Here is a 57299-nt window from a genome sequence, read left to right as displayed (position 1 = left end):
CGCCGCCCAACAACAGCGCGACGCCCACGGCCAGCAGCGCCTGCCCGGCTGTCGTCGTGAACAGCACGTCGAGCGGTGCCGCGCCCATCGCCTCGCCGAGCAGCACCCCGAGTACGGGCAGCCCCGCAAGGATCAACGCGCTCGCCCGCGGCCCCGCCATCCGCGCGTCGAGCGTCCCCGCGAGCCGAGCACGAGTCGCCACGTCGCGGTGGACCGCGTCGACGATGTCGGCCAGTGCAAGCCCGTGTCGGCGCGCGAGCGACCACGCGGCCGTCACACGCTCCAGGACACCTGCGGGCAACGACCCCGACCTTGCGGGCAGCCCGGTGAGGCCGGTATCCGGCTCGCCGCCGAGTCGCACGGACACCGCGATAGCCCTGAACACCGGTGCGATGTGGCGCTCCGCTTCCTGCGCCGCCGATTCCGCTGCCGTCGCGGGATGTGCACCGGAACGGAGATCTCCCGCCATAGCGCGCAACGCCTCGGCGAGACCGTTCAGCGCGGCAACGCCCTGCCGCACGCGGCGGCGAGCCCGAATCTGTACGTACACCGCAGCCGCACCGAATCCGGCCGCCAGCACGACGCCGACGCCCGCCCACAGTGCAACCAGCAGCACCGGCGGCAGCGCCGCCACCGCACCGACGCGCCACGACCACAGCGATCGCCACCGGCGCCCGACACGTTCCAGGACCGATGCCCGGTCGGACAAAGCCTGCAACCGCTGTCTGCCCCGCTGGTGCGGCCAGAGCAGCAACGCCACACCTCCGGCCGTCAGGCTCGACACCAGGTGGGCCGACGTCACCATGGCGGCTGCACTCCCCGGTCACGCAACAGGGACGCCAGCAGCTCGCGGTCCGCCGTGGGGCCGGACGCCGTCCAGACGGCCCGCACCTCGACGCCGTCGCCACCGCGCCGCACGACACCGACCTCGGTGAGGCGCCGCGTGCCGCCGCTCCGCTCCATGTGCAGCACGAGCTGCACCGCTGCCGCGAGCTGACTGTGCAGCGCCGAGCGGGACAATCCACCGAGCGCGGCCAACGCCTCGAGCCTGGCGGGCACCTCGCCCGGCGAGTTGGCGTGCAGAGTGCCCGCACCGCCGTCGTGACCGGTGTTGAGTGCGTTCAGTAGCTCGCAGACCTCTCGGCCCCGGACCTCGCCGACGACGAGCCGGTCCGGTCGCATCCGCAAGGCCTCCCGCACGAGGTCGCGCAGTGTCACCTCACCCGCACCCTCGACGTTGGGCGGCCGCGCGACGAGTTGCACCACCTGTGGATGCGACGGCTGGATCTCTGCGGCGTCCTCCACGCTGACGATGCGTTCCCTCGGGGAAACCGCTCCGAGCAGCGCCGCGAGCAGGGTCGTCTTACCGGAACCGGTGGCACCGCTGATCAGAAAGGCCAACCGCGCAGTCACGACGGCCTCCAACAACGCGAACCCGGACTCGTCGACGGTGCCCCGCCTGCGCAGCGCCCGCAGATCGTGCGCGGCGGGACGGAGGACGCGCAGAGACAGACAGGTGCCGCCCGCAGCCACCGGCGGCAACACGGCGTGCATACGCACCCGACCGTGCGGTCCGGCACCGGACAACCAGCCGTCGACGAACGGCTGAGCGTCGTCGAGGCGCCGCCCAGCCGCGAGCGCGAGCCGCTGCGCCAGCCTGCGCACGGCCTCCTCGTCGGCGAACGTCACGTCCGTGCGGCGCAGGCCGCCGGAGCCGTCGATCCACACTTCGTCGGGAGCGGTCACGAGCACATCGGTCACCGCCGGGTCGTCGAGCAGCGGTTCCAGCGGTCCGGCACCGACGAACTCGTGGCGGAGCAAGCGCAGCGCGTCAAGGACGTCGAGATGCCCTGACACTCCGGTCGTTTCAGCGCGCACGGCTTCGGCCACCGACTGCGGATCGGGCGTCGAGCCGGCGTTCGCGAGCCGCTGCCGCACCCGTTCGACCAGACGCGCATCGCCGGAAGAAGCCTCATCATCTTCGAGTCGTGAGTGGACAGTACTGGTTCCCATGTTCTCCCCCTTGAGAAACGACTACCGGGAATTCCGCCGGCTTCGCAGACAGATCAATGTGGATGGCCCGTCGACAGGCATCAGCCTGCGGCGAGCTCCCGAAGCACGGTGCGCGCCGCAACGCCGAGTGGCCCCCTGCGCCTCGGGTTGAACGAGCCCCGTTCGACGGTCTTGGCGATCCGCCGATCGGCGGGCAGCCACCCCAGCAGCGGCACACCCACGCTGCCGGCGACATCACGTGCGCTCAGCCCGTCCGGGGAGGGACCGCGTACCAGCACCCGAACCCGGCTGCGGACGTCACCGAGCCGCTCCAGCACCCGGGAGGCCGCGACACAGGCGCGCAGTTCGGCGGGCACCACCACGACGACGAGTTCCGCGACGCTCAGAACCCGACGGCCGCACGGGCCGGGATCGCGCGGCAGATCGCACACGACGGTCCGCCCCGCACGTACTCCCGCCCGAAGTACCGCCTCGACCGTCTCCGGCGCCGGACCGCCGCCGTCGCGGTCGCACGAGAGCAACGCGACCGGACCGTCGGGCGGCCCGGCGACCGGCAGGGCGTCGTCGAGTGCCGACATGGCCACCCGCCCGCCGTGGATCCGCACGTCGGGCCAACGCACCCCGGTCTGCAGTTCAGCACCCAGCACGAGATCGATACCGCCGCCGAGGGGATCGCAGTCGAGCAGGACGGACTTGCCTCCCGCTCTGGCGGCGCTCACCGACACGGCCGCAGCCAGCACCGAGGAACCGGCGCCTCCGCGTCCGCCGAGCACTGCGACCACACGACCCCGGTCCACGCTCGGCTGTTCGACGACATCGGCCAACGAGGTGAGCAGTACGCCTTCGGTGTCGGGAAGCGTCACGACCTCACGCGCGCCCAGCACGACGGCGCGGCGCCACACGCTCTGCGGCGGCTTTCCTCCGCACACCAGTACGACGTCGTCGCGGCGCGGCCGCACCCGGGTGCTCGGCGCGACATCCTCGTCGACGAGCACGAGCGGCGCTTCGTGCCAGTACGGCTCGGCGTCGTCGAGATCGGCCGCGTGGGCGAGATCGCAATCGACCGCGGCGGCGTGCCTGCGAATCTCGTCCAACACCCGCCCCTCACGCGCGACGACGAGCGGCCGCCGGTCACTACCGGCCATCGCGTCGGTGGCCACGGGATTGCCGACGGCACTCGATTCCGGCGATCGGTCCACAGTCCGTTCCATCACGTCCCCAGAAACTCTCGGTTGCGCATCCACATTCACCTGCGGCCGGGGCGGTGGAAAGAGGAAAAACGCGAACCTGTGGATAACCGGGTCGTTGTGGATAACTCAGCGGTAACCGGAAAAGCGCGAGGCGAGTTCGGGGAGGCGGCCCCCGCCAGGGGGAGGGAAACGGGGACCGCCCGGGCTCGGCCGGGGGTGAGCCGAGCCGTATCCGGGAGCGATACCGGACTACTTTCAGGATAGCTCCGCCCTTCTGTCCGAAACTCGTTCTGAACAGGCAATTCGATAACAGATGGGTCGCGGGTCCCGTGCCACGGACCGGCCCGGTGAAGCGTCGGGATCCGGCGCAGGTGCGCCCGTCCCGCACGCCCTTGTCGATCACATATCGTGAACGCGTGGCCGACTCCGGGAACTCCCCAGCCTGCGGCGTCGCAGCGTTCTTCGATCTCGACAAGACGATCATCGCTTCCTCGAGCGCACTCGCGTTCGGCAGACCGCTCATGCGCGAAGGGATGATCAGCCGCCGTACGGCCCTCAAGAGTGCATACGCCCAGTTCGTGTTCTCCCTGTCCGGCGCCGACGAGGAGCGCACCGAACGCCTCAGGGCCGAGATCTCGGCGCTGTGTCGCGGCTGGGACGTGGCACAACTGCGCGCGATCGTGGCCGAGACGCTGCACGACGTCGTGACGCCGCTCGTCTACGCCGAGGCCGAAGCTCTGATCGCCGCACACAAGGCGCAGGGACACGACGTGATCGTGTTGTCGGCGGCCGGCGACGAGGTGGTCACGCCGATCGCTGCGATGCTCGGCGCGGACCACAGCGTCGGTACCCGTATGAGCATCGTGGCCGGCCACTATTCCGGCGAGATCGACTTCTACTGCTACGGCGAACAGAAAGCGGTCGCGGCACGCCACCTCGCGGCAGAACGGGGCTACGACCTCACCCACTGCCACGCCTACAGCGATTCGAGCACCGACGTCCCGCTGCTGGAGGCCGTCGGGCATCCGCACGCGGTCAACCCGGACCGCACGCTGCGCCGGATCGCCACGGAGCGAACATGGGAGATCCACACCTTCGACAAACCGGTGTCGATCCGGTCGAGGATGACAGTGCGCACCAACGTGCTCGCGGGGGTCGGCCTCGGACTGGGGATCGCCGCAGTCGCCGGAACCGCAGCCTACGGACTGTCCAGGCGGACGGGTGGACGACCGCCCGCATGACATCCGAGGCGACCACGACGGTGGAAACCGGAGAAGAGCCGCTCAGGCGACGTCAACACCCGTCCGGCGGCTGACTTTCCCATCACACCAGGGAAACCCACGTCACGCGCATATCCGGCCACAATCTGTACCGGTGCACCCGAAATACCCCTTGAAGTGAGCTGCATCACTGAGTACAACTGGAGGTGCGGACGTCGAACCGGCCAGGGATCCGGCGAAGATAAGCCCGATCCACCCCGATCGATCTCCGTGCGCGAGTACCGGGTACCCACGCTGGGCACGCCGCGTAAGGCTTCGTCGCCGTGGGACTGCGTCACCGGGACGCCGGACGCCTAGTACCCCAAAAGATGCGACACACGTTGCAGCTTGGTCGCCCAGGCGCTCGCGCGAGGTGAGGCCCGTCGACATCGTCGGCGGGCCACACCTGTGTGCACCACGTGCATCCGACCCCACCCACCGCGCCCAGTGTGTCGTGGTGCTGTGTGTCGTGGTGCTGCGTGTCGCGCCGCTGCGTGTCGTGACATGTCGCGGCGCTGTGTGTCGTGACATGTCGCGGCGCTGTGTGTCGTGACCTGAGCGCCGCGCCACCCCTCCCGCGCCGGCCGACCGGCGCCCTGCCTGTTCGCGCCCTGCCTGTTCGCGCCCTGCCTGTCGGCGCAGCCTCGCAGCCTCGTTCGCGCCCGGTCTGCGGCGCCTGCCGGCCCGCGCAGCGCGCCCTGTGCAGGTCCGTGCTCCCAGTGCTGCGCCGCGCACCTGGTGCCCGGCCGTACACCGGGCGACCTGTGCCGAGCCCGCACCTCCCTCTTCCGCACCCCGCGCCGCCGGATCCGCCTCGGACCGAAAGCAGCCCGCACCGCACCGAAGGCGGCCCGAGTCGGTCACCGATTCTGCTTCCCGTCGATACCGCAGCACGCCGTTCGCGCGATCAGCGCGGCGCCGAGGCCCGCCACGCTTCCGTGGTTGTGAACGAGTCCGCGAATGGCGGATTCCGTTCCCCCATCGGCATGTCATGAGTGGACCGTTCCTGCCGTTTTCCGGAAGGAACGGTCCATTCGTGACGGTGCGCGACGTTCGTCCATTGACGGGCCTATCGTGCTCGCCTAGCTTTCCGGTGCCGACGCTTTCGTGGATTTCCCACATCCACACGCTCACTGGAGGGATTTCGTGACAAAACCTGCTTCCCCGCGCAGGAGGAACAGCTATGCCGCTGCCACGCTCACGGGACTGCTCGTCGTCACCGGCGGTGTCGGTGCATCCGCCGCAGGCTCCGAGGTCTCCGCGAACCCTCCGGCACAGGCCGGTCCGGACAGCACCGTGAGCTGGGCCGAACGCACACTGCGCGACATGACGCTCGAGCAGAAGGTGGGGCAGCTGTTCGTCGCCGACGTCTGGGGACAGGCGCCGAACGAGAAGCACGCGGGCAACCAGGAGAAGTACGGCGTGGACACGCCGTCCGACGTCGTCCGCAAGTACCAGCCGGGCGGAGTCATCTACTTCAATCACGGCGGCACGGACAACATCGAGCGCCCGAAACAGGTCGCGAAGCTGTCCAACGGTCTCCAGCGGGCGGCGCTCGCCACGGATTCCGGCGTGCCACTGATCGTCTCGGTGGACCAGGAAGGCGGGCGCGTGACGCGCGTGGGTGAGCCCGCGACGGAGCAGCCGAGCCCGATGGCACTCGGCGCGGGCCGCGACACCGAGGCCGCGAAGGCCACTGCAGCCGTCACCGGCTCCGAGCTGCGCGCCATGGGCATCAACCAGGACTTCGCGCCGGTCGCCGACGTCAACTCCAACCCTGCGAACCCGATCATCGGTTCGCGGTCCTTCTCCGCGGACCCTCAGCTGGCGAGCGACTTCGTGAGCGCGCAGGTCCACGGATACCAGGACTCGGGCAGCGATACGGCGACCGTCTCGAGTTCGGCCAAACACTTCCCGGGGCACGGCGACGCGGCGACCGACAGCCACACCAGCCTGCCGACGATCGACCGCACCGAGCAGGAATGGCGCGAGATCGACCTGCCGCCGTTCAAGGCGGCCGTCGACGCGGGCATCGACTCGATCATGACCGCGCACATCCGGGTGCCCAGCCTCGACCCGTCGGGGGAGCCGGCCACGCTGTCGAAACCGATCATGACCGGCCTGCTGCGCGAGGAACTCGGCTACGACGGCGTCGTCGTCACAGACTCGCTGCAGATGCAGGGCGTCCGGGAGATGCACCCCGACAGTGAGATCCCGGTACTTGCACTCGAAGCGGGTGTCGACCAGATGCTGATGCCGCCGGACCTCGACGTCGCCGTCAACGGCGTGCTGGACGCAGTGAACAACGGCCGCATCACCGAAGAGCGCATCGACAAGAGCGTGCTGCGCATTCTCGAACTGAAGGCCGAGCGCGGCATTCCCGAAGCGCCGATGGTCAACGTCGGTGCCGTGGACAAGAAGGTCGGCACGCCGGCCAACCGCGAAACGGTGCAGGCCGCCACGGACAAGGCGCCGACGCTGCTGCGCAACGACGACGAGGTGCTGCCACTGACCGGCCAGGGCAAGACGCTGGTGACCGGCTGGAACAACCTCGACTACCCCGGTTACCCGGCCCGTCCGGTCGAGTCGCTCGCCTCGAAACTCGGCGATTCGGCCACGGCGCTGCCGACCGGCGCCGAACCCGACGAGGCGACGATCCGGCGTGCAGTGAACGCAGCGGGTGACGCCGACACGGTCGTCGTCCTCACGAACGGACTCTCGGGTGATGCGGCGCAACGTGACCTGCTGCACGAGTTGTTGGCCACGGACGCGAACGTCGTGGCAGTCTCGGTCCAGGAGCCCTACGACCCCGGCTACGTCGACGTCCCGACATGGCTCGCCACATACGACTGGCGGGACGTTTCCATGACCTCACTCGCGCAGGTGCTGCTCGGCCAGCAGGCCCCGCAAGGCAAGTTGCCGGTGACGATTCCGGCCGGGGACGACCCCGACACGACCCGCTACCCCTTCGGCCACGGTCTGACCTGGTGATGACATGCCTTTGAACCGACGCACGTTCCTGACCGCGAGCGCCCTCGCGACACCCCTGCTGACCTCGGGGTCCCAGCTCGCATCCGCGGCCCCGCGCCCGGGTACGGCAGGCGACGCCGCCGGCCGGTCCGGCCCCGTCCCGGGGCGCGCCGTGCGGCCCGGCGCCGACGTTCTCGCCGACGACGGTTGGAAGCGCCTCGCCGGACGCAAGGTGGGTGTGCTGTCCAATCCCACCGGCGTGCTGGTCAGTGGCGATCACATCGTCGATTCGCTGATCGCGGCGGGTGTCCGCCCGGTCGCCGCGTTCGGCCCGGAACACGGATTCCGGGGCAGCGCGCAGGCCGGCGGCTCCGAAGGTGACTACGAGGACCCTCGCACCGGTGTCCCCGTCTACGACGCCTACGGCGCCACGATCGACGAACTCGCCCGGATGTATCGCAAATCGGGTGTCGACACGGTCGTCTTCGACATCGCCGATGTGGGTTCCCGCTTCTACACCTACATCTGGGCGATGTACGAGGGCATGGCCGCGGCCGCACGGGTCGGGGTGGAGTTCGTCGTTCTCGACCGGCCCAACCCCATCGGGGGCTCGGCGTTCGGTCCGACGCTCGACCCGAAATTCAGCTCCGGCGTCGGACTGAAGCCGATCGTCCTGCAGCACGGCATGACGGCGGGCGAACTGGCGCGATTGTTCAACAACGAATTCCTGCCCGAGGACGGCGGAAAACTCGATAATCTGGACGTCATCGAGACTCGCGGCTGGAAACGTGATCGTTTGTTCTCGCAAACCGATCTTGTCTGGACGCCCCCGAGCCCGAACATGCCGACGCCGAACACCGCGCTGGCATACCCCGGCACCTGCCTTTTTGAGGGAACCGTGTTCTCGGAAGGGCGGGGCACCACGTCGCCGTTCGAGATCTTGGGCGCACCCGGGGTCGACTGGAAGTGGCGTGAAGCACTCCAGGAACAGAACCTTCCCGGTGTATCGTTCCGGGAAACGTACTTCGTGCCGACGTTCGGCAAATTCACCGACGAACAATGCGGTGGCGTTCAGCTGAACATCACCGACCCGCACGCGTTCGAGCCCATTCGCACGGGCATCGCCATGATCGTTACGGCGAAACGAGTGCACCCCAAGCTGTTCGGGTGGCGCGAGGACAACTTCATCGACAAACTCTTCGGTTCCGATCGCCTCCGCAGCATGGTGAACGCCGGCGCAGGCACCGACGAGATCATCGGTTCCTGGGCCGATGAGATCGACGGATTCCGCCGGAACCGGGAGCAGTATCTGATCTACCGGTAGGGGGATTACTCGCGTGCGAGGCAGAATCGTGGCGATGACGGCTGTCTTCGTCCTGACAAGCACGACCACCGCAGCGGCGGCGACACCGGACGAAGGCCGGTTCGACGGGCCGCGTACCGCGCTGTCGCCGACGGCGGGCGCGCTCGCTCACGCCAAGCCCAAGGACGCGGGCGTGGACCCGCGGCCCATCCGCCAGGCAGAGCGCAGGCTGGCGGAGTTGACCGCGTCGGATGCCGTCGACGGCCACCCGATGTACTCGGGCGCCACCGGACTGCTCGCCCACGACGGCAAAGTCGTGGGCAAGTTCTCGGCGGGAGGCGCGGTGCGCTTCGACCGTGACGGCAACGAGCTGCCGCCGAACCAACAGGTTCGCATGCGCGAGAACACCATCTTCGACATGGCATCGGTCACCAAGCTGTTCACCTCGGTCGCGGTGATGCAGCTGGTCGAGCGCGGCGACGTCGAGCTGTCGGCACCCGTCGCGCGGTACCTGCCCGCGTTCGGGTCGAACGGCAAGGACTCGATCACCGTCGAGCAGCTGCTGACCCACACGTCGGGACTGCAGGCCACGATGCCGCTGTGGGAGGACTACCCGGACCGCACCTCGCGCATCGGCGCGGTCCTCTCGGCCGAGCCCGTGAACGAACCGGGAACCGAGTACGAGTACTCCGATCTGAACCTGATCACCCTCGGCGAACTCGTCGGCAAGCTCACCGGTAAGCGGCTCGACCACTACGTTCACGACAACATCACGGCCCCGCTCGGGATGACCGACACGGGGTTCAACCCGCCGGCCTCGGAGCGGGACCGCATCGCGGCGACGGAGTACCAGTCCGAGCCGGATCGCGGCATGATCCGCGGTGTCGTACACGACGAGAACGCCTGGTCGCTCGACGGCGTCGCCGGTCACGCCGGCATCTTCTCGACCGTCCGCGACATGGGTGTACTCGGGCAGGCGCTGCTGAACGGCGGCGTCTACGGCGGTGAGCGGATCCTGAAGGAACGCAGCGTTCGCGACATGCTCACGAACCGCAACCAGGAGTTCCCCGACCACGCTCACGGGCTCGGATTCGAACTCGACCAGGACTGGTACATGGGTGAACTGTCGTCACCCGTCACCGCAGGCCACACGGGTTACACGGGCACGTCGTTCGTGATCGACCCGGATTCGCAGTCGATGGCCATCCTGCTGACCAACCGGGTGCACCCGACTCGCGAGTGGGGTTCGATCAACGACGCTCGCGAAGGGTGGGCGACCGCCATGTCGCGGGCACTGAAGGCCAAGCCGAACGCCGGCGGAGGCTCGTGGTTCCGCACTCCGGGACAGGACGACAAGCCGGAGAACGGCAACGGCGGCGGCAAGTCCGGCAACGGCGGCGGCGGCAAGTCCGGCAACGGCGGTGGCGGCAAGTCCGGCAACGGCGGCGGCGCCGGCAACCCGGCGGGCTCCGGCGACGATGCGAAGTCGGACAACGGCGGGCTGCGGCCGAAGCCGGTCTCCCATCGACCCGGTTCGTAACCCAGGTCCCCGCACGAAGTCACGTCACCGAGGCGGCCCCGGGTGCAGTGCTGCACTGCACCCGGGGCCGCCTCGCGTTGTAAGGGCGCCGACCGGCAACTCACGCGCATTACACGCGTCGACGCGTATCGCACCTCGGATATGGGCATCCATGGTGTTGAAGCGGCCGCCGGGCCGATGTGCCTGCGGCGGCGATTCGGCACCGGCGCCGAGTGACACCCGGTGCACATTCGAGGAGACAGTGATGACGGGCGATTGTTGGCCATTCACCAGCAGAATCACGACGTTCGATGTGGGCCACCCGGCCGCGTCGACCGCACGTGCCGCACGGGTGTGCAGACGCGCAGCGATCGTCACCACCCCACCGAAGAAACGTGCAAACCATACTGAATCGCTCTCTGCTACCGGCACATAGCCGCAGGTGACGTTGCCAAGTCGTTAAGACGCTGTGTCTAACGTCCCCTAGGCGGTTGGCGACTTTCTAAGCAACGATGGTTCGGACGGCCGGGTCGACGGGGGACGCGCCAGGGGCTGCAATCGACTGGAGGGTGTGGGTAACCTTGTCGCAGACGCCAGCAGTAAGGAATTTTCCAACGGGACCTGTAGGTGATGAACCTTTGCCGGACACTGCGGACGACCCCGTGGCCGCGACGGCTCCGGAATCGGCCGACCCGGACGGCAGCCCGCTGGTTCGCATCCGCTCACTGCTGCCGGGCCTCGCGAAGGCCGAACAGCGTGTCGCCAAGGTTGTCCTCGACGACCCGACGACCGTGTCCCGACGCAGCATCACCGAAGTCGCACTGGCGGCGAACACCAGCGAGACGACCGTCACCCGGTTCTGCAAGGCGATCGGCGTCGGCGGATACCCGCAGCTGCGCATCGCGCTCGCCGCGGACACGGCCCGCTCGGCGGCACGCACCCCGCAGGTACACGGCGGCGACATCTCCTACGACGACGATCTCGCCTCGATCGTCGGCAAGATCGGGTTCACCGATGCCAGGGCCGTCGAGGAGACCGCTGAACAGCTCGACGTCGACCGATTGCAGCAGGTCGTCGATGTGATGGCAGGCGCGGGCCGCGTCGACGTCTACGGCGTCGGTGCGAGCGCGTTCGTGGCCGCCGACCTGCAGCAGAAGCTGCATCGCATCGGAAGGGTGAGCTTCTCCTGGTCCGATACGCACATCATGTTGACGTCGGCAGCCGTGCTCGGCGAGGGCGACGTCGCCGTCGGCATCTCGCACTCGGGCGCGACGACCGACACCGTCGAGGCGCTGCGGGCGGCGAAGGAACACGGAGCGACGACGGTCGCGCTGACGAACTTCCCGCGTTCGCCGATCGCAGAGGTCGCCGACCACGTGCTCACCACCGCGGCACGGGAGACGACCTTCCGCTCGGGTGCCACCGCCAGCCGGATCGCCCAGCTGACGGTCATCGACTGCCTGTTCATCGGCATCGCGCAACAGCACATGGACGACGCCGTGAAGGCGCTCGACGCCACTCGCGACGCGGTCGGCACCCACAGGCTCGGTACCCGTCCCGACGGGCGGCGGCGCACCCGATGACAACCCGGCCGGCAAGAGGCCGGGTGAGGACTGAAACGGTGAGAAACATGGCATCCCGCACGACGAACGCGGGTCCGCAGCAGGTCGCGACGATCGCACACGTCGAATCGCCGACCGAGCAACGCAATCCGCGCACGACCGACATCGACCGGATGTCGACCCACGGCATCCTGTCGGCGATCAACGCCGAGGACGCGCAGGTCGCCGGTGCCGTGCAGAGTGTGCTCGATGTCCTCGCCACAGCGGTCGACCATGCGGTTGCGGCGTTGCGTGGCGGCGGCAGGGTGCACTACGTGGGCGCGGGCACGTCGGGCAGGCTCGCGGTGCTCGACGCCGCCGAACTGGTGCCGACCTACAACGTTCCCTCCGACTGGTTCGTCGCCCACCACGCAGGGGGCGAACGTGCGCTCCGGCTGCCCGTGGAGAACGCCGAGGACGACGAGTCGGCGGGTGCCGCCGAGATCGCGGAGTCCGTCGCTCCGGGCGATTTCGTATTGGGTCTGACCGCTTCGGGCCGCACACCGTACGTACTCGGCGCCCTCAAGGAGGCCAAGCGACTCGGCGCGCACACGGGGCTGGTGTCGGACAATCCGTCCGCGCCGGTGCCCGCGGAGGTCGACGTGCCGATCGTCGTGGACACGGGCCCCGAGGCCGTGGCCGGGTCTACCCGGATGAAGGCGGGCACGGCGCAGAAGATGGTGCTGACCGCGTTCTCCACGGCCACGATGGTCAAGCTCGGCCGGACCTACTCGAATCTCATGGTCGGCATGCTCGCCACGAACGCGAAGTTGCGCGGTCGTACGCTGCGCATTCTCGGCGAGGCGACCGGTGCGGCCGAGCAGGAGTGCGACGAGGCGCTGACCAGGGCCGACGGCGACCTCAAGGTGGCGCTCGTCCACCTGCTCGGCGACGTCGACGTCACGACCGCGGCCAACGCGCTCGACCACAACGGCGGGCACGTCCGCGACGCACTCGACGAGATCCGCCCCCGCGCGTCCTGAGTCGCCGCCCCGACCACGAGGAGCCCTGCCGCACGTCCGCCGGCCGCACCCGCTCACCCGATACCCGGACACCCGGCCGGCCGGCACTCCGCAGGCCGGGCCGACTCTCAGGCGGCGGCGTCGGCGATGCTCTGTGCTTCGCGGGCGCCCGCTTCGAACGCCGCGCAGCAGAACAGCAGCCAGTCCCGCACACCGTCGGGCTCTCCGGAGGCGAACGCGGCCGCCGTCTCGGCATACCGTTCCTGCCTGCGGAAACAGGCGACCTCGGGCACGGTGAGCGACTTCGGATCGAGGCCGCTCGCCACCATCGTCAGCCGTGCGGCCGCGCGCGCGACCACACCGTCGGCGCTGCCGAACGCCCGCAGCGTCAGCAGTTCGCCGTGGACGACGGCCGTGAGCACCGCCGCGGGCACCTTCGCTCCGCCGGTGACGAGCTGGCCGAGCAGCTCCAGCCGCGGCGACGCCGCCGGATCGGGCCTGCCCAGCGCATCGGGATCGGACGTCAGGTCCGCCGCGGCAAGGACATGGATCCTGGCGAGCGCCTGCATCGGGGCGCGGCGCCACGTCGGCAGGAGCGTCTCGCTCGCCTTCGCCACCCGCAGCGCACCGGCAAGCACCGGATCGCGCACCTCGCCCTCGTCGGGGATCTCCGGGTCGACACCCTCGACGCCCGCCGAGGAGCGCGCGGCGCGCACCGAGGCCTCGGCGGCGGTCGCCGAGCCCTCGCGCAGGTTCACGCCGTACCGGTGGACGGCGAACACCGCGTCCTGGGCCGATTTCGCCGCCTCGGCGACCCCGTCGAGTTCGACGAGTGGCGCGAGCGGGTCTCCAGCTGCAGCCGGCTGACTCATGCGTCCAGCACCTGACCTTCCCTCGTCACAACGGGCGGTTCGGTCGACCACGGGAAGTTGATCCATCGGTCGGTCCGCCGCCACACGTAGTCGCACGCCACCGTCGACACGGGTTTCTCGTACACGACGGCGCAGCGCACCTCCGCCACCTCGTCGGCACAGAAGTCGCGCACCAGTTTCAGCGTCGCACCGGTGTCGGCGACGTCGTCGGCCACCAGCACCTTCGCACCCGCCAGGTCCACGGCGTTCGGGACCGGCGGCAGCATCACCGGCAGGTCGAGTCGCTCGTCGACGCCCGTGTAGAACTCGACGTTCATGACGTGCAGGTTCTTCACGTCGAGCGCGTACCCGAGCGCGCCGGCCACGAACAGGCCTCCGCGGGCGATCGACAGGATCAGATCGGGCCGGAACCCGCTGTCGGCCACCGCCGTGGCGAGCTCACGGCTCGCCGCCCCGAACAGATCCCATGTGAGCACCTCACGCTCCGGCTCACTCTCGGCCACTGTCCATCCTCCCGCGTCGCTTGCACACTCCGGCGAGCATATGCGCCGACCGTTCGTCAGCCGCTCATCGCCCAGGGCGCCCGCAACGAGCGCGGGGCCTTGTGGGTGGGCGAACGTGGCTGCAACCTGTCTCGTGCGGTACTAACTTCACAGGCAGGCGCAGGAACGACGACGCGTGCGCCTGAGCAACGACCAGGAGGCCTTGCAGATGACGACAGAGCAGTCGCCGGCACTCGACAACCTGTTGACCGAGAGCCGGAGTTTCCCTCCGAGCCCGGAGTTCGCGGCGGCGGCCAACGCGACGGCTGAGTGGTACTCGGAGGCCGACGCCGACCGCGAGGCGTTCTGGGCGAAGCAGGCCGAACGCCTGCACTGGAACACGAAGTGGACGCAGGTCGTGGACTGGTCGGACGCCCCGTTCGCCAAGTGGTTCGTCGGCGGCAAGCTCAACGTGGCGTACAACTGTGTCGACCGGCACGTCGAGGCGGGCCACGGCGACCAGACGGCCATCCACTGGATCGGCGAGCCGGGCGACACGCGCGACATCACGTACTCCCAGCTCAAGGACGAGGTGTCGAAGGCAGCGAACGCGCTGACCTCGCTCGGCGTCACCGCCGGTGACCGGGTGGCGATCCAGCTGCAGATGATCCCGGAGGCGATCGTCGCGATGCTGGCGTGCGCCCGGATCGGCGCGCTGCACAGCGTGGTCTTCGGCGGGTTCTCGCCGAGCGCGCTGCGCCAGCGGGTGGACGACGCCGAGGCCAAGGTGGTCATCACCTCGGACGGGCAGTACCGCCGAGGCAAGGCGGCACCGATGAAGGCGAACGTCGACGAGGCGCTCGACGGCGCGGCCAGCGTCGAGAAGGTCATCGTGGTCCGGCGCACCGGCAGTGATCTCGAGGACGACGCGCCGTGGACCGAGGGCCGCGACGTCTGGTGGGACGAGCTGGTCGGCTCCCAGTCCGCCGAGCACAAGCCCGAGGCGTTCGACTCGGAGCACCCGCTGTACATCCTGTACACCTCGGGCACGACGGGTAAGCCGAAGGGGATCCTGCACACGTCGGGCGGCTATCTGACGCAGGCGGCCTACACGCACAACGCGGTGTTCGACCACAAGCCGGGCGAGGACGTCTACTGGTGCACGGCCGACATCGGCTGGGTCACCGGCCACTCGTACATCGTGTACGGCCCGCTCGCGAACCGTGCGACGCAGGTCGTCTACGAGGGCACGCCGAACACCCCGCACGAGGGCCGGCACTGGGAGATCATCCAGAACTACAAGGTGTCGATCTACTACACGGCGCCGACGCTGATCCGCACGTTCATGAAGTGGGGCGCCGAGATCCCGGCGGGTTATGACCTGTCGTCGCTGCGACTGCTCGGCTCGGTGGGTGAGCCGATCAACCCCGAAGCATGGATGTGGTTCCGCGAGAACATCGGCGGCGGCAACTGCCCGATCGTCGACACGTGGTGGCAGACCGAGACGGGCGCGATCATGATCTCGCCACTGCCCGGGGTCACGCACGCCAAGCCGGGTTCGGCGCAGCAGCCGCTGCCGGGCATCTCGGCGAAGGTGGTCGACGACGCGGGCAAGCAGGTCGGAAACGGTGGCGGCGGCTACCTGGTGCTGGACAAGCCGTGGCCGTCGATGCTGCGCGGCATCTGGGGTGACGACCAGCGATTCAAGGACACGTACTGGTCGCGGTTCGCCGATCAGGGCTACTACTTCGCGGGCGACGGCGCGAAGTACGACAACGACGGCGACATCTGGCTGCTGGGCCGGGTCGACGACGTCATGAACGTCTCCGGTCACCGCATCTCCACCACGGAGGTCGAGTCGGCGCTCGTGTCGCACCCGACGGTGGCCGAGGCCGCGGTGGTCGGTGCGAGCGACTCGACGACGGGCCAGGGCATCGTGGCGTTCGTGATCCTGCGCGGTGACGCGGCACAGGCGGGCGACGAGGCGATCCAGGAGCTGCGCAACCACGTGGCGAAGGAGATCGGCCCGATCGCCAAGCCGCGACAGATCATGGTCGTGCCGGAGCTGCCGAAGACCCGTTCGGGCAAGATCATGCGTCGGCTGCTGCGCGACGTGGCCGAGAACCGCGAGGTCGGCGACGTCACCACGCTCGCCGACAGCTCGGTCATGGACCAGATCTCGAAGGGCCTCTCGTCCGGTTCGGACGACTGAGCCGACTCGGTCGCACACGAAAGCGGCCTCCACAGTGGATGTCCACTGTGGAGGCCGCTTTCTTATGTGCGGAGATCCCCTGGGGGATGTGTCAGCCGGTCACGTCCAGGTGGCCGGGCTGCGGGGTCGGAGCCGGGGCGGCACCGTCGGGGCCGACCTCGTCGCCACCGTCACCGTTGTCGTCGCCGTCACCGTCGCCGTCGCCGCCGCCGTTGCCGCCGTCGTCGCCGCCGTTGTCACCGCCGTTGTCACCGTCGCCGCCACCGTTGTCGCCGTCGCCGCCGTCATCGCCGTCGTCGGCGGTGCAGGTCGCCGACGCGATGTCGATCGTCTGCCCGGCGACGTCCGACAGGCCCGGGACGCCTTCCAGCAGCTCGATGTGGACCGCCGTGACGGTGTTGTCGGTCTGCTGGTTCAGGGTGACCTGGGCGACGCCGCCGAGCTGCTCGGGCAGCACCGTCGTGTTCGGCTCGAGGTTGTTGATCGGGACTTCGTGCCCGGCGATGGTCAGCGTGGTGATGTTCGAGCTCATCTCGCCGTTGTCGCACTCGGCGCTGATGGTCCCGGTCGCCGCAACCAGGGGCGAACCGCCCGGGAGCTCCGGAAGGCCCTCGACGTCGCCGGGGAGGACGCTGAGGTTGGCAACATCCGCATACGCGTAGTTCGGGGACGCCTCGGCGTTGAGCACCGTCGCCGCGGCCAGACCCGGCACCTCGGTGCCGGCGACCGTCTCGGACCCCTCACCCTCGACGTACGGCGTCTTGGCGATGTCGATCAGGCCGCTGGCGGAGATGCCGAAAGCCGAGTCCTCGGTCTGCGCGAGCGCCGACGGCGCGAACATGACACCACCGACGAGGGCGGCGGACAGGACGCCTGCGCCGAGCGCGGCAGTCTTCTTCTTCGACAAGGAAGTACCTTTCGATTTCCGGTCGTGCATTCGGGTCGGGTTTCCGGGCGGGGGCCCGTTACCGGTGGGGCACTGCCGTGGGAGGGGCGTCAGACGACCTCGACGATCGTTCCCAACGGCAGCTTGACGAGCTCGTCCAGGGCCTCTTTCGTGACCCTGATGCAGCCGTCGCTGTTGGCCTTGCCAACGAAGCTGTTGTCCGGCCACGTGTGGATGCCGACGGTGCCGGGGCCACCGCCGTACGTCTCGTGCGACTCCGAGTGATAACTCAGTGGAAGCACGATGGGGCTGTAGTCGTTCACCTGCTCCTCGATGGAAGCGATGATGTACTGCCGCCCCGTCGGCGTCGGGTGCTCGTCCTTCCCGACCCCGATGGTCCATTCCCCGATCTGCTCACCCTTCTCGGTGATCTCGAGGGTGAAGTCGTCGCGGTGCACCGTGACGGCGAAGTCGTTGCGCGCCTCTTCGACCGTCTCGTCGGTGGTGTGGACCCAGCCGCTGGCGCCGTTCGGACGCGTGGGCAGCAGGATCTGCGCCCAGTCGCCCTTCTCTGCGATGACCGGGACCCACGTCGGCGACGAAATCTGCTTGGTGGGGAGCTTCGCGAACGGCTTACCGCTCGGTTTGTCGTACACCGCCACGGCCTGCTTCGGGTGCAGCACCGTTCCGGTGCCGTCCTTGCTCCCCGACGTGTCCCCCTTCGCGGGGTCGGCGGGAGCCTGCTCGAGATCGCCGTGGGTCGTGGCGTCCGGCAGCTTCGCGAGCTGCTCCTCGGTCACGGCCACCGGCTTGGTGTCCTGCCCGTCGCCGGCCGCGGAGTCACCGCCGCCGCACGCGGTCACGACGAGCGCGAGTACCGCCGCGCCAACAACGGCCGCCAATGAGCGAGGCCGCCTCCGGTACGCGGCCCCGAACCCGGCGGACACACCGGCGTCACGCCCGGCGGAACCGGGACGACCGGCGTTGCTACGCCTTTCCATCGATCACGTCCTGCAACTAGGCACACGAAGGTGCGAGGTGTGGAGCGTTCAGTGGTGCGTCGCCCACGCGATGTGCGACCGTCCCCGCAGACCCGCCCGTTGGCGCTCCTCGTACTCGAGCGCCCGGGCAGCCGGCTCCATCCGGCGCAACCCCAGTACGGCTCTCGCTACGTGCACAGGGGGTACCGGCGCACGGGGTTACTGTTCGCGTACGCGACGGTTCGCATTGTTATCCCCGCTGCAAGTTTCGATCAAATGCGTTGCTTATTTTCAATACGGCCCCGAGCTGCAACGATGAACTGTTTTCCCAGGGCACAGCCCGATCGAGGGATCACTCCATCGGGCTACGTATACGAGGTCTGTACCGGTTTGCCCCAGGAAGAGACACCGACGCGCCCTACGTATCCGAAAAGGCTTCACATCGCCATCCGGACACAACGGACGCGCACGCCACCTGGGCGTATGAGATCTGCACCACACTTTTCGGAATTTTGTTAACGCCATTTCTCCGAACCCCGAGTACCCGGCTGGACAGAACGTCGAACGAGTGTTCTACACTGCGGGTGCCACTGCCGGACGTTTCGAGGGGACCTGCCCGCGATGAATGCCGAAGCCGCCACCGAAGCCACCACCGAAGCCGCCGCCGGCGCGACCATCAGCACGACCGACGAGGCCGTCAAAACGTCGTTGACCAGCGATAACCCTGGCTCCGAAGCGGCCGCGACGCCGGCTGACTCGGCCGAGGCGTCGGCCGAAGCGCCCAACGACACGACGTCGACCGGAGAGCAGCAGGCCGAGGCGCAGCCCGGTGAGGGACAGTCCGCCGACGACGCCAAACCCAAGCGCGGCCGCTCCAAAGGGACCAGCGCACGCAAGACCCGCACCGTCGAGCTGACCCTCACCGTCACCGGAACGGCGGATGGTGAATGGCAGGCCGAGCTCAAGCACGGCAGCAAGTGGGTGACCCGTGGACTGGCCGTGACGGCCTCGGCCGTGTCGCGTGCGGCGAAGGAACTGCACGAGCAGTTGTCGACGCCGATCGACGAGGTCATCAACGCCGCGAAGGAGCAGCAGCAGGCCCGTGTGGCCGAGCTCGAGGCCCAGCTCGAAGAGGCGAAGAAGCAGCTGGCCGAACTGGAGCAGTGAACAGGACGGCCCGCCGGCGCGGTCGCGGCTCCTCGGTGTGACCGCGCCTCGGTGTGACCTCGGCGACCGAACTAGCCGAGGTCCGCATCGGCGGCGATGTCGATGCGGGCCTCGTGACGCACCGGGAAGTTCACCGACCGCGCGATGAAACACGCCTCGTGGGCTGGTTCGTGGAGCGCTCGAGCCCGGTCGGCCATCGCACCATCGGCGACCGTGACGACCGGACGCAGCAGCACCGACGTGAACTCGCCGACCCCGAGCGTCTCGGTCATCGTGCCGACCGGTTCGTCGGCGTAACCGGTGACGACCACACCGGCCTGCCCGCACTGCGCGAGATACGACAGCATGTGGCACTGGGCGAGGGCCGCGAGCAGCAACTCCTCGGGGTTCCAACGGTCGGCGTCGCCGCGGAAGAAGGGGTCGGCCGACCCGGCCAGTGGCGGTTTCCCCTCGGCGATCACGTCGTGTTCGCGACCGAAGTCGCGGTAGCCCGACGTGCCCGTACCGCGGTCGCCTCTCCACCGCACAGTCAGCGTGTACGTGTGTTCGCGCTGTCGCATGGGTCCTTCATACCGGTTTGCGGCGACATCGGGGAACGCGCCGACCCGCGTATCGGCAGCTCGACCGGCGCAGCGGTACGGGCTACCGCACCCCGGCCATCAGCTTGCGGATGTACGGCGAGAGCACCGCGATCAGCACGCCGATGCCGAGCGCCACACCGCCGACCGTCCCGAAGTACGACGCCTCACCGTCCGTCGAGTAGTACTCGGCCAGGGAGCCGGACAACGCCGTACCCAGCGACACCGACAGATAGTTGAGCGCCACCATCTGGGCGCGGAACGCCTGCGGTGCGAGTTTCGTCGACAGCGAGAGACCGACCGGCGACAGGAACATCTCCGCCACCGTGAACGTCGCCAGGATGCCGACGATCGCCAGCAGGGGGCTCGTGTTGCCCTCGCCGCCGGCCATCGGCAGGAACAGCAGGAATGCCACGCCCATCACGCCGGTGCCGAGTGCGAACTTCATCGGCGTCGACGGCTGCCGGTGGCCGAGCTTGGCCCACACTGTGGCGAAGATCGGTGCCAGGATCAGGATGAACACCGGGTTGATCAGGTTCACCCACGAGATCGGCATCTCCCAGCCGAACAGGTCCCGGTTGAGGCGTTCGTCCGAGTACACCTCGAGCACGGTGAATTGCTGTTGGAACAGCGCGAAGAACGCGGCGCTGGCCACGAACATCGGGATGAACGACATCACGCGGCTGCGCTCGACGCTGCTCACCCGGCTGCTGGTCAGCAGGATCACGAAGAGCGCGGCGGCCGCGAGGCCCGCGACCCACACCGCCACGTCGCCGAGGTTCTGCGCGGTGACCGCGCCGGTAAGCACGAGCAGTACGCAGGCGACGGCGACCGCCACGAACACCAGCGCGACCAGCGGGCGGCGCGAGGCGGGCAGCGGGTTCGGCACGATCCGGGAGGTCTCGCCGAGGTTGGAGCGGCCGATCGAGTACTGGATCAGACCCAGCGCCATGCCCGCGGCCGCGAGGCCGAAGCCGACGTGGAATCCGACCGTGTGCTGGAAGAATCCGGTGAGCGCGGTGCCGACGAACGCACCGAGGTTGACGCCCATGTAGAAGATCGTGAAACCGGCGTCGCGGCGCTCGTCGCCTTCGCTGTAGAGCGTGCCCAGCACCGCGGTGGCGTTGGCCTTCACGCCACCGCTGCCGAGCGCGACACACAGCAGACCGGCCCCGACACCCGCGTAACCGGGCAGCACCGCGAGCGCGAGGTGACCGATCATGATGATCACGGCGCTGTAGAACAGCGTCCGCTCGGCGGAGAAGAGGCGGTCGGCGATCCAGGCGGCGAGGATCGTCGACAGGTAGACGAGACCTCCGTACGCACCGACGATGCCGAGTGCTGTGCCCCTGTCCATCTCCAGGCCACCGTCGGCGGCGGAGAAGTAGAGGTACAGCGGCAAGATGCCGAGCATCCCGTAGAACGAGAATCGCTCCCACATCTCGACGCCGAACAGATTGGCGAGCCCCCGGGGATGCCCGAAGAAGGTCTTCTCGTTCCCGCTGCCTGCGGATCCCGCGCCGGCGGGTTCAGTGTCGACACCCGACATGTTGATTACTGTCCGATCTTGCGTACTTTGGCGGGTTTTGCCCGTCTTTCCGGCCAATACTCAACAATACTCCCCGGACGCTACCGATCGTGATGGGCGTCAACTGACATACTCACCCGTTCGGCGGAACCCGGCTCCGACCGCCGGACGACACGTCCGGCGACGACTTCACACCACACCGACACCGCCCGTGCGCCCTTCGCGACCGTGACGCCATCAACATGGCACGATGAGGCGCGTGAGCAGCCCGAAGCATGAACTCAACGACGGCGACAACCGGGATGCCGGGGGCTGGGTGCCCTACCTCCCGTTGTCGGAGGATCCCGCGGCCGACTCCGCCGAAGGCGCGTCGATCGGTTCGCTGGTCAAGGACGCGACGCAGCACATGTCGACGCTGTTCCGCGCCGAGCTGGAGCTGGCCAAGGCCGAGACTGTCGGCGAGGTCAAGAAGGCCACCAAGGGCAGTATCTTCTTCATCATCGCCGCGGTGGTCGCGCTCTACAGCTCCTTCTTCTTCTTTTTCTTCCTCGGCGAACTGCTCTCGGAGTGGCTCCAGCGCTGGGCCGCATTCGGCATCGTGTTCCTGCTGATGCTGGTGTTCGCCGGGATCTGCGGCCTCCTGGGGTACCGGAAGTTCAAGAAGGTCCGCGCACCACAGCGGTCGATCGACAGCATCAAGGAATCGGCGGCGGCACTGAAGCCGCAGCACAAGTCGGCCGACGTCGCCGAAGGGATGCCCGGGGCCCCGGGCGAACCGCTTCCGCGGTCCTGACCCTTACCGTCCCGAATTCCGGAAGTGCTCCCGCCCGACCCGTCGACCGTCCGGTACCCCGGCCCGTGGACGCATCGCGACGTGTCCGCCAACGGCATCCTGCTGCACGTGGCGGAGGCGGGCGCAGGCGAACCCGTGTTGCTGCTGCACGGGTTCGCAGGCATGTGGTGGACGTGGCATCACCAGCTACGTGACCTCGCCGAGGCCGGATTCCGCGTGGTCGCCGTCGACCTGCGCGGATACGGCGACTCGGACAAGCCGCCACGGGGCTACGACGCGTGGACGGCCGCCGGGGACGTCGCGGGGCTGATCCGCGCGCTCGGGCTGCGCTCGGCACACGTCGTCGGCCACTCCTGGGGCGGGCTGCTCGCCTGGTCGGCCGCGGCGATGCGACCGCGCGTCGTGCGGTCGGTCGGAGTACTGGGCGGTGCGCATCCGCTGGCGCTGCGGCAGGCGGCAGGCCGGCTGCCCTTCGGACGCCGAGGCGCACAGGCCCGCGCGTCGAGCCACGTGCTGCGGTTCCAGGTTCCGATGGCGCCGGAGAAACGTCTCGTCACCGACGACGCCGCCTACACCGGTGAGCTGCTCGCTTCGTGGTCGGGCGAGGCGTGGCGCGGCACCGACGACTTCACCGAGACCGCGGCGACCCTGCGGCACGCCATGCGTATCCCCGGTGTCGCCCACAGCGCACTCGAGTACTACCGCTGGGCACTGCGCTCACAGTTCCGCGGCGACGGCAGGCGGTTCCGGCGCGACGTCGACGCCCGCGTGACGATGCCCGTCCTGCAACTGCACGGCGAGGACGATCCGTGCGTGCTGCTGTCCACCGCACGCGATTCGGCACCGTGGCGCGGCCCGCACTCCGAGTTCGTCACCCTGCCGGGTGTCGGCCACTTTCCGCACCTCGAAGCGCCCGCCGAGACGTCGGCGATCCTCGCCTCGTTCCTCCGCGGCCGCTGACCGCACGGGCTGACCGCGCCGGTAGACCGCACCGGCAGAGCACTCCGTCAGGCGGCACCGGCCCGATCCGTCACGAGGTGCACGAGCCCGTGCCGACCTCCCCGCCGTAGGCGGGCGCCTGCTCGTACTCGTCCCGCACCTCGTCGGCCGTGAGCACGAAGCCGGTGTCGGGGTCCTCGACCGACGCGCCGAACACGACGCCGATGACGTCGCCGTCCGGGTCGACCATCGGGCCGCCGGAGTTGCCGCTGCGCACCTGCCCGCGGACGGTGAAGACGTCACGCTGGACGGTGTTGGCGTCGTAGATGTCGGGACCACGCAGGTTGATCCGTTCCCGCACCCGCAACGGTGACGCGGTGTACGGGCCGTCGAGCGGGTAGCCGAGCGCGATCGCGTCATCACCTTCGACGGCGTCCTCGTCTCGCAGGTCGAGCGGACGCGTGGTGAGACCGGGCACGGCCAGCACCGCGAGGTCGGTACTCGGGTCGAAGTGCACCACCGTGGCAGGCTCGCGACCCTGGGGAGTCTCGACGGCGACCTGGTCGGTTCCGGCGACGACGTGGGCGTTCGTCATCACGCGCTGCGGGGCTACGACGAAGCCGCTGCCCTCCAGCGAGCGGGAGCACGAGGAGGCGACGCCGCGGATCTTCAGCACACTCGGCTGCGCCTGGCGCACGACGGCGTCGGCGGGCAACGACTCGTCGGGAGGGGAGATCTCCCGCACCGGCGCCTGCTGGAACGGATCCACAATGGACGGGAATCCGGAGGCGTCGAGCAGTTCACGCAGCTCGCCGGGCAGGCCCTGCGCCGCGTCCGGCATGACGTCGTTGACGCCACCGAGCACCGACGACTGATTGATCGCCCGTGCCAGCCCGGGCAGCGCGGCGACGCTCGTCAGCGGAAGCGCGATGAGCCACGCAACGACGAACACCACGATTCCCTGCACGATCGCGCCGAGCGTACTGTCCACACTGGACAGTTTCGGCGAGCGGATCCGGTTCTTCAGCTGACTGCCGGCCAGCACCCCGACGGTCTCACCGAGCGCGACGAGGAACACGACCGTGCCGACGGCGATCGCCACCCGCGCGGCGGGTTCCTCGAACGAGTCCACCAGCCACGGCGCGACCTCGATACCCAGCAGCGCACCGGCGACGACGCCGATGAACGCGGGCAATGCGACGAGCATGCCCTGGCGTGCGCCCGACACCGCCGCGAGCAGTGCCAGTGCGATCACCAGCAGGTCGACCCAGTTCACCGTCACTCCCGGCCCGTTTCACGCTCCATGTGCCGCGCCCACGCTACGTCAAGGTCTCGCACATCCGTGTGATCCCATGGCCGTTCCCAGCCACCCAGTCGCAGCAGCGCCGTCAGCACACCCGCCGTGAAGCCCCAAACGAACAACTCGCCGATGGTGAAAGCAGGGCCCTTCCAGCCGCCGCCGGGTTTGCGGACCATGAAACGGTTCGCCGGATCGGCCAGTTCGGACAGCGGCACGCGGGCCACGGCTGCCGTCTCGCCGGGATCGACCGCGTGCACCGGCGACGGCTCCTCCCAGTGCGCGAGGACCGGCGTCACCGCGAACCGAGACACCGGGATGTACAGCCGCGGCAGCACCGCCACCGGGCGGATTCCGGACACCTCGACGCCCGTCTCCTCCTCCGCCTCACGCAGTGCCGTGCCGATCGGCCCTTCGTCACCGTCCTCGGCTCCGCCTCCGGGAAATGCCACCTGCCCGGCGTGCGAATCGAGCGTGTCGGCGCGGCGCAGCAGCAGCACGTCCGGGCCGTGCACCGGCTGTTCGCCGAACAGCACCAGCACCGAGGCCGCACGCGGGTCCTGCCCGTCGGGCACGGTCAGGCGCGTGAACGCCTCGGCGTCCGTTCCGGCACTGGCCCGCACCAGTTCGGCCAGCCAGTCCGGCACGTCGGCCGGGTCGACGAGCGGACCGGTCATCTCACACGTCACCGTTCGCCTCCCGCTCGCACGGCCTCACGGATCTGCGCCGCGGACGTGAACAGCCGCGGCTGTCGAATGAGCTCGACGTCCCCGTCGCGGGTCACCAGGTACGACGCGGGCAGCGCGCGCGGCACCGACAGCGCCTCCCTGACCGGCCCCGACGGCCCGTCGCCGTCGTGCAGGCCGGGCAGGTCCACGTCGAGCTCGGCCAGCAGTTCGAGCCCCTCGCGCTGGCCACTCTCGACCTGCACGGTGACCACCCGGGCGGCGCCGGGTTCGGCGGCGTAGGCGTCGAGCAACGGCAGCTCCTCCCGGCACGGCTGGCACCACGTGGCCCAGACGTTGATCAGCGTCGGCCGGTCTCCGGCTGCGACGACCTCGCCCACGTCGACCTGCGAACCGTCGGCCAGGCACACCGCATCGACACCGCGCAGCTCACCGGCGGGGGTGCCGGAGCCGGTCTCGCACCCCTCGAGCTGCGCGGCGGCTCGTGCGGAGCCGAGGTCCTCGCCCCCGTCCGCACCGTCCTGCGAGTTCACCATGGGCACGACCGCCACCAGCGCGGCGATCACCAGCACACCCGCCACCAACGCCCAGCGCGCCGCGGGGGTCACTGCTCCGACACCATGGCCAGCAGGTGGTCACGTTCGTCCCCCTTGACCAGCGCCGCGGCCTCGTCGAAATCGGTGGGGCCCTCGCCGAACGCAGGGCAGTCGCGCGCGACCGGGCACGCGCCGCACGCGGGTTTGCGCGCGTGGCAGATCCGCCTGCCGTGCCAGATCACCCGCTGCGAGAGCATCGTCCAGTCCTTCCGCGGGAACAGGTCGCCGACGGCGAACTCGACCTTGACCGGATCCTGTTCGGCCGTCCAGCCCCAGCGGCGGACGAGCCTGCCGAAGTGCGTGTCGACGGTGATGCCGGGCAGGCCGAACGCCTCGCCCAGGATCACGTTGGCCGTCTTCCGGCCGACCCCGGGCAGCTTCACCAGCTCGTCGAGCGTCCGCGGCACCTCGCCGTCGTGGCGTTCGACGAGCGTGGCGCCGAGCTTCAGCAGCGAGCTCGCCTTGTTGCGGTAGAAGCCGGTGGGCCGGATGTACTCCTCGAGCTCGGCCCGGTCGGCACCTGCGTAGTCGGCGGCCGTGCGGTAGCGCGCGAACAGGGCAGGCGTGGTCTGGTTGACGCGCACGTCGGTGCACTGCGCCGACAGGATGACGGCCACGAGCAGCTCGAGCGGCGTCGAGAAGTCCAGCTCGCACTCGGCGTTTGGATACGCCTCGTCCAGGCAACGCTTTATTCGTCGCGCCCGCCGCACCAGGGCGAGTCGACTCTCCTCGGTGAGCGGCCGCGACCGGACAACACTCTTTCGGGGACTCCCCTCCCGGGGGTGCTCAGGAACCGCTGACGACACATCGTTAGCCTACGTGCGACCTCCGACAGGACGGGCACACGCTTCACTACCCTTGGACGCGGCGGTGCCCCCGATCGCCGGATATGGAGAGACATGACCGTCTGGTTCGTCATCGCGGTGCCACTGGCGGTCATGCTGTTCGCACTCGGCATGGAACGCGTCGAGACTCGACTGCGGCACGTGTCCGTGCGCGGCGAGGACGTCGAGGAGTTCCTCGAGCAGGCCAAGCCCGAAGAGGTCAGGGCGCTGTACGGGCACGGCATCGGCAGGGCCCTGGAACTGTTCCGTCGCAGGCGGTTCAGCGGCCGATCCGGCGGCCGGTTCGGCAAGCCTCGCCGCGGCGACCCCGACCGGGAGCCTGCGCAGGCTCGGACATCGGCGTCGGCCACGGCCGCTCCGCAGTCCGCGGCCCGGTCCGCGGAATCGCCGGCCCCGGGCGAGCGCAGCGAACGCGGCACTGACTGAGACCGCTCCCGACCGAAGTCGGTGACACGTCGGCCGGACGCAACAGAGCCGGTGACTGTCTGACGCGAAACCATCACCCACACGCCTCAGAGGTGCGCGAGTGCCACGGCCTGCCGGTAGTCACCGGGACACCCGGAGTGAGCACATGTCACCCGACCGGAGGCGGTCGCCCGGCACCGTTACGCCAGGGTTAAACTTTCGGGTCGGAGATCGTCCGCGTACGGTCTCGACGAGCTGTGTCAGGCAGCGCCCAGCGCCGGGTGATTGCCGTGTACGTCACCCAGGACGGGGTGTCGCTACGGCGGATCGGCGAGCCGGGAAGCGATCTCGAGGGCACGCCCTACACTGCACGTAGTGACCGGCGCCACGCTCCCGTCCCCCGGGTGCGATGGTCGCTTCTCAAAGGAGGCACGAGGTGGACGAGACCCTGGCCAGGGCGGGCATTTTCCAGGGCGTGGAGCCGGCTGCGGCCGAAGCGCTCGCGCAGACCCTGGAGACCGTGGACTTTCCGCGCGGCCACGTGATCTTCAACGAGGGCGAGCCCGGCGACAAGCTCTACATCATCAAGTCGGGCAAGGTGAAGATCGGCCGCAAGTCGGCCGACGGCCGGGAGAACCTCTTCCAGATCATGGGCCCGTCGGACATGTTCGGCGAGCTGTCGATCTTCGATCCGGGACCGCGTACCTCGACGGCGACGACCGTGACCGAGGTCAGCACCGTGACGATGGACCGAGCCGCACTGCGGCAGTGGATCTCCACGCGTCCCGAGATCGCCGAGCAGCTGCTCCGCGTGGTCGCCCGCCGACTGCGGCGTACGAACAACATGGTCGCCGAACTGATCTTCACGGACGTTCCCGGCCGTGTCGCCCGCGCGCTGCTGCAGCTGGCGCAGCGGTTCGGCAGCCAGGAAGCGGGCCTGCTGCGGGTCACGCACGACCTGACCCAGGAAGAAATCGCCCAGTTCGTCGGCGCCTCGCGCGAGACGGTGAACAAGGCACTCGCCGACTTCGCACACCGCGGCTGGCTTCGACTCGAAGGCAAGAGCGTGCTGATCCTCGACCCGGAACGGCTCGCGCGACGCGCCCGCTGACCAGGGGATTCGACACCTCCCACCGGGCGAGGGTCCATCATTCCCCTATGAGGCGGCCGGCGGCTCCGGCAGCAAATGCCGAGCCAGGCGACATCCGGGATCCGGCGTCACGGCGTAACCCGAGGCGGCGTGATGCGAAGCGGCGGCGCGATCCGAGGCCGCGGCGCGATCCGGCGTCGCGGCACGGTCCGACGTCGCAGGCGGCCTGGCATTCCGGGCGGCCGCGATTCGACATCCGCACCGTGGAAGGCGCGGCACGCGGACATCGAAACGGCCGGGCACAGGATCCGCGGACCGCGTGCGGCGCGCTCCGAGCCCGTGGACGCAGTTCGGCACATCGCGCCACGGCGCTACTGCACCAACCGCAGCAAGAACGACTGCACCAAAAGCGACCGCATCAAGACATGACAAAGGGCCGGGCGCCACCCCCGACGTGGCGCACCGGCCCTTTGCCTGTGCGTGGACCATCCCCCGACAGCCCACGCTCCCCGCCCTCCGGTTGAAAGGCCCCGACCCGAATCCCGGAGGGAGATTGTGTTCGCCTCCAGCAGCGTTGGTGCTCGTGCCACCGAGGTCTCGTCACCGAGGCCGGCGACGACCGAACCTCTCGATTACCGAGTACCCGCTGCGAAGCGAGGAAACCGACTATGTAGTTGATCGACATATCCGCGGTCGAAGCAGAGCCCCTACCGGAGCAATGTCCCGATCGAGGTGAGCCTCGATCAAGCACTGCGCTTAGTTCCGGGTCACGGAACCCGTCTTCAGCTTGTTCACGGGTGGGACTCGTAGTGCCGAGCCTCATGACGCGAGCCCCGCTGACTTCTTCAGAATCGCACGGCACCCACCCTGCTCTTCAAGTGTCTTCACCCTCAAGGACGCTCAAGCGGGTCAGAAGATGCCCGAAAACGCTGTTCTGTTATCCAACTGAGACACGGATACCCGAAAGAGGGGTGGGTATGCACCTCAATACTGACCGTCGCCGGTAGACGAAGTCCAGAAAAATAGACTGGTACGCACGTGCCATAATAGTGCGCATGTCCCAGTCCGACCGGTCCGATCCGCCTGCGTCCCACGGCCGCACCTCGCTCGCCGACTACCGCGCGGTGCTGCGCACCCCGCGTTCCCGCAGGCCACTCGTGGCGTCGGTGCTGGCCCGGCTGCCCATCGCGATGATCGGGATCTCGGCACTGCTGTACGTCCAGCACGAGACCGGCTCGTTCGCCGCGGCAGGCCTGGTGTCCGCCGCGGCGCTCGTCGGCGTGGCCTGCGGGTCGGTCGTCCAGGGCCGCATCATCGACCGGTTCGGGCCGACACGCCCACTTCTGGTGGTCACCGCACTGTTCGTCACCGCATTGACGTCACTCATCGTCGTGATCGAAGCCGGTGCGCCCGTGCCGGTACTCGTCGGCTGTTCCGCCGCGATCGGACTGTCCGAACCCGCCACCGGCTCGGCGTCCCGTGCGCTGTGGGGCCGACTGCTCCCCGCAGGTCCGACCCGCGATGCCGCGTTCTCCTACGAGGCGATCAGCATGGAGGTGTTCTTCATCCTCGGGCCGGGGCTGGCGGGCGTGCTGATCGCACTGCCCTGGCCCGGCACCGGCCTGGTGCTCGGCGGGGCGTGCATGGCCACGGGCGCCACCCTGTTCGCGCTGAGTCCCGCGGTACGCGAATGGGGCCCGAATCCGCAGGCAGGGACGTCACTGCTGGGCGCACTGGCGAGCCCGGGCATGCGCACGCTCGCGCTCGCGGCGCTGGGCTTCGGCATCGTGATCGGATTCGTGGAGGTCGCGGTGCCCGCGGCAGCCGAGGCGGCGGGCAACGTCTCCATCGGCGGAGTGCTGTTGTCGCTGTGGTCGGTGAGCTCGGTGGCCTTCGGCGTGGCCTACAGCCTCCGGCCGTGGCCCCGGACGCTGCCCACACGACTTCCGATACTGCTCGGACTGTTCGGCGCGCTGGTCGCGGTCATGGCGTGGCCGTCGACGTTGTGGGGACTCGGCCTGGCGATGTTCGCGGCGGGCGCGATGATCACCCCGCAGTCCACGACGCACTCGACCACGATCGAGCTGACAGCACCACGTGACACCGCCGCGGAGGCGTTCTCGTGGGTCCTGACGTCCGTCACGCTCGGTATCGCGTGTGGCCAGTCCGTCAGCGGCTACGTGGTGGAGCATGCGAGCCCGTCGGCTGCGTTCCTGACCGCCGGCGCCGTGGCGATGGCGATCGCCGCCGTCGTGGCACTCCTGCGCAGGACGATCCGCCCGCACGCGACCGCGGCCGAACCGGCCCCCGCACTCGCGACCTGAGCTGTCGGCGTAGTGGCGGCCTGGGCATCAACTTGGGCGTCGGTGTCAGCCCTGCAGGTACTCGAGTTGGGCGGTGACGGAGGCTTCCGCGGCGGGCCAGAGGCCACGGTCGACGTCGGCGTAGACGTGTTCGACGATCTGCCGCGGCGTCGCATCGGTGCCGAGTACGTCGAGCGCACCCCGGATCTCGTCGAGGCGCTGCTGCCGATGCCTGCGGTATTGGTCGACCGTGGCGAGCAGGTCCTCCCGCTCCGGGCCGTGTCCGGTGAGACCGATCGAACCGGCGGGCAGCTCGGCCAGCCGGTCCAGTGAACGCAGGTAATCGCCGATGTGCTCGACGACGGTGGTGCCGCGGCCGAGCACGGTGTCGCCCGTGAGCACGTGCACCACGCCGCCGTGGTCGAACCGCAGCGACACGGAGTCCGCGCAGTGCCCCGGCGTGTGCAGCACCGTCAGTTCCAGCCCCGCTGCGCGGACGACGTCACCGTCACCCAGCGGATCCCCCTCCAGGCACAGTCCGGGGTCGAACGCCCGCACCGGCGCACCGGTCCGTTCGGCCAGCCACGGCGCGCCGTCGGCGTGGTCGGGATGGTGGTGGGTGAGCACGATCAACTCGACCGGTCCCGCCGCGGCGACGACTCGCTCCAGGTGCGCCGTGTCGAGGTACCCGGGATCGACGACGATCGACGCCGGCGCGTCCGGCCCGCGCAGGATCCACGTGTTGGTGCCCTCGAGCGTCATGTTCGACGGGTTCTCCTCGAGCACCACGCTCGCCGCCGAGGTCACCACCCGTGGCGTCTCGTACGCCGGATGCGCGTTCGCGCCGGTCATCACACCTCCAGTCACGGTCCTGGTCCCGGTCACAGCTCGACGAGCACGGATTCGCCGTCGAGCCGCAGCGTGGGCATCAGCTTCGGCACCGGGGTGCGGTCGGTCGCCAGCACCTCGGCCACGTCCCGGCACGCCGCCAGGTCCGCCAGCATCGCCCACGTGGGCGGCATCAGCATGCTTCGACCGGCCTCGCCGTCGGCCATCGCGTCGGCGGGCGTGCGCCAACCCGACTCGGCCGCCTCGGTGGTATCGCCGTCGGCTCGCTGGCCCGCGGGCAACGCTGCGACGAAGAACTTCGTGTCGTAACGGCGCTTCTCGCGTTCCGGGGTGACCCAGTTCGCCCACGGCCGCAGCAGGTCGCCACGCAGGGTCAGCCCGGCGTCGGCGAGGAACGCGGCCAGCGACAGCTCCCTGGCGACGAGCGCGGCGCGGGCATCGGCGTAACCGGAGGTGTCGCCGACGATGGTGCCGGGGCCCTGCCCGGCCAGCAGCACCCCGGACTCCTCGAACATCTCGCGCACCGCGGCGCACACGAGCGCCCTGGCGAGGCGTTCGTCACAGCCGAACCACTCCGCCCACTGCGCGGCGGGGGGACCGGCCCACGCGATGGACGCGTCGGCGTCACGCTCGTCGACCCCGCCGCCGGGGAACACGGTCATCCCCGCGGCGAACTTCATCGCCGCGACCCGTCGTTGCAGGAACACCTCGACGCCGGAGGGTGTGTCGCGCAGCAGCATCACGGTCGCCGCCTCGCGGGCGGGTACGGGCCGTTCCTGCGAATGCGCGGCGTCGGCCGATCCAGCGCCGCCGAACATCGCGTCCGGCACGGCGCTCCTCGGCAGGTGGAAGTTCGCAGACACGTCCGCAACATACCGCCACGGCGGCGCCGGCGGTTCCGTCCGATGCGTGTTTCCGACGTGACGTGCGGTGCACTCGGCACCGCTAAGCGGACCGGCACGGCCCGCGAACGACCGCCTCGGCTCGAACGGCGCCGGTACGAACGCCCTGGTGCGAACGCCCTGGTGCGAACGAGGGCCTCGGCAGGCACGAGAACGCCCGCGAGAACCGTCGCCGCTACGAACAGCCGCCCCTGACGAACGCCCCGGTGCGAATGCCCGTGCCCAGGGCCCACGAGGCGTCGCGGTACCTCAGCGGGCGTCGGCCCCGCCCGCCGAGGTGCCGTTCGTCCGCTGGCGCTGCGCCTCGGCCCGTTCCCGCTCGGCGAGTTCGGCGTGCAGTTCCCGCAGTAGTTCACGGTCGCGGTCGGTCAGCTGCGGGTCGTCGAGATTGAGGTCGGGGATCCGGGCGAGCTGGTCGGAATCCAGGTCGGCCGAGGCGAGCGCCTGCCCCTTGTCCCTGTCCTCGGCGATCGCGGCACGCAGCTGGGCGACCTCTTCGCGGGACATCTCGGTGGTCTGCGCCGACCGGTTTTCCTGTTCGACGTCGTGCTGCGGCTGGGGGAACTCGACGACCTGGCCGCCCTCACCGCCGCGGGGCAGTTCCCCGCCGGCGTTTTCGGGCGGTTCGGCCTGCGTGCGCGCGGGATGGCGGGAACGGCGGCCACGGCCCGGTTCGCCGGACGACCTCGCCGACCGCGGCGGTTCAGCGGTCCAGCCGCGGGAGGAAGGAGCGGGTTCGGGTGCCGGTGCAGCCGGCTGCTCCCGAACCGGCGAGTCGTCCCGCACCGCACCGTCGGACGTGGGCGCCTCCGGCACCGCCGCCACGGCGGGCGGATGCTCGGGTGCCGCGGGCACGGACCGCTGCGGTTCCTGGAGCTGCGGTTCCTGGAGCTGCGGTTCCGGGTGCTGCGGTTCCGGCGGCGGTGGAACACTCGCCGGGCCCGTGGGTGCGGGTGCCGGCTCAGCGTGAGCCGGCTCCGCTCTTACAGACTCGGCCCTCGCGGAGTCGTGCCGGGCGGAATCCGGGCCTGCGAGCCACACCGGAACGCCGGCGGACAGTGCCGCCTCGTGGTAGGCGGTGCGTTCCGAGCCGGGCCCGGTGACCTCGACGACCGCGCGGATGCCGGCCTTGCGCAGCGCATCACCGACGCGGAAGGCGACGGCGGGCGGGTGCGCGTCGGGGCCGATGTCGACGAGCACCACTCGCTGCGGCAACGGTCCGGGGACGCTGCCCGCGGCGGTGTTACGCCACACGGCGTGCACCGAACGCAGGTCGGGCAGCACGCGCAGTACCCGGTCGAGCGCGTCGCCGACGCCTGTGTCCGGGTCGTCCTCACGACTGAAACGGTGTTCGGTCGCGGCGATGTCCTCGACGACGGTGAGCGGATCGGCGAGCGTCGGGTCGGAGCGGGTGAGCTCCAGCAGCGACGCCAGCTCCCGCTGTTCGGCCGGGCGGACGGGAAGGCGGCCTGCGACGAGTGACCCGACGGTCAGTTCGGTGGCGTCGTCGAGATTCGACCTGGCGACGAGTTCGCGCGCCTCGGAAAGAGCACTGTCGTCGAGCCTGCCCGCGAGCGCGAGCAGCACGTTGTACAGGCGCAGCGGGACGCCGAAGCCGTCCTGGTCACCACCGGACCGCAAGTCCACCATGTCGCCGCTCTCCCTCCCGCCCGCCGGCCGCGGACGCTATGCGGATACGAGTTGCCGCCCGGCGTCGGCCGCCCCGGCGCACACGAACCGTGAGTTCGCGAGCGCCTCCCGGTGGTAGGCAGGCGGGTCGAACCGTGTGGGCAGCACCTCCACGCACGGGGCCTCGTCACCCAGCACGCGCAGCAGGCGCTGCAGTTCGCCCGTCAGCCGGGGAAGTCCGGCGGTAGCCGTGACGAGCAGGACACGCTTCGCCCCCTCCGGGCCGGCCCCACGTTCCTGTCGCCAAGCTTCCCGAACTTCACCCACATCGGGTCGCCGTCGCAACGTTGCGTCGATCACGGCGGCCACCGAATCGACAGAGTTCACCCAGTTAGGCGTACTCGCGGTGAATGTGTACCCGCTCTCTAACGGTGCGTCTACCCCAAGGGTGGAACTGACCTGATGCCGGTCAGCGCCGTGCGGGACGAGACCTGCCACCAGCAGGCCGTACTCCTCCTGGTCGAGGTCCACCCTGTGCTTGAGCAAAGTCTTCGGCAGCACACGGGCGAGGGTGCTCATCGCACCCTCGCCCAGCCAGTCGCGAAACCGCCAGACCAGGTTGTCGGGCAGCCTGCCGGAGAGGCGCAGCAGCAACTCGTGGCACGCCTGCTCGACATCCGGGTCCATCACGACACCTCCACGATCAGCTCGACCTCGACAGGCGCGTCCAGGGGCAGCTCCGCGACACCCACGGCGGACCTGGCGTGGGCACCCGCGTCCCCGAAGACCTCACCGAGCAGCTCGGACGCACCGTTGATCACCGCGGGCTGGGCGTTGAACCCGTCGGCCGAGGCGACGAATCCCGTCACCTTGACCACGCGGGTGATCGCGTCGATGCCCACGAGGTCGTGCACCGCGGCCAGGGCGTTCAACGTCGCCGTCCTGGCGTACTGCTTGGCCTCCTCGGGGCCGACGTCGCCGCCCACCTTGCCGGTGGCGGGCAGTGCGCCCTCGACGAACGGCAGCTGGCCGGAGGTGTAGACGTGCGATCCCGTGCGGATCGCGGGGATGTACGACGCGACCGGAGCCGCGACGCCGGGCAGTTCGATACCGAGCTCGGCGAGCCGCGCCGACGCGGTGCTGGCGCTCATCGGCCTCAGTCCTTCGGGCGCTTGAGGTACGCGACGTGCTGTTCGCCGCTCGGGTTCGGCAGGACGGTCACCAGCTCCCAGCCGTCCTCGCCCCACTGGTCGAGGATCTGCTTGGTGGCGTGGATCAACAGCGGAACGGTGGCGTATTCCCACTTCGTGGCACTCATGGCCGTCACCCTAGACAACCACTGCCAGTAGCGTGAGTTCCCGTGGAAACGTGGCGGATCTTGGCGGCCTCGCTGCTGGTTGTGGCGGGCGGCCTGGCTGTGTTGATGATCATGGCGCGTGCGAGGGAGAAGACCGGCCGGTGGCAGGTGGTCGCCGTGACGGGGCTCGTCGGCGTCACCGCACTGGCGCTGACCTGCGTTCTCACGCTCACCGTGCTGTCGCCGGCCGTGTCGTGGTGGCTGGCGGGCGGCATCGCCGTGGTCGTCGCCGTGCTGGCCATGGCCAGTTGATGTCTTACGCTGCCCCGGTGACCACCACGCTGGCCGGCTGGACCGACGAGCTGACCCGCACCCGGCTGCATTTCGTGACCGGCAAGGGCGGCACCGGCAAGACGACCCTCGCCGCGTCGCTCGGGCTCGCGCTCGCGGGCCACGGCAGGCGCGTACTGCTGGTCGAGGTCGAGGGCAGGCAGGGCTTCGCCCAGCTCTTCGACACCGAACCACTGCCGTACGCGGAGCAACGCATCGCCTCCGCCCCGAACGGTGGCGAGGTGCGAGCGCTGCACATCGACGTCGAGGCGGCGCTGCTCGAGTACTTCGAGATGTTCTACAACCTCGGCTTCGCGGGCCGCACGCTGCGCAGGATGGGCGCGATCGAGTTCGCGACCACGCTGGCACCGGGGCTGCGGGACGTGCTGCTCACGGGCAAGATCAAGGAGTGTGTCGGCCGCACCGACTCCGACGGGCGCCACTTCTACGACGCCGTCGTGGTGGACGCGCCACCCACGGGCCGGGTGGTGAAGTTCCTCGACGTCACCCGCGCGCTGACGGATCTGGCCAAGACGGGTCCGATCCGATCGCAGGCCGACGGCGTCGTGAGCCTGCTGCATTCGGGTCAGACGGCCGTGCACCTGGTGACGCTGCTCGAGGAGATGCCCGTACGCGAGACGCTGGACGCGGTCGCCGAGCTGGATGGTGCGGACCTGCGGCCGGGGGCCGTGCTGATCAACCGGGTGCGCCCGCCGCGGTTGCCCGCCCGATCGATCTCGCCCGCCGCTGACGGCCGGGTCGACGCCGACCGGGTGCGCGCCGGGTTGGCTGCGGCCGGCCTCGACCTGCCGGACGCGACACTCGACGCACTCGTGACCGAGACCGTCGAACACGCCGGCCGGGTCGAGGCGGAGACGACCGCGCGGCAGCAGCTGTCCGAGAGCGACCTGCCGACGCTCGAACTGGCCGACCTCTCCGGCGGGGTCGACGTCGCCGCGCTGTACGAATTGGCGGAATCGCTCCGCGGCCAGGGGGTGCGGTGACGATGTCGGACACACGGGACACCCGGGACCACGTCGACCTGGACGGTCTCGACGTCGACACGCTCATCGACGACCCGGACACGCGCGTGGTCGTGTGCTGCGGTTCGGGCGGGGTCGGCAAGACGACGACGGCCGCCTCGCTCGCGCTGCGGGCCGCGGAACGCGGCAGGCAGACGGTGGTGCTGACCATCGACCCGGCGCGGCGGCTCGCCCAGGCGCTGGGCCTTCGTGAGCTGGGCAATCATCCCCGACAGGTGACGGTCGACGGGTTCGAACCGGACGGCCAGCTGTGGGCGATGATGCTGGACATGCGCCGCACGTTCGACGACATGGTGCGGCGCCACGCCGGCCCCGAACGGGCCGAACAGCTGCTGAGCAACCCCTTCTACCAGACCATTTCCACGTCCTTCTCCGGCACGCAGGAGTACATGGCGATGGAGAAGCTGGGGCAGCTCGCGGCGACGGGCGACTGGGATCTGATCGTCGTCGACACGCCGCCGAGCCGATCGGCGCTGGACTTCCTCGACGCCCCGAGCCGACTGTCGGCGGCACTGGACGGGCGGATGATCCGCCTGCTCACCAGCCCGGCGCGCGCGGGCGGCTGGGGGATCCGCAAGGTCATGAGCGCGGGCTTCTCGATGTTCGCCAAGGCCGTCTCGACCATCCTGGGCGGCCAGTTGCTGGCGGACGCCTCGGCGTTCATGCAGGCGTTCGACTCGACGTTCGGCGGGTTCCGCGAACGGGCGGCGAAGACGCAGGAACTGCTGCGGTCCGAGGGCACCTCGTTCCTGGTCGTGGCAGCGCCGGAACCGGACGCGCTGCGCGAGGCGAGTTACTTCGTGGAGCGGCTCTCGGAGGAGACGATGCCACTGGCCGGTTTGGTGGCGAACCGGACACATCCCGTGCTGGCGGACCTGTCCGCGGTCGACGCACTCGCGGCGGCCGAGTCGCTGGAACGCGGGGAGACCAGCGCACCGCTCGCGGAGGCGGTGCTGCGGTTGCACGCCGACCGGGTACAGCTGGCCGAACGCGAGTCACGGCTGTTGGAGCGTTTCACCAGGGCGCACCCGAGCGTGCCCGTGCGGCGGGTGCCCGCGTTGGCCGGCGACGTGCACGACGTGTGCGGGCTGCGCGACATCGGCGACCGCCTGGCCGGCAACTGACGCACCGGGGTCCGAAGGTCGTGAGGGGTGGACACCGGCCGGGCCGGCGTCCACCCGTCCGGCGTGTCAGCTCGAACCCGCGCCGGCGGGCTCGTATTCACGTTTGGCCGACTCGAGAAGGTCCCACCAGCTGTGCACCTCGGGGCGCTTGCGCAGCAGCGCACGCCGTTCCCGTTCGGTCATTCCTCCCCAGACACCGAAATCGATCCGGTTGTCGAGCGCCTCGGCGAGACATTCGGTCCGCACGGGGCAGCCCATGCAGATGACCTTCGCGCGATTCTGCTCTGCACCGCGGACGAACAGTCCGTCCGGGTCCGTGTCCCGGCAGTACGCCTGGATACGCCAGCTCGACTGGTTGGTGTTCATCACGACCCCCAGCTCCTACCTGTTGTGACCTGCGCAGTTGCCATGCCTCGGGCCGCCTGGTCGTGGCGCCTCAGCCTCGCCGCTGCGACTGGTCGCTCTCTCTCCCTGTGTTCTCACGGTCCCTCCGCAACGCCTCCCCTTGTGAGCGTTGCCTCGTGAGATGTTGACGGACTGTAGACACGGTCGGTTCCCATATCCAACCGACGAAGTTCGGATTTGTTTTCGCGAATGACCACACGGTCAAGTGCAGGTGGCTACAATGTTTCGGATCGGGGCTTGGAGCTTTCTCCACTGAAGTGGATATCGGCGCCCCGGCACCGCGCCGTGTAGCCAACCCGCACGTGACGGCTGCTATGCGTACCCTGGCTGCGTGCGTAAGAGAAGCGGTCTGCTGAAGCTGGTTGGTCTCTGCCTGCTGGCCGGTGTGCTGGTGGCGGGGATCCTCTTTCCTGTGGTCGGAGCCGCCGGTGTCGTGTCGAACCAGGCGAGCGAGACCGTGGAGTCGATGTCGGCCGAGCTGGCCGACGAGCCGCCGCCACAGCTGACGACGGTCACGGACAAGAGCGGCAAGCCGATCGCGACGCTGTACAACCAGTACCGCGTACCGACCAAACCCGATCAGATCTCCGACGCCATGAAGTGGGCGCTGATCTCGATCGAGGACCGCCGCTTCTACGAGCACACGGGCGTCGACTGGAAGGGCACGCTGCGCGCCGCGATCAGCAACTCCTCGGGCGGCGACACGCAGGGCGCCTCGACGTTGACGCAGCAGTACGTGAAGAACTATCTGATCAACGTCACCTACCGCGACGACGAGATCGGCCAGCAGCGCGCACAGGAACAGACCATCGCGCGCAAGCTCAAGGAAGCGCGCATCGCGATCCAGCTCGAGACGCGGATGTCGAAGGACGAGATCCTCGCCGGGTATCTGAACGTCGTCGAGTTCTCGCGGCAGATCTACGGTGTCGGCGGGGCCGCGCGGGCTTACTTCAACACCACGCCCGACAAACTGGACGTCGGCCAGTCGGCGATGCTCGCCGGCATGGTGAACAACCCGGCGGTGCTCGACCCGTGGAACAACCCCGAGGGTGCCAAGAACCGCCGCAACATGGTGCTCGACTCGATGGTCGACAACCGCAAGCTGTCGGCCGAGGACGCGGAGCGGATCAAGAAGGAGCCTCTGGGCGTGGCGAAGGGCGGCCCGAACAAGCCCGCGGCGAACTGTGTCGGTGCGGGCCCCGAGCACGGGTTCTTCTGCCAGTACGTCGAGGACTACCTGATCCGCTCGGGCATCTCGAAGGAAGACCTCTACGACGGCGGGTACACGATCCGCACCACGCTCGACCGGCGGATCAACCGCATCGCCAAGCGCTCCGCCGAGGAGCAGGTGCCCAAGATGCAGGAGAACATCGCCAACACGTTGGCCATGGTCCGGCCGGGCAAGAAGCGGCACGAGGTGGTGGCGTTGGCCGCCAACCGCGACTACGGACTGGACAAGGAAGCGGGCCAAACCACCTACGCGCTGCCGTCCGACACGTGGAACGTCACCGGCGCTGGGTCGAGCTACAAGATCTTCACGGCCGCCGCGGCGATGGAACACGCCGGGGTCGGCATCTTCGACTCGCTGCCGTCACCCGGGTCGTACACGGCGAGGAACTTCAGTGACGGCACGAACCCCTACACGGTGGGCAACGCGGGTGAGTACCCCGCCAGCATGACCCTGCAGGACGCGCTCGCCAAGTCGCCGAACACGACGTTCGTGCACCTCGTCGACCGCGTCGGCATGAAGCCGGTCCTCGACATGGCCTACAAGCTCGGCATGCGCCGGACGATGCAGTCGAACGCCGCCAACGGCGGTCCGGTCGACCCCGATGCCGACAGCTCCATGTACTCCCTGCCCCAGCGGAAGTTCTACGGCCCGCGGGCGAACACCCGCGGCATACCGTCGTTCACCCTCGGCGTCAGCCCGACGAACCCGCTGGAGATGTCCAACGTCGCCGCGACGATCCTCAGCGGCGGCACCTGGTGCCCGCCGACCCCGGTCGCCGAGGTCACCGACCGCAACGGCGACCCGGTGAAGATCGACGAGAACCCTTGCCAGCAGGTCGTCAACGAGGACCTGGCGAACTCGCTGGCCGTCGGCATGAGCAAGGACGACCTCCCGGGTGGCACGTCGGCCGCCGCGGCCGAGGCGGTCGACTGGTCACGCCCGATGATCGGCAAGACGGGCACGACGCAGAACAACGCCTCCGGTGCGTTCATCGGCGGCACGCCCCAGCTGGCCGGCGCGTCGATGATCTTCAAACCGGAGCGCCCGACGGGCGGCATCGTGGACAGCGGTCCGGGGAACGTCTACTCGGTCGACGGCGAGGGCAACATCTTCGGCGGCAAGGCCCCGGCCCGCACCTGGTTCAACGCCATGAAGAAGATCATGGAAGGGGAACCGGTCCGCCAGCTCCCGAAGCCCAGCCCCCGCTACGAATGAGGCCCGGCAGCCGTTGACAGCGGCGGCGAGACACCGCGACAGCCCTCGGTGTCCGGTCGGCCGACCGTTCGCGGCTGCCGACCGGAGGCCGGCAGTTCCGGCTGGTGCGTAGCCGTGCACGTCGTGCTCCTGGCGTTCGGCATGGTGGTGACCGCCGTCGTGGTCACCACCATGCCGCCGCGCCACTGCCTCCGCCGCACCATGCCGCCGCCGCACCGCTGCCGCTGTCGCTTCGGCTGACCCTGCTGTGGGCCCGGGTCGCCGCCCTGTACGTCATCGGTTTCGCCGCTCTCCGGCCGTTGTGGTGGCCGACCGTGATCGGGCTCGGGACGGCGATCGCGCTGGTGTTCGCCGTCCCGGAAACGCGGCGACGACTGCGTCACGGCACCGGCTCGACGCGCCCCTGACACTTCGCCACACGCGCGTACGCTGGGCGCGTGCATCTGCTGGGCAAGGAGACTTCATGAAGCGCCTCGTCACCACGACGGCGGCCGTCGGCGCCGCGACGCTCGGCTATGCCGTCGGCGTCGAACGCAGGAACTGGACGCTGCGCACCGCCGTGCTGCCCGTCCTCGACGACGACGCCTACCCCATCCGCATCCTCCACATCTCCGATCTGCACATGCTGCCCGGCCAGAAGTCCAAACAACGCTGGGTCGCCGCCCTCGACGAACTCGAACCCGACCTCGTCGTCAACACCGGCGACAACCTCGCCCACCGACGCGCGGTGCCGCACGTGCTCCGCGCGCTGGGACCGCTGCTCGATCGGCCCGGCGTGTTCATCTTCGGCAGCAACGACTACTACGCGCCCAAACCGAAGAACCCCGCTCGTTACCTCATGCCCAAGGGCCGCAAGAAGCGGATCCACGGCAGGCACCTGCCCTGGCAGGACCTGCGCGCAGCGATGATCGAACGCGGCTGGCAGGACCTCACCCACCGCCGCACCACCTTCGACGTCGCAGGCCAGCGCATCTTCGCCGCCGGCGTCGACGACCCCCACCTGCGCCGCGACCGCTTCAACGAGATCGCAGGCCCCGTCGACGCCGAGATCGTGATGAAGCTCGGCATCACCCACTCGCCCGAACCGCGCGTGCTCGACCCGTTCGCCTCCGAGGGCTACGACCTCGTCCTCGCAGGCCACACCCACGGCGGACAGCTCCGCATCCCCGGCATCGGCGCCCTCGTCACCAACTGTGAACTCGACCGCTCCCGCGCCCGAGGCGTCTCCCGGTGGGGCGCCGACATGTGGCTCGGTGTCTCCGCAGGACTCGGCACCTCGCCGTACGCCCCGGCCCGGTTCGCCTGCCCGCCCGAAGCAAGCCTGCTCACCCTCGTTCCCCGCAGTTCACCGACCACCCGCAGGGACACCACCGCCAGAAGGACCACCCGCCGCAAAGCCCGCAGCGAAGTCCGCTAGACTGTTTCCCGACCCGCTCACCGGGAGACCGGTGAACACATCATCGGGGTGTGGCGCAGCTTGGTAGCGTGCCTCGTTCGGGTCGAGGAGGTCGTGGGTTCAAATCCCGCCACCCCGACGAAAGAGGGAGACCCTTGTCCGCGAAAAGCGTGGACAAGGGTCTCTTTCTTTATGTCTTGTGGGGGCGCAGCCCCCACACCCCGGCCCGGCGGGCTCCGCCCCCGGACCCCCTGCCTGTGGTGGCGATGCAGGACGTGAGTTGCGGTGGCGGGGTGGGTCCGGCCGTGCTCGCTGCGCTCGCCGGCCTACTGCCGAATACGTGCGGGTGCGAGCTCTCGTGAGGTGCGGGCGTCGGGGGTCGTGCGTTGCGTCGCGTGGGGCGTCCGCCGTTGCTCGCCGGCGCTCGCTCGGCTGCTCGGGTGCCATGCGGGTGCGGGGACTCGTAGGGCGCGGCAGCCGGGGACGTGTGTTGCGTTGCGTGGGTGAGCCGCCGTTGCTCGCCGGGGGCTCGCTCGGCTCCTCCCGGGACGTCGGAGGGGCAGCGGCGCCGCACCGCGAGAACTGAGTTCGGCCGTGTTGCGCGCTCCGGGCGCCGTGTTTCGGATTCCAGGACCCGTGTTGCGCCCTCCGGGAGGTGTGTTGCGGATTCCAGGGGGCGGGCGCGGCGGACGGGGAGCGCGGCCGTCGGCGGCACGCTGATCGTCGCCGCAGCTGCCGTGGTGGCCCTCGCCGCAGCGGTCTCCGGTCTCCGGTCTCCGGTCTCCGGTCTCCGGTCTCCGGTCTCCGGTCTCCGGTCTCCGGTCTCCGGTCTCCGGTCTCCGGTCTCCGGTCTCCGGTCTCCGGTCTCCGGGACAAGGGTCGAACAGCAGCGGTGGGCCGCACCGAACCGGTACGGCCCACCGCTGCGTGATCGCTTACTCGCCCCGGAAGCGGGCGTACTGCTCGGCGATCGTCGAACCGTCGGCAGCCTCGTCCAGGAACATCAGCGAATCCATGCTGCAGTTGCACGGATTCTTCTCCGCCGTGTTCTGCGGGAAGCTACCGCCGATCTTGATGCCGCGCGGATTCGTCGCACTCGTCGGCGAACCGTCCACCTGCCACGGGTCACCGTCCTTGACGTACGACCCCTCGAGCGGCTCGCCGTTGCGATACAACGCCATCTCGCCGGTCGTGTAGTCGAACGTGGCCGCCAGGTGCACCCACTCGTCCTGCGGCAGGAGCTCACGCCAGTCCCGGTCGGCCGCGAACATCTGCGACTCGCCACCGTCCAGGCGCCTGCCCAGAGCCACCAGCTGCATCTCGCCGTCGACCTCGATCAGCTCGAGCAGCGCACGCACGTCGTGGCCGTCCGAATCGCCGCTCAGCACGCCAGCCAGGCCGACGGAGTTGTACCGCGCGTCCGGGTCGTCCGACGACGGGTCGGGGCTCGGGTTCTCACCCGTCATCTTCACCCAGCCCATCACCGTGATCCCGTCGGCGGCGTTGAACGCGTCCAACGCCTCGACACCGTCGGCGTCGCCGTCCCACAGGCCGGCCTTCCAGTCGTCGTTTCCGACCTGGCCCGGATTCACCTGCTTCAGCTGCAACGAGTTGTTGCTGCCGGGGAACGCCCCGCCGTCGACGCGCATGTCCTCGCCGCCGTTGACCAGGTCCAGCAGCGTGTTGGCGCTGCCCTGACCGGCCTCCTTCGCACCGTCCACAGCGAACGGATGCTCGAAGTCGTAGTGCGCGACCAGGTTGTCCGACACGTCATCGGTGACCTCCGACGGCTCCGCCGGCTTCACGTCGGTGACCTTCCAGATCTTGCCGTTCGCCTTGGCCAGCAGGTACAGCTCGCCCGCCGCGTCGGTGCCGAACCGCAGGTCGACCCGGCCGTCGTCGACGAAGTCGCTCATCCGCTTGCGGTCGCCGTCCGAGTCGAACAGCTGCACCTCGGTGATCGGTTCACGATTCTTGCCGCGGCTCATGTCGGCGGCCTCGGTGCTGAAGACCTCACCGTCGACCAGGTCGCCGAAGATGTACTTGCCCTGCAGCTCCGGATGGACGTCGCCGCGGTACACCTGACCGCCGGAGATCGCGTGGCCACTGTCCGAATTGCACGGCCAGTTGTCGGGTGCATCGTGATCGTAGGCCGCCACCGGGTAGGTGTAGCCGTACTTGGCGTCGTCGGGCGGCAACGGATACAGCACGCACTGCTTCTCCGGGTCGAACCGGAAGCGACCCTCGCGTTCGCTCCACCCGAGGTTGTCGCCCTTCTCGACCTTGTACACCGCTTCGAGCGCTCGCTGTCCGATGTGGCCGAGGTACATGTCGTTCTTGCCCTCGGGGTCCCACGTGAATCGGTGCGGATCCCGCATGCCCAGCGCATAGATCTCGCCGAGCGCGCCTTCCTCGCCGACGAACGGGTTCGACTCCGGAATTCCGTACTCGCCGTTGGGACCGTTCGTGCCCTCCGGGTCGATGCGGAGGATCTTGCCCGCCGGGTTGTCGAGCTCCTGCGGAATATCGGTGCCGACACCGTCTCCGCCGTCGCCGACCGCCAGGTACAGCAGGCCGTAGTCCTCGTCGCCGGGCTCGGCCGTCGGATTGAAGTCGATCTGCTGGATCGCGTGGATCTGTGTCGCGAAACCGAACCGGAAGATCTCGCGATGGGTTCCCGAGAACGTGTTCGCCGACGGATCATCCGCCGTCCATTCGGTCACGACGCTCTGCACCGTCGCGTCCTGCTGGTTGGGATACGTCGGCTCGTTCTCGGCGATTCCCTCCTCGCCGACCGAATGCACCGTGTAGAACTTGCCGTTCTCGGCGAACTCCGGATGGAACGTGACGAAGCCGAATCCCGTTCCCATACCCCTACCGGAGAAGAAGTACTCGTCCTCGGAGCGCATGTCGAGATACTCGTGCTGCTCACCGTCCTCGGAGAGCAGGTACATCGGGCCGTTGAGGTCCGGCACGTACTTCCGGCCCGATCCGTCCGGCACCTCCCCGATGTAGTTGATTCGGTTGTGCCGCATCAGACGCTCGTCCGTCGGCGGCGGCGTCGGTTCGGTCTCCGGCAGCTGGGCGTACTCCTCCAGCACCAATCCCAGTTCCGCAGGCTTCGGATCCTCGGGGATCGGGTCGGTGATCGGTTCGTCACCCGTCGCCGGCCCGCTTTCCGCCGGTGGCGCTCCGCCCGCCGGCGGCGCCGACAGGGTCATCGTGAGCACCGCCGCGGTCACGGCGGACACCCACCATTTTCTGTTGCCCATCATTGGACTCCATCCCACGTGCTCATGGTTTTCACGTGCTTGGATCGGTTTGCGGCCGGCGCGAGTGCGAGCGCACGCCGACCCGCCCGAAATGCGGCGGCGATCCCGCCGCACCGGGACGTCTACAGTGGATCTCCGGTCGTCAGTCGCGGATACCGACGGCGGTCACGTCGCGAATGCGCCCGTAGTTGTCGAACGATCCGAACCCGATGCGGCCACCCGAGAACGTCGTGTCCTTGGCCGTCATCAACGGCTTCGGAGAACCGTCGATGTGAACGGCGATACGACCGGACGGCGCGTGGTGGTCGACACGCACGTCGTGCCACTCGCGGTCGTCGATCGCGGGCCTTGCGCCGGACTCGCCGTTCCACTGGTCGTCGATGCGTTCCCGGTCGGCGTCGTCGACCTTGAAGATGCCGTTGTGCGGGTAGATCGTGTTGTCCTGCGACAGGTGGACGTAGTAGAAGCTCGTCGGCGACCGGTAGTTGAAGATCAGGACGACGTCGCGGTCGTTTCGGGTCACGGGTTCGTCGATGCGCACCGTGGCGCGGTAGCGAACCGATCCCAGTTCGGGGCCCGCGTCGACGATCGCGTACTCGAACGGCCTGCGCGGACCCTCCGGCGGGTCTCCCCGCTCGGCCTGGATCACCTGCCGGTCGGAGAAGCTCCACTTGTCCGGGTGAAGCGGCGACCAGTCGCGCTGCGTCGGCTCCGGACGAACGATGGTGAAGCCGCTCCGATCCGGAGATCCGCCCACATCGGACGGACCGGCACCCGGATACTGCGCCGACAGCCCGCCTTCCTTTCCGGGTGAACCGGGTGATGTCGGGCCCGCCTCTGGTGCGCTCGCCGCCTCCGCCGATGCCGCGGCCGGGATCGCCGTCGCGGGGATCGCCGTCAACGGCAGGACTGCGGCCGCTGCGACGACCAACGCCCGTCGCAGCCCCGGCGGCCTCGGCTGCAATGTCGGGCCGATACTGCGTGAGTCGATACTGCGTGAGCTGGAAGTCGTTCGGGCATGCGAAAACGTGCGGTGCATGATCCTCCCCGCTCGGCCGGCCGCGTCCACGGCCGCCGCTGATGCGATTTGGCAACTCATGCGGCACCGCCACCTCGACGAGCGGTCGTGTCGACGAGCCGGCGCCATGCGCGAAGAACTCAGCGATCACCTCCGTTGGCTCGCCGTACGGCTCGTCTTGTAAGCGCTTTCGGAAAGCGCTTCCCGGAAGCATAGGAGCGGTGATCCACAACCGCAAGCCCACACAGCGGACAATCCGGATGGACGAGAGCAGACGGCGCAGCCAGGGCGCACGGCCGCAACAAGCCCCGCACAGGAGCCGGCGCGGCAGCTGCGACGGCGTGGCAGTAGCGCGGCGTGGCAGCAGCGCGGCGACGGCGACGGCGACGGCGTGGCAGTAGCACAGCGATGGCGACGCACGGCATCAAAGCCCGGCAGCCCGGCTACCGAGAGGCGGGACGCACGCCGGTCGGCCCCGGGCGGGATCCGGCAACCACCGAAGCACCGAAGACCGCCGCCGCCCGCCCGCAAGGCCCGACAGGACCCGCGAGGTCCCACAGCCCTCGAGCGCCGAGCCCTTAGCCCCTAACCCCTGACCACTAGCCCGGCGGGTCCTCGCTACACCCGGGAGTCGTCGGTGCGGGATCCCACGAGTTGTTCGCGCAGGGCGGTGATCTCCGCCTTGAGGTCGGCGACCTCGCCGCGCAGCTCCTCCGCGCGGACGGCGTCGGCCTGCCTGGACTCCTTCTCCGACTCCTCCATACCGCCGAACTTCTCGACGAACCACGACGCGATCGAACCCGTGACCACACCGAGCAGTGCGATGCCGGCGAGCATCAACCCGGTGGCGATGAGCTTGCCCTCGCTCGACACCGGTGAGTAGTCGCCGTAACCGACGGTCGTGATGGTGGTCATCGTCCACCACAGGGCGTCGGCGAAGGTCGTGATCATGGCGTCCGGCTGATCGCGTTCGACCTCGAGGACGGCCAGCGCGGCGGACACGCCGACCAGCACCGTCGCACCCGACACGTAGGCCACGACCTGACCGCGCACGCGGGCCTGGAGACGCCGGTTGATCAGCACCAGCACCATGACCAGGCGCAGCACGCGCAGCTGGCGCAGTATCGGAACCACGATGGTCACGAGGTCGAACAGGTTCCGCAGCACGAATCTGCCGCGCCGACGGCTCAGCGCGAGCCGGATGAGGTAGTCGGCGGCGAACGCCGCCCACACCAGCCACATGCCGACGTCCAACGTCGAGCGCGTGCCGCGGTCCATGCCGGGCTGCAGCACGATCCAGGCGTACCCGGCGAAGAACAGTACGGACAGCGCGATCATCGGCCACTCGGTGCGCTGCTCCCAGCGCTGCAGCCGTGTCTCGTCGGGTTCGTCGTCGGCGCCGTTGTCGGTGCGCACGGGTTCAGCAGACATCGCGCCCATGATGACGGCCACCCCCTCGGTGGATACGCACAACCCCGCAACCTCACAGGTGACGGGCCTCACACGGACCTCACGCGGCGGAGCCGCCCTCGGGACCGCCACCGGGCACGGCGCGCGGCGGCATCACAACCCGGACCTGGCAGTATCGACAGCCGTGACGACACAGCAGCCAGGCACAACGCAGTACCCAGCCCCGCACGTCCCCGAACGGCTCTTCTCCGACGAGGCGGCCGAGCAGCGCTGGCGGTCCCGGTTCCTGGCGCCGCGCGTATCGGTGCCGGACTGGGCGCTCGACGCACCCGACGCCAGCATCTACGTGTCCAACGCCAGCGGCGTGTGGGAGGTCTACGCGTGGAACCGCGCCACGGGCGAACGCTGCCGGGTGACCGATCGTCCTAACGGGACGCTCCACGCGACGCTGTCGCCCGACGGGGAATCGATCTGGTGGTTCGACGACACCGACGGCGACGAGTTCGGCTCGTGGGTCCGCCAGCCCTTCGACGCGAGCGGCGACACATCCCAGCAGCCCGGCGCAGCCAAGGCCGTCGTCGACGTGCCCGACGGCTACCCGGCGGGCCTCGAGATCGGCCACCGGCTCGTCGCGGTCGGCGTGTCCACCGACGACGGCAGTGCGCTGTACGCCCACGCGGGCGGGGAGACGACGCGCTTCTACTCCCGGTCCGAGGACGCGGGCATCGCCGCGCTGTCCCGGGACGAACGGCTGCTGGCGATCGCCCACTCCGAGCACGGCGACTCCCGCCACCCTGCCGTCCGCGTGCTCGCCACCGACGGGTTCGAGACCGTCGCCGACAAGTGGGACGGCGAGGGCAAGGGCCTCGATGCGCTCGAGTTCTCCCCCGTCGAAGGCGACCCACGGCTGCTGCTCCTGCACGAACGCCGCGGCCGGGAAGAGCTGCTCATCTGGGACGTCGAGGCCGACACCGAACAGGAGATCAGCCTCGACCTGCCCGGCGAGGTAGCGGGCACCTGGTACCCGGACGCCGACGCGCTGCTGATCGTCCACTTCCACGAGGGCCGCAGCTCGCTGCACCACTACGACCTGAAGACCGGCGCACTGACCGCGCTGGACACGCCGCCGGGCCGGATCGGCGGTGGCGGCGTGCGCCCTGACGGCAACGTCGAGTACTCGTGGTCGAACGCCGCCCGGCCGCCCGTGGTGCGCGTGCGCCGCGCCGACGGCACCGACGAGGTGCTGATGACCCCGCCCGGCGATCCGGCGCCGGGGTCACAGCCCGTCGAGGACGCGTTCGTCGACGGCCCCGGTGGGCGCATCCACGCGCTCGTCGCGAAGCCGGCGGGCGCCGACGGTCCGCAGCCGACCGTCTTCCTGCTGCACGGCGGTCCGCACGCGGCCGACGAGGACCGCTTCTCGGCCTACCGCGCCGTGTGGCTGGATGCCGGGTTCGCGGTCGTCGAGGTGAACTACCGCGGGTCGACGGGGTACGGCTCGGCGTGGCGCGACGCCATCGAGGGAAGGCCCGGACTGACCGAGCTCGAGGACGTTGCAGCGGTGCACGACTGGGCCGTCAGCAGCGGGCTGACCGATCCGCAGCGGTGCGTCGTCAGCGGCGCCTCGTGGGGCGGGTACCTGACGCTGCTGGCGCTCGGCACCCAGCCGGGCCGGTGGACGGCAGGTGTCGCCGGCGTTCCCGTCGCCGACTACGAGGCCGCCTACGAGGACGAGATGGAACAGCTGCGCTCGTTCGACCGCGCCCTGTTCGGCGGTGCGCCCGAGGACGTCCCCGACGTCTACCGCGAGTGCTCGCCGCTGACGTATCTCGACGACGTCGACGTCCCGGTGCTCGTCCTCGCGGGTGACAACGACCCGCGGTGCCCGATCCGGCAGATCGAGAACTACCTCGACGGGCTCGCCGAGCGCGGCGTGCCGCACGCGTTCTACCGCTACGACGCAGGGCACGGCTCGCTGGTGATCTCCGAGACGATCACCCAGACGGCCACCGAGGTGCACTTCGCGATGCAGGCCGTCGGCCTCGCCTGACCCGCGCGTTCAACCCGGCCACGCGTCGGCATGTCGTCGACGGGCGGTGGCCGGGCCGGCGGTGAACGCCCCCAACGGCACCTTGGGGGCGTTCACCGCCCTTGATCTTGCGCCTCCCCGTGATCTCACCGTCCGTGTCCGTCCCGCGAGAGAACCGCCCCCTGGGGCTTCACACGCCGGTGCGATTACTGCTGCTGGGCCTGCCACATCCAGTGATGCTTCTCGAGCTCGGCCGCGATCTCGATGAGCAGGTCCTGGGTGACGAGGTCGGCCTTGTCGGTCTCGTCGATGCTCTTGCGCAGGCGTTCGATCAGCTCGGAGAGGACCTCGACGATCGCGTCGACGGTGGCCTGCGTGTCCTGCCAGTTGTCGGGGTAGTCGGACAGGCCGGAACTCTCGGTGACCGTCGATGCCTTGCCGTTCGGCGAGACACCGATGGCGTTGGCACGCTCGGCCACCGAGTCGGTGTAGGTGCGCGCCGTCGACACCAGCTCGTCGAGCTGCAGGTGGACGCTGCGGAAGTTCGTGCCGACCACGTTCCAGTGGGCCTGCTTCGCGATCAGTGACAGATCGATGAGGTCGACCAGCGTGCTCTGCAGCACGTTCGCGGTGATCTTCTTGTCGCTGTCCTTGAGTGGGCTGCTGATCGGCGACTTGGCCATCGGTTCCTCCTGCGGTGCGCTCCCCTGCAAGCGCTCGAGTACTCGGAACGCCGCGTGCCGCGGGCAGCATGCGACGCGCGCCGGGCCGACGCGACTCGCGGGATTACCGCGTTGCCGGGGCCCCAAACCCGGCCGCCGTCATGCCCGGCGCTGGGCGAACTCCGTGACCTGGCTTCCGATGAGCCGCAGCGTGTGCTCGACCTTCTCCTCCGACACACCGCCCTGGGCGTCGAACTTGACCTCACCGGTGTTGACCGCGCCACCGAGTGGTGTGGGCCAGCCGCGGAGGGCGTGCGTGATGGTGCGCAACTGGTCGAGCGTGGTGACGGCAGCCTGCCAGCCGTAGGCGACACCGACCGCGCCCACGGCGCGGCCGTCGAGGTAGGGACGCCGGTCGGCGCGCAGGTCCTCGAGGTAGTCGAGCGCGTTCTTGATCAGACCGGACAGTGCGCCGTGATACCCGGGCGAGACGACGATGAGCCCGTCGGCTTCGCGAACGGCCTCGACGAGTTCGCTCGCGCGTGGCGTGCGCTCGACCGATACCGCGTCGTAGAACGGCAGGTCCAGGGCCTGACCGCAGATGGCGGACGTTTCGGCACCCGCGTCGGCCGCACCGGCGAGTGCGACCCGCAGCGCCCGTTCGGTCTGTGAACCGTCCCGCAGCGAGCCGCCGATACCGAGCACCTTGACCGCGCCTGTAGAAGTCACAGCTTCGAGGCTAAGCGCTCGACCATGGTCGAGGTCCACTACGGCGGCATCGAGACGATATCCGTCACATCTCGACGCATGTGACGGCGCGACCCCGGCCGGAGGTCCTCGCGACGACATCATCGCAGGTACGGAATGCGGTCACGGGAGCGGAACACGGGTGCCGAGGACTGGCCGCCTCGCCTACTCGGGAGTAACCTCGAGTCGCAGTCAGAGTCGACGGGAAGGCACCACCGATGGCGATTCCACCTCAGATCCGGGCCCAGGCCGCCGCCATGAAAACGATCTACGCACTGCCCTCGCCGTTGCGGCGGCTGATCGCGGGCAAACCGGTGCAGCGGGACGGCCAGGAGCTCGCACTGGACGCGCAGTTGCTGCTGCGGATGCAACAGCTGTCCGGGACGTCACTGGTGGATTCGAACTTCGACGTCGGCAGTTCGCGCGCGGCGCTGGACGCTGCGCGCCACCTGGTGAGCGGTACGCCGATCCAGCCGGTCGCGACCCGCGAACTGTTGATTCCCGCCGACCACGGCGACATCGCGGCCCGGCTGTACACCCCGCAGGGCCTGGCCGACGGCTCGCCGCTGCTGGTCTTCTACCACGGCGGCGGCTTCGTCATCGGCACCCGCGACAGTCACGACAACACGGCGAGGCTGCTCGCCAAGCAGGCCGGCGTGCGGGTGCTGTCGATCGAGTACCGCCTCGCACCCGAGCATCCGTTCCCCGCGGCGCAGCAGGACGCGCTCACGGCCTTCGACTACGCGCACGCGAAGGCCGCCGACCTGGGAGCCGACGCCGACCGCATCGCCGTCGGCGGGGACAGCGCGGGCGGCAACCTCGCAGCGGCGACCGCGCTGGCCGCCACCCGGCGCGGCGGCCCGGCACCCGCGTTCCAGCTGCTGCTCTACCCGGCGGTGGACTCGACGACCACGCGCCGCTCGCGAGAACTGTTCGGCAACGGGTTCTTCCTCACCGACGAGCACATGACGTGGTTCCTCGACCAGTACGCACCCGCAGGCGTCGACCGCGCCGACCCGTTGCTGTCACCGCTGCTGGCCGACGACCACACGGGCCTGCCGCCCGCCTACATCGCCACGGCCGGGTTCGACCCGCTGCGAGACGAAGGCGAGGCGTACGCCGCAAAGCTCGCCGAAGCGGGCGTTCCCGTCGGCCTCAGCAGGCAGGAGGACCTGATCCACGGGTTCGCCAACTTCACCGGCGTGGGCACCCGGTTCCGCGAGGCGACCGTCGAGGCCGCAGGGGCCCTCCGCATGGGCCTGTCGGGATACACCCGGTAGCAGGACCGGCGCCTCTCGTCAGCCACCAAACTCGCCCCGGGTGGGAACTCTCCACACGGCTGCCCGTCACGGTGCGGAGGGGCGGCCGTTCCCGGCCACCACCCCCTCAAGGACGCGCGTTGAATGCCCCCAAGGCTGACCTTGGGGGCATTCAACGTCTGTGGGTCACGGGGCGGGGACGTCCGGCACCTCAGGGGCATCCGGTGCGTCGGGAACCTCGGGCACCTCCGGCATCGGCACCGGCCCGAGCAGCCCGGACAGCAGCCCCTGCACCGTCGCGAGCAGCGACTGCAACAGACCGTTCACCGCCGCCAGCGGGTCCGGCAGCGCGGGCAACTGCCTCATCTCGGCGTCGGCCGTGTACGCACGCGGCTGCGCCTGCGGGTCCGCGAGCACGTCCTGCACCTTCTCGTTCTGCGTCAACGCCTTCTTCGCGTCGCTTGCCGCCTTCCGTTGGGCCGGTGTCGCGGCGAGCCGCTCGAGCACCGGGTCGATATCGGTGAGAGTGGCCTTCGTGCCCTGCACGTCACCGGAGTAGGCCCGGTCGGTGAGCTGGTCCCGCAGGTCCAGCAGGCGATGTGCGGAGGACTGCGTGGTGACCGAGCCGCTGCCGTCGTCGCTGATGCTCGCGGCCGTCGCGATCCCCGATGTGGAGACCGCGAGCGCGGCCCCTGACAGCACCGCGGCGACCGTGCGAGCGAATCCGGACTTCATGACTGCCAACCTCCTGGCGTGGGAGAGCAACGAACACGTCCAGCCGTACCAACCGGCCTCGCCGTGTACACCGTGCAATCACCTGATCCCGTGGCGTGATGGCGTCACTGCGAGTGCCTGCGATCCCTCGCACACTGGGCCGTCAGGGCTATGACCTTCACCCGGTTGCCGGTACGACAAGTACCGAGACGAGCGATCCGGGCGTCACACTGCGGTCGCAGCGTCCACCACAGCTCCCACTGCCGTCCCTCGACGTAGCCGTTTCACGGTCCGGCCCTCCGGGTTCACCCTCCGGCGCGTCACCCGCACCCCACATGTGACGTGCCCGAAAGAAGTTGCACGACCGTACCGGGATGCTGTTACGTCGCGGATGTGCCGCTGACGCCTTACCTGCACATTCTTCGCATTCCTCGCATGGCTACGTCGACGCTCGTCGCCGTACTCGCCCGGCTCCCCATGACCGCCACGGGCGTCACGCTGACGCTGCACGTCGTCGGCACACTCGGCCACGGCTACGGCGCCGCCGGCCTCGTCGGCACGGCCACCACCGCGGGCACGGCACTCGCGGCCCCGCTGCTGGGCCGCATGATCGACCGTTACGGACTGCGTCCCGTCGTCGCGGTGTGCGGCACGACGTCGGCGACATTCTGGATCAGCGCACCCCACCTGCCGTACGCGGTGCTGCTTGTCGCGGCGCTGCCCGCCGGTGCGCTCCTCATCCCCGCGGGCCCGATCGCGCGGCAGGTGATCGCCGCGCTCGTCCCCGCCGGACAGCGCCGCACCGCCTACTCGCTCGACTCGGTGCTCGTCGAGCTGACGTTCATGACGGGCCCCGCGCTGGGAATCCTCGTCACCACACAGGTCTCGTCGACGGCCGCGCTGACCGCGATCGGCGTGCTCTTCGGCACGTGCGGATGCGCGCTGTACGCCGTGAATCCGCCGGTGCGGACACCGGACGAAGCGGGACGGTCCCGCGCCGCGGTCCGTCCACCGCTGACATCGTGGCTCGGCAGGCACCTGGTCGCGACATTGCTCGTCGCGACGGGCGCGCTGTTCGTACTCGTCGGCGCCGAACTGGCCGCGCTGGCGGCCCTCCGCGAATCCGGGGAGGTAGGCGCGGCCGGCGTCGTGATCGCCGTGATGTGCCTGGCGTCGCTGGTGGGCGGGATCGTGCACGGGGTCGCCCGACGCTCGGCCTCCCAGCTGACGCTGATGGTCACGCTGGCCGCGCTGACGATCCCCGCGGCACTCGCGACGCAGCCGTGGTGGCTGCTGGCGTTGGTGCTGGTGCCGTCGAACCTCGTGTGCGCGCCGACTCTCGCGGCCACGACGGAACGAGTCTCCCAGCTGGCCCCGCCCGCGGTGCGCGGCGAAGCGATGGGAGTGCAGGACTCGGCGACCCGCATCGGGCTCGCGCTCGGCAGTCCGGTCGTCGGGTTCGTCATGGACCACACGTCGCCGGGCATGGGTTTCGTCGCGGCGGGTGCGGGTGGGCTGGCGTTCGCCGCCGCCGGTGCGGCCCTTTCCCGTCGCGGCACCGCGGACCGCACCGCCCCGCAGCCCGCGTGACGCCCGCCGCGGGCGACCGGGCCACCCGGCCGCCCGCGGCGGGCGTCACCGGTCACATACAGGCCTGGCGGAGACTCTCGAGCTTGGACAGGTTCTGCTGCAGCCACTGGTTGAAGTCACCGATCCGGTCGGCTCGTTGCTGTTCGAGCTCGACGTAGCCGTCGGCCAACGCGGTCAGGTTCTGCTGGAGGTCCTGGTCGGCCGCCTGTCCGGCGAGGTCACGCAGCTGCTGTGCCTTGTCCGCCGCTTCGGACTGGACCTGCTGCGGGTCGACGTTGGGGTTGAGGTCGACGATCCCGAGCGCCTGACCACAGACGCTCGCCTTGTCCGCGGCCCCGTCCACGGACTTACTGATCTCCGAAACCTCGGAACATCCTGCGAGCAACAACATCCCCAGCGCGGCGACCGGCGCCGTCCGTTTCCACATGGCTCGACAACCTACCGGCAAGGCCACCTTGCCGTGATCGACTGTGGGCGGGAAGGCTAGTGCTTGCGCGCCGTCAGATACCGCCCCTTGCCGGCGAGCTCCGCGACCTCCTCGTCGTCGAAGGTCCGGCCGTACCGCTCGGCCAGCTGCGCCACCGTTACCTCGTCGACCGCCCATCCCAGCTCGGACAGGCGGGCGTTCGGGTCGTAGTCGGCGTCCGACAGCAGCGAGGCGAGGTCGATCCCCAGTCCGGCCGACAGTGACGCGGCCGAGGAATCCGCGAGAGCCGAGCCCACGCCCGGCATGTACTCCACCGCGATCGTGCTGCCCGGCGCGGACAGCTTGTGCACGGTCGTCAGCAGCCGCTCCGCCGCGTCCGCGGGGAGATAGGGCATGAGCCCCTCGGCGAGCCAGCTGGTGGGCGCCGCCGGGTCGAAACCGCTGCCGGCCAACGCCGCCGCCCAGTCGTCCCGCAGATCGATCGGGACGCCACGGCGCTCGCATGCCGGTTCGGCACCGCCGTGGGCGAGCACCGCGTCCTTGAACTGCAGCACCCGCGGCTGGTCCACCTCGTACACCGTGGCGCCCTCCGGCCACGGCAGGCGGAAGGCGCGGCTGTCCAGTCCGGCGGCGAGCAACACGACCTGGCGCGCACCCACCGATGCACCGGCGGACTCGTGGGAACCGAGCAGATACTCGTCGAGATACCGCGAGCGCAGCCCCAGGAAGACCGACATCAGCGACCACCGGTGATCGTCGTCGGCCACGTCCTCGGCGCGGGTCGGCATGGGGATCGGCGATTCAGCGGCGCGAACGAACTCGGCCGCGTAGGGGTCCCGGACGAGCGCATCGGTCCGGCTTGTCTCGACGGCCCTGGCGGCAGCCACGCCGAGAGCGGTGATGCCCACACCGGAGACGATGTCCCAGTCCCGCAGCTCGTACACCATGTCCGCACCCCTTTCACCGCACGTGATCACTCCACTACCAGGCATACCGCGATTGCTTAGCATCTACAACTATCAGAGACACGCGTCACCGGCGACGAGGAGAAGGGGTTCCGAAAAGCGAAAACCGCGAAGGCCTGAACCTTCGCGGTTTTCGTCATGCCGGCACGATCCGGCGGAGAACGCCCGTTCCGGGCTTTCAGCGCCCGGTTCGCTGCGTCTACTGCTTCGCTGTTTTCCCTGACTTCGCTGCGTCTACTACTTCGCGATGCGGTCGGCGACCAGCTCCGCGATCTGCACCGCGTTGAGCGCCGCGCCCTTGCGCAGGTTGTCGTTCGCCAGGAACAGCGTCAGCCCGCGGCCGTCCGGCACGCCCTGGTCGGCGCGGATGCGGCCCACGAAACTCGGGTCCTTGCCCGCGGCCGCGAGCGGCGTCGGCACGTCGACCAGCTGCACCCCCGGAGCCCCGGACAGCAACTCCTGCGCCCGCGCCACGGAGATCGGCGACGCGAACTCGGCGTTCACCGAGATCGAGTGACCGGTGAACACCGGAACGCGCACGCACGTCCCCGACACCGCGAGCCCCGGAATGTCCAGGATCTTGCGGCTCTCGTTGCGCAGCTTCTGTTCCTCGTCCGTCTCGAACGTGCCGTCATCCACAATGGACCCGGCCATGGCCAGCACGTTGAACGCGATCGGCGCGACGTACTTGTCCGGCGAGGGGAAGTCGACGGCCGACCCGTCGTGGGTCAGCTCCTTCGCCTTCGTCCCCGCGGCTTCGACCTGGCTCGCCAGCTCCTCGACGCCGCCGAGCCCGCTGCCCGACACCGCCTGATAGGTGCTGGCGATCAGGCGCGTCAGCCCGGCCTCGTCGTGCAGCGGCTTGAGAACCGGCATCGCGGCCATCGTCGTGCAGTTGGGGTTGGCGATGATCCCCTTGCGCGCGTGGCCGATCGCGGCGGGGTTTACCTCGCTGACCACGAGCGGGACGTCCGGGTCGAGCCGCCACGCCGACGAGTTGTCGATCACCGTCGCGCCCGCCTCGGCGAACCGCTGCGCCTGCGCCTTCGACGTCGAACCACCCGCCGAGAACAGGGCGATGTCCAACCCGGAGGGATCGGCCGTGGCCGCGTCCTCCACCTCGATGTCCTTGCCGCCCCACGACAGTGTCGAACCGGCAGACCGGGCCGAGGCGAACAGCCGCAGCTCGGACAGGGGGAACTTGCGGTCCTCCAGCAGCTGCCGCATCACACCGCCGACCTGGCCGGTCGCACCGACCACGCCTACTCGCAGACCTCCAGCCATCAGCGACCACTCCCCGCATAGACGA

Annotated in this window: 51 protein-coding genes, 1 tRNA gene and 1 pseudogene (2 of these 53 running past the window's edge); 23 read left to right on the top strand and 30 right to left on the bottom strand. The window is 69.5% G+C overall.

What is annotated here, in order from left to right:
- From FB384_RS10925 to ssd, 3 genes are all read right to left on the bottom strand, one after another.
- Positions 1 to 805, bottom strand: the 5' portion of a protein-coding gene (locus FB384_RS10925) for a type II secretion system F family protein (RefSeq protein WP_183782300.1). 44 nt of this gene lie to the left of the window's left edge; only the first 805 of its 849 coding nucleotides appear in the window; it begins with the start codon at positions 803 to 805; the stop codon falls past the left edge of the window.
- On the bottom strand, positions 799 to 2013 hold the full coding sequence (locus FB384_RS10920) for a TadA family conjugal transfer-associated ATPase (protein ID WP_183782297.1): 1215 nt from the start codon (positions 2011 to 2013) through the stop codon (positions 799 to 801). Before FB384_RS10920 ends, FB384_RS10925 begins: the two co-directional genes overlap by 7 nt.
- An 80-nt stretch (positions 2014 to 2093) precedes the next feature.
- A complete protein-coding gene (gene ssd, locus FB384_RS10915) occupies positions 2094 to 3212 on the bottom strand; it encodes a septum site-determining protein Ssd (RefSeq protein WP_323985188.1) in 1119 nt (372 codons plus the stop codon).
- Between the two features lie 407 nt (positions 3213 to 3619).
- On the opposite strand from ssd, the gene FB384_RS10910 reads away from it, so the two are divergent.
- The 6 genes from FB384_RS10910 to murQ all read left to right on the top strand — a co-directional run bounded on the left by FB384_RS10910 (position 3620) and on the right by murQ (position 12838).
- Positions 3620 to 4444, top strand: a complete 825-nt coding sequence (locus FB384_RS10910; RefSeq protein ID WP_183782294.1) for an HAD family hydrolase — start codon at positions 3620 to 3622, stop codon at positions 4442 to 4444.
- Positions 4445 to 5608: 1164 nt separating this feature from the next.
- Complete coding sequence (locus FB384_RS10905; protein ID WP_258937054.1) at positions 5609 to 7453, top strand: glycoside hydrolase family 3 protein; 1845 nt, start codon at positions 5609 to 5611, stop codon at positions 7451 to 7453.
- A 4-nt stretch (positions 7454 to 7457) separates the two neighbouring features.
- The gene (locus FB384_RS10900) at positions 7458 to 8756 is read left to right on the top strand and encodes an exo-beta-N-acetylmuramidase NamZ family protein (RefSeq protein WP_183782291.1); all 1299 of its coding nucleotides are present in this window, start codon (positions 7458 to 7460) and stop codon (positions 8754 to 8756) included.
- Positions 8757 to 8790: 34 nt separating this feature from the next.
- A complete protein-coding gene (locus FB384_RS10895; protein ID WP_183782289.1) occupies positions 8791 to 10275 on the top strand; it encodes a serine hydrolase domain-containing protein in 1485 nt (494 codons plus the stop codon).
- A 617-nt stretch (positions 10276 to 10892) separates the two neighbouring features.
- A complete protein-coding gene (locus FB384_RS10890; RefSeq protein ID WP_183782286.1) occupies positions 10893 to 11837 on the top strand; it encodes a MurR/RpiR family transcriptional regulator in 945 nt (314 codons plus the stop codon).
- A 47-nt stretch (positions 11838 to 11884) separates the two neighbouring features.
- Positions 11885 to 12838 carry an N-acetylmuramic acid 6-phosphate etherase gene (gene murQ / locus FB384_RS10885; RefSeq protein WP_183782283.1) on the top strand — a complete coding sequence of 318 codons (954 nt, stop codon included), beginning with the start codon at positions 11885 to 11887 and terminating at the stop codon, positions 12836 to 12838.
- Positions 12839 to 12945: 107 nt separating this feature from the next.
- Here murQ and FB384_RS10880 read toward each other — a convergent pair whose 3' ends face one another.
- On the bottom strand, positions 12946 to 13689 hold the full coding sequence (locus FB384_RS10880; RefSeq protein WP_183782280.1) for a Fic family protein: 744 nt from the start codon (positions 13687 to 13689) through the stop codon (positions 12946 to 12948).
- Positions 13686 to 14192, bottom strand: coding sequence for a phosphoribosyltransferase (locus tag FB384_RS10875; RefSeq protein WP_183782277.1), 507 nt, complete (start codon positions 14190 to 14192; stop codon positions 13686 to 13688). Before FB384_RS10875 ends, FB384_RS10880 begins: the two co-directional genes overlap by 4 nt.
- Positions 14193 to 14400: 208 nt before the next feature.
- Between FB384_RS10875 and acs the strand changes: the two genes are divergently transcribed.
- Positions 14401 to 16383 (top strand): acetate--CoA ligase, encoded by a 1983-nt coding sequence (gene acs / locus FB384_RS10870; protein ID WP_183782273.1) that lies wholly within the window; start codon positions 14401 to 14403, stop codon positions 16381 to 16383.
- Positions 16384 to 16474: 91 nt separating this feature from the next.
- On the opposite strand, the gene FB384_RS10865 is transcribed toward acs, so the two are convergent.
- Together FB384_RS10865 and FB384_RS10860 are read right to left on the bottom strand one after the other, a co-directional pair.
- The gene (locus FB384_RS10865) at positions 16475 to 17290 is read right to left on the bottom strand and encodes a choice-of-anchor P family protein (RefSeq protein ID WP_183782270.1); all 816 of its coding nucleotides are present in this window, start codon (positions 17288 to 17290) and stop codon (positions 16475 to 16477) included.
- Between the two features lie 89 nt (positions 17291 to 17379).
- On the bottom strand, positions 17380 to 18171 hold the full coding sequence (locus FB384_RS10860) for a L,D-transpeptidase (protein WP_228726004.1): 792 nt from the start codon (positions 18169 to 18171) through the stop codon (positions 17380 to 17382).
- A 699-nt stretch (positions 18172 to 18870) separates the two neighbouring features.
- Here FB384_RS10860 and FB384_RS10855 point away from each other — a divergent pair.
- Complete coding sequence (locus tag FB384_RS10855; RefSeq protein ID WP_183782264.1) at positions 18871 to 19416, top strand: DUF6319 family protein; 546 nt, start codon at positions 18871 to 18873, stop codon at positions 19414 to 19416.
- 71 nt (positions 19417 to 19487) lie between these two features.
- Here FB384_RS10855 and FB384_RS10850 read toward each other — a convergent pair whose 3' ends face one another.
- Positions 19488 to 19976, bottom strand: a complete 489-nt coding sequence (locus FB384_RS10850; protein WP_183782261.1) for an OsmC family protein — start codon at positions 19974 to 19976, stop codon at positions 19488 to 19490.
- An 82-nt stretch (positions 19977 to 20058) separates the two neighbouring features.
- Entirely contained in the window at positions 20059 to 21543 is a 1485-nt protein-coding gene (locus tag FB384_RS10845) for a peptide MFS transporter (RefSeq protein ID WP_183782258.1), read from the bottom strand.
- 229 nt (positions 21544 to 21772) lie between these two features.
- Between FB384_RS10845 and FB384_RS10840 the strand changes: the two genes are divergently transcribed.
- Positions 21773 to 22315: a phage holin family protein gene (locus FB384_RS10840; RefSeq protein WP_183782255.1), complete on the top strand. Its 543-nt coding sequence runs from the start codon at positions 21773 to 21775 to the stop codon at positions 22313 to 22315.
- Between the two features lie 24 nt (positions 22316 to 22339).
- The gene (locus FB384_RS10835) at positions 22340 to 23275 is read left to right on the top strand and encodes an alpha/beta fold hydrolase (RefSeq protein ID WP_183782252.1); all 936 of its coding nucleotides are present in this window, start codon (positions 22340 to 22342) and stop codon (positions 23273 to 23275) included.
- 70 nt (positions 23276 to 23345) lie between these two features.
- Here the strand turns inward: FB384_RS10835 and FB384_RS10830 are convergent, their stop codons facing one another.
- The 4 genes from FB384_RS10830 to nth are packed head-to-tail and all read right to left on the bottom strand — an operon-like array spanning position 23346 to position 26546.
- A complete protein-coding gene (locus tag FB384_RS10830) occupies positions 23346 to 24530 on the bottom strand; it encodes a MarP family serine protease (RefSeq protein WP_183782249.1) in 1185 nt (394 codons plus the stop codon).
- A gap of 2 nt (positions 24531 to 24532) precedes the next feature.
- Entirely contained in the window at positions 24533 to 25228 is a 696-nt protein-coding gene (locus tag FB384_RS10825; protein ID WP_183782246.1) for an NUDIX hydrolase, read from the bottom strand.
- 8 nt (positions 25229 to 25236) lie between these two features.
- The gene (locus FB384_RS10820; RefSeq protein ID WP_183782243.1) at positions 25237 to 25845 is read right to left on the bottom strand and encodes a TlpA family protein disulfide reductase; all 609 of its coding nucleotides are present in this window, start codon (positions 25843 to 25845) and stop codon (positions 25237 to 25239) included.
- The gene (nth, locus tag FB384_RS10815; RefSeq protein WP_221213182.1) at positions 25842 to 26546 is read right to left on the bottom strand and encodes an endonuclease III; all 705 of its coding nucleotides are present in this window, start codon (positions 26544 to 26546) and stop codon (positions 25842 to 25844) included. Before nth ends, FB384_RS10820 begins: the two co-directional genes overlap by 4 nt.
- A gap of 186 nt (positions 26547 to 26732) precedes the next feature.
- Between nth and FB384_RS10810 the strand changes: the two are divergent.
- The 3 genes and pseudogenes from FB384_RS10810 to FB384_RS10800 all read left to right on the top strand — a co-directional run.
- Positions 26733 to 26951 (top strand): annotated as a pseudogene (locus FB384_RS10810) (hypothetical protein); the annotation flags it as partial.
- Positions 26952 to 27519: 568 nt separating this feature from the next.
- Positions 27520 to 28194: a Crp/Fnr family transcriptional regulator gene (locus FB384_RS10805; protein ID WP_183648802.1), complete on the top strand. Its 675-nt coding sequence runs from the start codon at positions 27520 to 27522 to the stop codon at positions 28192 to 28194.
- Between the two features lie 1034 nt (positions 28195 to 29228).
- Complete coding sequence (locus FB384_RS10800) at positions 29229 to 30497, top strand: MFS transporter (protein WP_183782237.1); 1269 nt, start codon at positions 29229 to 29231, stop codon at positions 30495 to 30497.
- 45 nt (positions 30498 to 30542) lie between these two features.
- Here the strand turns inward: FB384_RS10800 and FB384_RS10795 are convergent, their stop codons facing one another.
- From FB384_RS10795 to FB384_RS10770, 6 genes are all read right to left on the bottom strand, one after another.
- On the bottom strand, positions 30543 to 31328 hold the full coding sequence (locus FB384_RS10795; protein WP_183782234.1) for an MBL fold metallo-hydrolase: 786 nt from the start codon (positions 31326 to 31328) through the stop codon (positions 30543 to 30545).
- A 29-nt stretch (positions 31329 to 31357) separates the two neighbouring features.
- Positions 31358 to 32143: an NUDIX hydrolase gene (locus FB384_RS10790; RefSeq protein WP_183785311.1), complete on the bottom strand. Its 786-nt coding sequence runs from the start codon at positions 32141 to 32143 to the stop codon at positions 31358 to 31360.
- 333 nt (positions 32144 to 32476) lie between these two features.
- Entirely contained in the window at positions 32477 to 33877 is a 1401-nt protein-coding gene (locus FB384_RS10785) for a hypothetical protein (RefSeq protein ID WP_183782231.1), read from the bottom strand.
- Between the two features lie 36 nt (positions 33878 to 33913).
- Positions 33914 to 34543 carry a hypothetical protein gene (locus tag FB384_RS10780; protein ID WP_183782228.1) on the bottom strand — a complete coding sequence of 210 codons (630 nt, stop codon included), beginning with the start codon at positions 34541 to 34543 and terminating at the stop codon, positions 33914 to 33916.
- Positions 34543 to 35007, bottom strand: coding sequence for a RidA family protein (locus FB384_RS10775; protein WP_183782225.1), 465 nt, complete (start codon positions 35005 to 35007; stop codon positions 34543 to 34545). The genes FB384_RS10780 and FB384_RS10775 overlap by 1 nt, the downstream gene beginning before the upstream one ends.
- Before the next feature lie 5 nt (positions 35008 to 35012).
- On the bottom strand, positions 35013 to 35174 hold the full coding sequence (locus FB384_RS10770) for a DUF4177 domain-containing protein (RefSeq protein WP_005466698.1): 162 nt from the start codon (positions 35172 to 35174) through the stop codon (positions 35013 to 35015).
- A 42-nt stretch (positions 35175 to 35216) separates the two neighbouring features.
- On the opposite strand from FB384_RS10770, the gene FB384_RS10765 reads away from it, so the two are divergent.
- The 3 genes from FB384_RS10765 to FB384_RS10755 are packed head-to-tail and all read left to right on the top strand — an operon-like array spanning position 35217 to position 37650.
- Positions 35217 to 35465, top strand: coding sequence for a hypothetical protein (locus FB384_RS10765; protein ID WP_183782222.1), 249 nt, complete (start codon positions 35217 to 35219; stop codon positions 35463 to 35465).
- Between the two features lie 17 nt (positions 35466 to 35482).
- Complete coding sequence (locus FB384_RS10760; RefSeq protein ID WP_183782219.1) at positions 35483 to 36487, top strand: ArsA-related P-loop ATPase; 1005 nt, start codon at positions 35483 to 35485, stop codon at positions 36485 to 36487.
- 2 nt (positions 36488 to 36489) lie between these two features.
- Positions 36490 to 37650 (top strand): ArsA family ATPase, encoded by a 1161-nt coding sequence (locus tag FB384_RS10755; protein WP_183782216.1) that lies wholly within the window; start codon positions 36490 to 36492, stop codon positions 37648 to 37650.
- A gap of 66 nt (positions 37651 to 37716) precedes the next feature.
- Here FB384_RS10755 and FB384_RS10750 read toward each other — a convergent pair whose 3' ends face one another.
- A complete protein-coding gene (locus FB384_RS10750; protein WP_183782214.1) occupies positions 37717 to 38016 on the bottom strand; it encodes a WhiB family transcriptional regulator in 300 nt (99 codons plus the stop codon).
- Positions 38017 to 38386: 370 nt separating this feature from the next.
- Between FB384_RS10750 and FB384_RS10745 the strand changes: the two genes are divergently transcribed.
- The 4 genes from FB384_RS10745 (at position 38387) to FB384_RS10735 (ending at position 42036) form a co-directional block, all read left to right on the top strand.
- Entirely contained in the window at positions 38387 to 40501 is a 2115-nt protein-coding gene (locus tag FB384_RS10745) for a transglycosylase domain-containing protein (RefSeq protein WP_183782212.1), read from the top strand.
- 114 nt (positions 40502 to 40615) lie between these two features.
- Positions 40616 to 40741: a hypothetical protein gene (locus FB384_RS27095; protein ID WP_267459285.1), complete on the top strand. Its 126-nt coding sequence runs from the start codon at positions 40616 to 40618 to the stop codon at positions 40739 to 40741.
- A gap of 223 nt (positions 40742 to 40964) precedes the next feature.
- Complete coding sequence (locus FB384_RS10740) at positions 40965 to 41918, top strand: metallophosphoesterase (RefSeq protein ID WP_183782210.1); 954 nt, start codon at positions 40965 to 40967, stop codon at positions 41916 to 41918.
- A gap of 44 nt (positions 41919 to 41962) precedes the next feature.
- Positions 41963 to 42036, top strand: a tRNA-Pro gene (locus FB384_RS10735).
- 796 nt (positions 42037 to 42832) lie between these two features.
- On the opposite strand, the gene FB384_RS10730 is transcribed toward FB384_RS10735, so the two are convergent.
- The 3 genes from FB384_RS10730 to FB384_RS10720 form a co-directional block, all read right to left on the bottom strand.
- A complete protein-coding gene (locus FB384_RS10730; RefSeq protein ID WP_228726003.1) occupies positions 42833 to 45172 on the bottom strand; it encodes a PQQ-dependent sugar dehydrogenase in 2340 nt (779 codons plus the stop codon).
- 139 nt (positions 45173 to 45311) lie between these two features.
- On the bottom strand, positions 45312 to 46133 hold the full coding sequence (locus tag FB384_RS10725) for a hypothetical protein (protein WP_228726002.1): 822 nt from the start codon (positions 46131 to 46133) through the stop codon (positions 45312 to 45314).
- Between the two features lie 672 nt (positions 46134 to 46805).
- Positions 46806 to 47618 (bottom strand): potassium channel family protein, encoded by an 813-nt coding sequence (locus FB384_RS10720; protein WP_183782208.1) that lies wholly within the window; start codon positions 47616 to 47618, stop codon positions 46806 to 46808.
- A 163-nt stretch (positions 47619 to 47781) separates the two neighbouring features.
- Between FB384_RS10720 and FB384_RS10715 the strand changes: the two genes are divergently transcribed.
- Positions 47782 to 49647 (top strand): prolyl oligopeptidase family serine peptidase, encoded by a 1866-nt coding sequence (locus tag FB384_RS10715; protein ID WP_323985187.1) that lies wholly within the window; start codon positions 47782 to 47784, stop codon positions 49645 to 49647.
- A gap of 185 nt (positions 49648 to 49832) precedes the next feature.
- On the opposite strand, the gene dps is transcribed toward FB384_RS10715, so the two are convergent.
- Together dps and FB384_RS10705 are read right to left on the bottom strand one after the other, a co-directional pair.
- Positions 49833 to 50309, bottom strand: coding sequence for a DNA starvation/stationary phase protection protein Dps (dps, locus tag FB384_RS10710; RefSeq protein WP_183782206.1), 477 nt, complete (start codon positions 50307 to 50309; stop codon positions 49833 to 49835).
- 138 nt (positions 50310 to 50447) lie between these two features.
- Entirely contained in the window at positions 50448 to 51017 is a 570-nt protein-coding gene (locus FB384_RS10705; protein WP_183782204.1) for an NADPH-dependent FMN reductase, read from the bottom strand.
- A gap of 236 nt (positions 51018 to 51253) precedes the next feature.
- Between FB384_RS10705 and FB384_RS10700 the strand changes: the two genes are divergently transcribed.
- Positions 51254 to 52315, top strand: coding sequence for an alpha/beta hydrolase (locus tag FB384_RS10700; protein WP_183782202.1), 1062 nt, complete (start codon positions 51254 to 51256; stop codon positions 52313 to 52315).
- A gap of 165 nt (positions 52316 to 52480) precedes the next feature.
- Here the strand turns inward: FB384_RS10700 and FB384_RS10695 are convergent, their stop codons facing one another.
- Complete coding sequence (locus tag FB384_RS10695; protein WP_183782200.1) at positions 52481 to 53029, bottom strand: hypothetical protein; 549 nt, start codon at positions 53027 to 53029, stop codon at positions 52481 to 52483.
- 372 nt (positions 53030 to 53401) lie between these two features.
- Between FB384_RS10695 and FB384_RS10690 the strand changes: the two genes are divergently transcribed.
- A complete protein-coding gene (locus FB384_RS10690; protein ID WP_183782197.1) occupies positions 53402 to 54598 on the top strand; it encodes an MFS transporter in 1197 nt (398 codons plus the stop codon).
- A gap of 52 nt (positions 54599 to 54650) precedes the next feature.
- Here the strand turns inward: FB384_RS10690 and FB384_RS10685 are convergent, their stop codons facing one another.
- The 4 genes from FB384_RS10685 to FB384_RS10670 all read right to left on the bottom strand — a co-directional run.
- Positions 54651 to 55025, bottom strand: a complete 375-nt coding sequence (locus tag FB384_RS10685; protein WP_183782194.1) for a hypothetical protein — start codon at positions 55023 to 55025, stop codon at positions 54651 to 54653.
- 56 nt (positions 55026 to 55081) lie between these two features.
- A complete protein-coding gene (locus FB384_RS10680; protein WP_183782191.1) occupies positions 55082 to 55972 on the bottom strand; it encodes an SAM-dependent methyltransferase in 891 nt (296 codons plus the stop codon).
- A gap of 255 nt (positions 55973 to 56227) precedes the next feature.
- Positions 56228 to 57274, bottom strand: coding sequence for an aspartate-semialdehyde dehydrogenase (locus FB384_RS10675; RefSeq protein WP_183782188.1), 1047 nt, complete (start codon positions 57272 to 57274; stop codon positions 56228 to 56230).
- Positions 57274 to 57299, bottom strand: partial view of an aspartate kinase gene (locus tag FB384_RS10670; RefSeq protein WP_183782185.1) — the 3' end only. The gene runs 1237 nt beyond the window's last position; only the last 26 of its 1263 coding nucleotides appear in the window; the start codon falls outside the window, past its right edge; its stop codon occupies positions 57274 to 57276. Before FB384_RS10670 ends, FB384_RS10675 begins: the two co-directional genes overlap by 1 nt.

This window comes from Prauserella sediminis (genome assembly GCF_014195435.1).
In the GTDB taxonomy this organism is placed as follows: Bacteria; Actinomycetota; Actinomycetes; order Mycobacteriales; family Pseudonocardiaceae; genus Prauserella; species Prauserella salsuginis.
The sequence above is the reverse complement of the archived record's forward strand: the minus strand, read 5'-3'. Positions and strand labels throughout refer to the sequence as shown.

What these genes read in the sequence shown, in the direction of transcription:
- FB384_RS10920 (WP_183782297.1), bottom strand. Translation starts at nt 2,013, where the DNA reads ATGGGAACCAGTACTGTCCACTCACGACTCGAAGATGATGAGGCTTCT.
- FB384_RS10900 (WP_183782291.1), top strand. Translation starts at nt 7,458, where the DNA reads ATGCCTTTGAACCGACGCACGTTCCTGACCGCGAGCGCCCTCGCGACA.
- FB384_RS10895 (WP_183782289.1), top strand. Translation starts at nt 8,791, where the DNA reads ATGACGGCTGTCTTCGTCCTGACAAGCACGACCACCGCAGCGGCGGCG.
- murQ (WP_183782283.1), top strand. Translation starts at nt 11,885, where the DNA reads ATGGCATCCCGCACGACGAACGCGGGTCCGCAGCAGGTCGCGACGATC.
- FB384_RS10880 (WP_183782280.1), bottom strand. Translation starts at nt 13,689, where the DNA reads ATGAGTCAGCCGGCTGCAGCTGGAGACCCGCTCGCGCCACTCGTCGAA.
- acs (WP_183782273.1), top strand. Translation starts at nt 14,401, where the DNA reads ATGACGACAGAGCAGTCGCCGGCACTCGACAACCTGTTGACCGAGAGC.
- FB384_RS10855 (WP_183782264.1), top strand. Translation starts at nt 18,871, where the DNA reads ATGAATGCCGAAGCCGCCACCGAAGCCACCACCGAAGCCGCCGCCGGC.
- FB384_RS10850 (WP_183782261.1), bottom strand. Translation starts at nt 19,976, where the DNA reads ATGCGACAGCGCGAACACACGTACACGCTGACTGTGCGGTGGAGAGGC.
- FB384_RS10845 (WP_183782258.1), bottom strand. Translation starts at nt 21,543, where the DNA reads ATGTCGGGTGTCGACACTGAACCCGCCGGCGCGGGATCCGCAGGCAGC.
- FB384_RS10840 (WP_183782255.1), top strand. Translation starts at nt 21,773, where the DNA reads ATGAGGCGCGTGAGCAGCCCGAAGCATGAACTCAACGACGGCGACAAC.
- FB384_RS10825 (WP_183782246.1), bottom strand. Translation starts at nt 25,228, where the DNA reads ATGACCGGTCCGCTCGTCGACCCGGCCGACGTGCCGGACTGGCTGGCC.
- FB384_RS10800 (WP_183782237.1), top strand. Translation starts at nt 29,229, where the DNA reads ATGTCCCAGTCCGACCGGTCCGATCCGCCTGCGTCCCACGGCCGCACC.
- FB384_RS10795 (WP_183782234.1), bottom strand. Translation starts at nt 31,328, where the DNA reads ATGACCGGCGCGAACGCGCATCCGGCGTACGAGACGCCACGGGTGGTG.
- FB384_RS10790 (WP_183785311.1), bottom strand. Translation starts at nt 32,143, where the DNA reads ATGTTCGGCGGCGCTGGATCGGCCGACGCCGCGCATTCGCAGGAACGG.
- FB384_RS10785 (WP_183782231.1), bottom strand. Translation starts at nt 33,877, where the DNA reads ATGGTGGACTTGCGGTCCGGTGGTGACCAGGACGGCTTCGGCGTCCCG.
- FB384_RS10780 (WP_183782228.1), bottom strand. Translation starts at nt 34,543, where the DNA reads ATGGACCCGGATGTCGAGCAGGCGTGCCACGAGTTGCTGCTGCGCCTC.
- FB384_RS10775 (WP_183782225.1), bottom strand. Translation starts at nt 35,007, where the DNA reads ATGAGCGCCAGCACCGCGTCGGCGCGGCTCGCCGAGCTCGGTATCGAA.
- FB384_RS10770 (WP_005466698.1), bottom strand. Translation starts at nt 35,174, where the DNA reads ATGAGTGCCACGAAGTGGGAATACGCCACCGTTCCGCTGTTGATCCAC.
- FB384_RS10755 (WP_183782216.1), top strand. Translation starts at nt 36,490, where the DNA reads ATGTCGGACACACGGGACACCCGGGACCACGTCGACCTGGACGGTCTC.
- FB384_RS10750 (WP_183782214.1), bottom strand. Translation starts at nt 38,016, where the DNA reads ATGAACACCAACCAGTCGAGCTGGCGTATCCAGGCGTACTGCCGGGAC.
- FB384_RS10740 (WP_183782210.1), top strand. Translation starts at nt 40,965, where the DNA reads ATGAAGCGCCTCGTCACCACGACGGCGGCCGTCGGCGCCGCGACGCTC.
- FB384_RS10730 (WP_228726003.1), bottom strand. Translation starts at nt 45,172, where the DNA reads ATGATGGGCAACAGAAAATGGTGGGTGTCCGCCGTGACCGCGGCGGTG.
- FB384_RS10720 (WP_183782208.1), bottom strand. Translation starts at nt 47,618, where the DNA reads ATGTCTGCTGAACCCGTGCGCACCGACAACGGCGCCGACGACGAACCC.
- dps (WP_183782206.1), bottom strand. Translation starts at nt 50,309, where the DNA reads ATGGCCAAGTCGCCGATCAGCAGCCCACTCAAGGACAGCGACAAGAAG.
- FB384_RS10700 (WP_183782202.1), top strand. Translation starts at nt 51,254, where the DNA reads ATGGCGATTCCACCTCAGATCCGGGCCCAGGCCGCCGCCATGAAAACG.
- FB384_RS10695 (WP_183782200.1), bottom strand. Translation starts at nt 53,029, where the DNA reads ATGAAGTCCGGATTCGCTCGCACGGTCGCCGCGGTGCTGTCAGGGGCC.
- FB384_RS10685 (WP_183782194.1), bottom strand. Translation starts at nt 55,025, where the DNA reads ATGTGGAAACGGACGGCGCCGGTCGCCGCGCTGGGGATGTTGTTGCTC.
- FB384_RS10680 (WP_183782191.1), bottom strand. Translation starts at nt 55,972, where the DNA reads ATGGTGTACGAGCTGCGGGACTGGGACATCGTCTCCGGTGTGGGCATC.
- FB384_RS10675 (WP_183782188.1), bottom strand. Translation starts at nt 57,274, where the DNA reads ATGGCTGGAGGTCTGCGAGTAGGCGTGGTCGGTGCGACCGGCCAGGTC.